The sequence below is a fragment of the Chlorogloeopsis fritschii PCC 6912 genome (assembly GCF_000317285.1).
Lineage (GTDB): Bacteria > Cyanobacteriota > Cyanobacteriia > Cyanobacteriales > Nostocaceae > Chlorogloeopsis > Chlorogloeopsis fritschii.
Genome location: NZ_AJLN01000061.1, coordinates 1 through 57671, shown reverse-complemented (window position 1 = coordinate 57671; position 57671 = coordinate 1). Strand labels below are relative to the sequence as shown.

Genomic DNA, 57671 nt, shown 5'->3' with positions numbered 1-57671 from the left:
CAGAATTAGAAAAAGCGATCGCCACAGAATACAATCCCGCCAGAGTCGGCTTTCACAATGGTGTAAAAGTTTGGGTGCAAGATGTATTGAATATTGGTGTAGATCCAGTTTATTTACTGGAAACCTTAAAACAAAGATTTCTTGCTGCTGGTGGCAAGTTATTTGAAAACACGCCTTTTGATGAGGTAGTAGTTCATCCTGATGGAGTAATTGTCAACAACCAATATAAAGCCAGGTTGTTAATTGATGCGATGGGGCATCTTTCGGCGATCGCTCAACAAGCACGGCAAGGACAAAAACCAGATGCCATATGCTTGGTTGTCGGAAGTTGCGCTCAAGGTTTTCCTAACAACAGCACTGGTGATTTATTGTTGTCGTTTACACCCATGCAAAACCAATGCCAATACTTCTGGGAAGCTTTTCCTGCTAGAGATGGCAGAACTACGTATATGTTTACCTACATGGATGCAGAGCCACAACGGCTGGGTTTAGAAGCTCTGTTTGAGGATTATTTGCGTTTAATGCCGAAGTATCAAGGTGTAGAATTAAACCAGCTAACATTTCAAAGAGCGCTATTTGGCTTCTTTCCTTCTTATCGCCAAAGCCCACTGCAAACCCCTTGGAGCCGCATTTTAGCAGTAGGAGATAGCAGCGGGAGCCAATCACCTCTGAGTTTTGGGGGTTTTGGTGCAATGATACGTCACTTGCAGCGTTTAACTCAAGGCATTTATGAAGCACTGCAAACCAATCAATTATCTGCCAAGGCGCTAGGATTACTGCAACCATACCAACCGAATTTAAGTGTTACTTGGCTATTTCAAAGGGCAATGAGTGTTGGCGTGGATCAAAAAATTGCTCCCGATCAAATTAATCAATTGCTCTCAGCAGTATTTGCGGAAATGCAAAGCTTGGGCGAACCCGTATTAAAACCATTTTTACAAGATGTAGTAAATTTTTCGGGACTAACGCAAACACTATTAAAAACGAATTTTGCACATCCGGAAATAGTTGTCAAAATTATTCCGCAAGTAGGTTTAGTAGCTTTGCTGGATTGGATGATTCATTACGGTAATTTAGGGATTTATTCTCTATTACTTAGATTGAGCAAAAACTTAGAACCTTGGGAAAAGAATTTACCCAGTACTGCTAAATACTATTGGCATCGATGGGTTGATGCATGGAAGTTTGGTTCTGGGGGTGATTATTCAGATGATGTAAAGAAATAGGTAAAATCGTACCACTGATATTATATCGGTTAATCAAACTGAATAAAAATGTTTGCTCGTAGTGAGGACTTTAGTCCTCAAGCCAGGACTGAATTACTTACTACAAACTGTTTATTATGGGTGATTTAGTGGACATCATATGAAAGGTGGATTTTCTAGTTGTTCTTCAGATTAATGGTGGTAGAATTTATAGATTAATAGGGTGTGTTTGTTTATGATAATTAAGGGCTGTTGACTAGGTATTTCTCTAGGTCATCAAGAATAGCGTTAATCGCAAAAATATCTGAATTATGCCAATGTCCGCCTACAAAATAAACTTTATTTTTTTGAAAAACTTCGAGTTGTGACCATAAAGGACTTTGTTTAAGCTTATCTAACGTCTTGCGATCATCTTCCCTTCCCCAAGATACAAAGAAGAGAACGTCCCCATCAATATCAAATATTTTTTCCTTAGATATATTTTCGATATAGAATATATCCCTTCTCTGTGATTTGGGACGTTGCAGACCAATATCCTTCAACACTGACCCAGAGAAGTGCTTTTCTCCATAAGACCAAATGCCATATTCTGAAGATGTATTTGCAATAGATACCTCCATAGTTTTACGGCGATTCTCTTTTGGAGATCCTGCACCAATATCCAAAGCTTGCTTAAGTTTTTCCACCCTTTGCCAATACTCATCCATTAATTGTTTACTAACCTCTTGTTTCCCCAAAACAGTAGCAAGTTCCCTTAATTGCTCTTTCCAGGTTGGGGGAGGAAAAGGTATGTTTAATACAACCGTAGGCGCGATGTATGATAGCTGTTTGTAAATACCTTTCAACCCAGAGCTAGACACAATTAAGTCCGGTTTGAGTTGTAAGATTTTTTCGATATCAGGGGAATTCAATCCTCCTACAGACTCTACTTGGTCTACTTTACCTTGAAGATACTTTGGAAGGGGAAAACCTGGAACATATGCCGAGGCAATAGGTCGAATACCTAGTGCCAAACTATTGGCTAAAGTATCTGATCTAAGAGTCACGACTCGTTGAGGGTTGCGAGGAATGCAAGTGTTACCCATCACGTGTTGCACGATTCGGCAATCCTCAACAGGCTGTTTATAGCCATTAATACTGGTATCGTTAGTTGCGTTGCAAGCCGAAACCAGTATGACTGTTAAGATACTCAAAAGCATCAGATGGGTGAAGCGGCGTAAAGAGATACTCGTGAACATCTAACACCCTAAAACTGCCATGAAATAGTGCCTTGAACGGTAAAAGGTTCGCCTGGAGCAACAAGTGTTCCAGAGCCAAATCGGCTTGTATAATACTCTACATCGAACAGATTACGGAAATTTACGGCAGCACGAAATTGCTCACGTTCGTAGAAAATTGCTGCATCGGTGCGGAAGTAACTGGGTAGCTCCAAAGTATTAGCCAAATCTGCTGCTCTTTCTCCAAAATAATAAAAGCCTAAACCAAACCCCAGCCCTTGCAAATCACCTTTTTGGATTCTGTAGGTTGTCCATAGGTTGAAAGAGTGTTCGGGAGCAGCAAATAATCGATTGCCAACTGGAATATTATTATCTTTGGTGACTCTAGCATCGGTGTAGGCATAGCCAGCAATAATATTCCATCCCGGTAAAATTTCGCCACTAATATCTAACTCAATCCCTCGACTGTTTTGTTCTCCAGTTTGAACTGAAAAATCAGGATTATTTGGATCAGTTGTCGTCACATTGGAGCGGGTTAAATCATAGAAGGCGAGGGTAGTAGAAAGTTTGCTGGTCAAGTCAGCTTTGATCCCGACTTCATACTGCGTCCCTCGCTCTGGTTGGAACGCTTCTCCCGTGGCAGATGTACCGATTGTAGGAGTAAATGATCGCGCGAAACTGGCATACAAAGAAATGGGCTGGATCGGCTGATAAACAATCCCCACTCGTGGACTAAATGCGGTGTCTGATTGATTAGTTTCTACGTTTGTCAGTCGATTCGTCGTGCGCTCCTCAAAGAAATCCACCCGTCCGCCTAGCAGAAGTTTCAAGTTTTCAGCGAGAGTAATTTGATCTTGGAGGTAGATACCAAGAGTGTCTCTAGTAATAAACCTAGAAGAGTTGGGAATACCAGTAGGGACAACCCTTTGGTCATAGACTGGATTGAAGATGTCTACTGGGGCAGCAGGAATCCCAAATTCAAAACGGAGATCAGTTGTATTTCGACTCAAACTAAAGCCAAATAGCAGTTGATGATTGATTGAACCAGTGTTGAATTTACCCAGTAAGTTGGTATCTAGATAATAGTAATCGTAAAATTGACTGCCAATAATAGCCCTTCTATTCAGCGTGCGATTATCAGCCGCCAGGCTAGTAGGATTGAAATCAGGCGCTCCACCTCGGTCATCGTCATTGTAAAATCTATAACGGAAGGCATTTCGCAACTTCCAGTTTTCGTTAAATCGATGCTCTAAGCGGTACCCCACTCTGCCAGCAATAGTTAGGTTATCTGTTACCGGCCCTTTTGAGCTAAAACTACGGCGTACTCTTCCATTCGGGTTCGGTAATACAGTACCCACTGCTGGCAATCCTGGAGGTTGCTGTCCATTTCTTTCCATTCTGTTCACATCACTCTCTATAACTAAGTCTGTATTTTGACTCAGGCTCAAGCTCAAACTGGGAGCGATGGAAAGCTTTGTAAATTCGTTAAAGTCAACGAAAGTCTCAGCACTCCGATAACCAGCAATGAATCTGTAGAGAGCCGTTCTAGAATCATTTAACGGCCCAGTGAGGTCGATGGTTCCCTGATAATCATTAAAACTACCAATCGTTGCACTGATTTCATAAAACGGATCGCGCAGGGGTTGTTTCGTCACAAAGTTGATCGCTCCACCAAGACCACCTTCCCCATACAAAACGGAGGCTGGGCCCTTCAACACTTCTAGCCGTTCTACATTGACAAAACTACTATCGCTCAGTATGTCCTCAGGTATCCCGTTTACGAGACTGTTGCCATAAATTTCAAAACCTCGGATCGTAAAATTGTCTCTACTTCCAGCCAATCCAGGACTAATTGGGTTTACACCACTAACGTTTTCCAATCCATCTGTGATGCTTCTAGCTTGACGGTCTCGCAGTACCTGTTGCGGCACCACCTGAATAGATTGGGGAATATCCCGTAGAGGTGTATCGGTTCTCGTTCCCACTGAGGCATCTGGTATGCGATAGTTGTCTTGCTCACCCGTCACAACCAACTCAATTGGCTCATCTTGCTGTGCTGCCGGTTCCTCTGATTGTGGTGTTTCCGGCTGCTGTGGTGGCTGCGTTGCTGTTGCAGCAGAAGTAATCTCAAAGACCAGCCCTGCATTATCATCAAATAACTCAACTGTAGGTAAAGCCTTCTCACCAGCCACAACTACCCGCACAGTATTTGTATCAATATTTGTAACTGTTATCTCAGTAATTTCACTATTTGGTTTTTCGGAACGGAATGTGGCTTCTCCCGATGGTAAACGCAACTGAGCATTAGATATATCTGCAATAAAATTATTACCTGTACTGCGATTTGTAACTTGCAGTTTCTCCCCTTGTGCTGTTTCTAAAATTACCTCCACACCTTTATCTGTGGGATTTGCTTTCACAGCGGTAATGGTTACAGTCTCTTGACTTGGAGTTTGTACTAACTGATACGCGCTGCTACTAAAAAATTCTACTTGATTGAGATATGGAATCTTACTGCTAGATATTTGGGCATTTTCAGCGATCGCAACATTGATAGCCACCACCCAAGCCGATCCAGATACAAATAATATTGATAGTAACTTTTGTAACTTCATTGATGACTCTCACACCTGTATTTTAGGAAGACTATTGCTATAGAGAAATCTTCTCAAGTAGAAATTAAGGTGAGTTTAGAGTTTTTTCAGGCTGCGAGTCTATCTAAAAATGGCGGTTAATTATCCCAAAAAAGTAGTTTTAGTTCCAAAATCTATCTCTGGTGACATTTGGCTATAATTTTTGTTGACAGTGGACGACGGGCAGCGCACCATCCCCTATGATTGAATCTCTACCAATCAACTCATGACCGAGGAACTCCAAAGAGTCGATAATGATTCGCCGTGGAAAGAAATCCTAGAAGCCTACTTTCCCCAAGCCATGCATTTTTTCTTTCCCCAAACAGCTGCACTAATTGATTGGGAACGTCCCTACGAATTTCTCGATAAGGAATTTCAACAAATTGCCCGCGAAGCCGAACTCGGTAGAAGATATGCAGATAAGTTAGTCAAAGTTTGGCAACTTCAAGGAGAGGAGATTTGGCTGTTAATTCATGTCGAAATCCAAGCCACACCAGAAGATAATTTTGCACAAAGGATGTTTTCCTACAACCTGCGAATTTTTGACAAATTTGCCAAACCAGCCATTAGCCTAGCAATTTTGTGCGATGCAGACTTGAAATGGCGACCAAATCAATACAGTTACAATTACCCTGATTGTAGACTGCACTTTCGATTTGGAACAGTCAAACTGCTGGATTATCAAAATCGATGGAGTGAATTACAAGATAGTGATAATCCGTTTGCGACAGTGGTAATGGCGCATCTCAAGACGCAGCAAACCACCAAACAGCTCTTAGAACGTAAGGTTTGGAAGTTTAGCTTAATTCGACGATTGTATGAACAAGGATTGCAAGAAAGGGAGATTCGTAACCTCTATCGATTTATTGATTGGGTTATGATTTTACCAAAAGGATTAGAAGCAGAATTTTGGCAAGAGTTTAAACAATTTGAGCAGGAGCTTCGTATGAGTTACATAACAACAGGTGAGCGCATTGGCTACGAGCGGGGTAAGGAAGAGGGCAAACTCGAAGGCAAACTCGAAGGTGAGCAAGCACTTGTCCTACGGTTACTGCAAAAACGGGTGGGAGATTTACCCCAAGAAGTTCAACAACAGATTCACAGTCTTTCGCTAGAACAGTTGGAAGCACTGGGAGAGGCTTTATTAGATTTTAAGGCGATCGCTGACTTACTCAACTGGCTACAAACAAATCACAAAATCTAGATTGCTCACACCTTACCCTTGAGACAATCACGGGGACTAATTCCAAACATCCGTTTAAATGCTGCCGAAAATTGCCCTAAGTGGGAATATCCTACACAATTTGCCACATCAGCTACGCGCATATTACCTTCATACAGCAAAAGACGTGCTTGTTCCATGCGGTATTGATGTAAATATTGAAAAGCACTTTTCCCAAAAACTTTCTGGAAACCCTGTTTTAACTGATAGGGGCTGAGTCCAACATTTTCTGCTAATTCCATCATAGATGGAGGATTTTCCATCCGGCTTTCTAAAAGCTCCTTGGCTTGATAAATTCTCTCAATTACAGTCCGCTTTGGTTTGTCTGGGTGACTTTGGATAGCTTCTCCCGTTATGTCCTGTTGCAATCGTAAAGCTATTAGTTCCAGCACTTTAGATTCTAAATAAATCTGTTTAACCAAACCTTGAAAGGGACATTGCCAAATTTGCTGCAAACTCACCTGCATTTGAGTAGTAATTGTCCCCACATGAGTATAATATTCTTCATCTGGTTGGTGAAATAGATGTTTTAGTGGTGCAAGAATTGCATCATCTTGAATACCAAATAATGTTTTAAATAATTCTGGTTGAATATGAATATCAATTTCTTGATTGGGTTGTGGGATGTTAAATAACATCCTGGGAGAAAATCCACAACCGCACAAAGCTGTTTGTCCAGCTTTTACCGAGGCATATTCAATGTTGCTGATCCCGTAACCTCTTAGTCTAAAATAAAACTGCAAAGGATGTTCTTGTGCCTCGGAAATTTCGGTTATATGAGTTTCATGATTTTGATAATCTCTAATTGTGAGAAGAAATCCCTGATGTAGCTTAATATCTTTAATGTAACCATGAGCTAATTCATGGGGATAGTCTATGAGGTTTTCGGAAAAATAATTACCTGCATTGAGAATTGAACTTTCTGCCACTGGGGGAAATGGATTTGTATTATCTGGCTGTAAAATGGTGTTTGACATGGAAAATTAGCAAAACAGAAGTAACAAAAGTTTTGCAAGACAAATAATAATTGTTTGCAATAAGCATACAGGATTTTCCCTTGACTTTCAACAGGTAAATGTATCTGCGCGATTAAGGGCTGTTGACGAGGTATTTAAAAAGGTCATCAATTACTGCATCAGTTCCAAGTAAAAGTGACAACACGCTGGGGGTTAATGGGAACACAAGTTTCTCCGATTGTGTGTTTAATGATGCGACATTCTACGGCTGGTGGTTTAGGTGAAAAGGATATATTTTGAGGTGTGTGATAATTGCAAAAGAGCCGCCTTATTTTTGTAAGCCGATGCATTAACGATGCAAGCCGATGCATTAACGATGCAAGCCGATGCGTTAACAATGTAAGCCGATACATTAACAATGCAAGCCGATGCATTAACGATGCAAGCCGATGCGTTAACAATGTAAGCTGATACATTAACAATGTAAGTCGATGCATTAACAATGTAAGTCGATGCATTAACAATGCGAGCCGATACATTAACAATGCAGGAGGTTGTTTTTATATGGCAATACGGTTCAGTTGTCACCATTATTAATAACCGTAAGGTGGGCACTGTCCACAATGTAACAATAAGGGTTTGAGGAAAGTTAGGTAGTGCCCACCCTATAAAAATTGCTGGCAGCCCAAGAAAGCATTGATTGAGGCTCCGCCTCATAATTTTCATCACCATGTAGAGCATGGTAATGAGAAAAATGAGAAAATTTTGTTCAGGTGACGTTCGTAATTAAAACGGTGAGTTGTGTATTCATCTTCAAGATGAAATTATTCACCCATATATTTATGATTCAATTTACGAACCGAAAATTCCCAACTAAATCTCGTTTGAATATAATTGCTTCCCAGATGGCAGTAGGTTTGCTATGCCTCTCATCGCCCTTGGTTGTAACTAGCACTAGCTGGGCACAGCAGGCATCGGAAGTACCACTGACAAACTCTCCTGACGTTAGAATATCTGTACCTCTACAGGGCAATAATTCTCAGCCTTCTATTAGCGTTTCTCCTGATAAAGTTTCTCCTGCGATACCAGTTTTACTTCAGGTGTTGCAAGGCAAACAACCGCAGGCGGGCTTTGATGCTAGTTCTGCAATACCTGTGTTAATTCAAGGATTACAAGGCGGTAATTCCGATGTGCGCACACAAGCTATTTCTGCTATGCCCGGAATAATTAAAGCGTTGCAGGGTGATAAACCACAAGTTCAGCCACAAGCTCAACCACAAGTTCAACCACAAGTTCAATCACAAGCTCAACCGCAAGTTCAACCGCAAGCCCAACTACAATCTAAACCAAGGACAAAAGTAGCAGGTAATTGTGTAGTAACAAATCCAGTGTCTATCGTACCTGGACTTATCAAAGGATTGAGCAATCAAGACGAAATAGTTCGCTTCTTTGCGGCTTCTGCTCTCGCCTGTATCGGAGAAGCAGCCACATCTGCGGTTCCTAACTTATTGGGTAGTTTGCAAGATCCAAATCAATCTGTGCGTTTAGTTGCTGCCTTGGCTTTGGATGCGATTGGTACAGGTTTTCAGCATACAGCTAGGCAGTTATCCTCTGGGGAATCAAGTCCTTTATTATCTAACTTTGGCTCTGTCTTGAATTTAGTCACCGATCCATTACTGAAGCTCCCACAAACTTTACTGAATCCCCAACAACAAACACCAATCCAACCACAAGGACAAATTCCCCCTCAACAACAAAGACAAAGCCCTTGAAAATTGATGATTTTACTGAGGATAACTAGAGCGATCGCTTCAAGTATGTACATGGGGCGATCGCACATAACTCCTATTGCTGCTGAAAGTCTCTGATATTGTTCATGACTTGTTTATACAACTGCTCGTTATTTTGCTGTTGAAAGATATTTGCGGCTCGTTGTAAGTCAGCAATGGCTCCTTGTTTATCTCCCAAGGTAGCGCGGGCATTGCCTCGATTATTATAAGCGGCAGCAAATTTAGGAGCAAGGCGAATGGCTTGGTCGTAATCAGCAATTGCCCCTTGTTGGTTTCCGGCGGCAGCGCGGGCATTGCCTCGATTATTGTAAGCAGCAGCATACTGGGGATTGAGGCGAATCGCTTGATCGTAATCGGAAATTGCCCCGTTTCTATCTCCTGTCGCAGCGCGGGCATTGCCCCGATTGTTGTAAGCTTCGGCATAGGAGCTAGCAAGACGAATGGCTTGATTGTAATCTTCAATTGCTCCGTTGACATCTCCTAGTGCAGCACGGGCGTTGCCACGATTATTGTAGAACTCGGCATTATTGGGATTGAGGCGAATCGCTTGGCTGTAGTCTGATATTGCTTGCTCTTTGTCTCCAATATCGAAGTGCACAAGCCCGCGACTATTATAGGCTGGGGCATAATCTGGATTAAGGTTAATCGATCTGGTAAAAGCAGCGATCGCACCTTGAGAATCTCCTTGGATATGCTTATACTGACCTTGGATGTAAAAGTCTGCTGCTTTTGATGGTTTTGATACTGGACGCCTGGGAGGACTAACTCCAATTTCTGTTACTAATACATCGTTTTTCTTAGTACAGGAAACCGTCGCCATAGCAATCAAAGCAGCCAGTGCAGTTATACTGACTACCATCCTTGTAAATTTTTGCTCCCATAAACGCAGTTTCATAAATTACAAACAACAAATATTTTGTCCTGTTATATTGGAATAATTGTTCCAACATTTTGTCATCTTTTATTTAAAGACTGCATTTAAAATATCTAAAATATTTTTAATTTGGGACAAAATTTACTTATCTTCAATGTCACTTTCATAAGTTTTCGGAGTTAATCGCCAAGCAGTAATTTTCTCTACATCTGCTGACAATTCTTCCAGGTTTTGTCCTAAGTCTTTTTGCAATTTTTGAGTCAGTGTGATGGGAAAATCTAATACAATACCTTCTGTTTGTACTAGCCTGGCTAGCTCCACAAATGATACTTTGACTGTTGTGCGCTCGTAACTAGTAAGTTTGAAGTCGGAAGTTTCCGATACATTTTGAGCTTGCATCGCCTGTTTAATTCTCTGTTGCAAATGCTCAAACTCTGAATTCAACAGTTTCCATTGCTGCTCAATTTCTTGGTATCTTGCTGCAAGTGCGCTCAAGTCTTCTTTTTCAGGATTGGGGTTGCTTTGTTGAGTAAGTTCTAGCAAACGCATATGCACCTGAGCTAGATAAATGCAGTCTAGGTAAGCATATTCTATTTGTTCTTCACTAAGAGGGCGTTTTCCCCAATCGCTACTTTGTTCTTGTTTCTCTATCTGCTGAAAATTACATAGTTTTGAGGCGAGAGTTTTAAGCTGGTAGTCTGGTAATGGCAATATATAGTATGGTATTTTTTTTGCCATTTCTAAAGTACAAGTAACATTAGTTGCTTTTTTATTACCCAAAAATTTTAAATCGTAGCTAGCATTGTGAAATACCTTTTCAATCTCAGGATTCACCATAATTTGGTTAATAAAATCAATCACAATATCAGGTTGTTCAAGTACATCTAAAATATGAATGCGATCGCCACTCATATCTTTGGGATCGTCTAATACTTGAATCAGTGACACTCTGGGATTGCGACTTTTATAATCAGCTACTTCTGTATCTATCCACAAAGTTGAGCTTTTAGTATATTCAAAAATTAGAGAACGGATAGCGCTGGCTGATGTTAAGTAGGGCATGAGAGCAGGTGGTTAGTAGTTAATAGGGGCGGGTTTTGTTGATTAACTTTCTGTTACTACCGATAACTTATCTTCTAAACCCGCCCGTACAGTAGTTAATAGTTAATTTTTACTTGTTAACCACTATCTACTAACTCTCTTGAATACAAGGTGTTGTTGCCAGAGTTTGTGCTTCTTTTTGGATCAATTCAATATCTGATGATGTCCACGAGCGAGGTGCTTGACAATGATGGGCTACTAGCAACCCCCATAAACCCTTAGGAGTTAAAACTGGTACAACTAGGTTAGCACGAACCTGCAAGTTACGAAGAAAATCTCGGTGACAACTAGCGATCGCTTCTGACTCGATATCGGGAATCGCTCTTACTCTTCCTGCCAAATATAAAGCAGCATACTCATCGTTAAAACAATTATCTGGCCCCGTGGAACCAAGAATAGAAAATTCATCAGAACTCAAGGATTCAAAGGTTACTTGCCCTTGCCACTGATAGTAAAAGTAATACAAAACCACGCGATTAACCTGGAGGCACTCTCTCAGGTGGTTTGTGGTTTGTCTCACCAACTGATCGCGCTCCATTGTAACGATTAGGCGATCGAGTACTCTTTGCAATCCCTGCTCGTAAGACTGGGTGAAACTATTGTTAAATTCCGAGTTGGAATAAGTTGGCACTGCTTTGAGATGAAGACTAGGTTAAGATTTCACATTTTCTATAATATCGTATGCGATCGCTCCACAATTCAAATCTTTAAACATCATTACTATAAAAAGAGAAAATAATTTCTAAGATTTGCTATTACCTCTGTGTATCCAGAGGTAATAGTAGTTTTTTGCTCAATAGCACAGCAAATTTTGGATGTTGCCAATTTTTTATACAAACTTAAATAGAATCATTATAACGGTTAGGAAAAGTTAAAGTTTTTTATTTAAATAAACACTTCAAGTTTAGGTTATTTATTATTTAGCTAATCTCTGTATTTTTTCTGAAAATATTTTGACGAAAATCTGAATTTGTCAGTAATTTTCCAGATGACATATGTTTTTTGGAAGTTTAAATTGAATGTAAATGAAATCAAAAATATTTTTAAGATGTTGTTTAAAATCTATTAATTTAATAATTAAATACTTTGGCATTTACTTAAGTTTAGATAATTATGAAAAAGTACAATATTATTACTCTTGGTTCAAGTGGTTCAGGTAAAACAGTATTTCTCGCGAGTTTATTTAAGCAATTATCAACTCAAGGAGAATATGGTTTTTTTCTCGATGTAGATAATCCTCTCCAAAGAAAGCTTCTTAATACATACTACACAGAAATTATTGCAGGTGATACTTGGCCAAAAGGAACTCAAGAAATCACTGATTGGACTTTTACTTGTTGTGTCAAAACCAAAGATTTATCTGTTCATCAGGCGTGTCAATTTGTTTATAAAGATTATCCAGAAAAAATGTTTTCAGGGATAGCAGCAGATGAATCTCCAGAATTAAATATTGACTTGCAACGTGAAGTTGATGAAGCTGATGCAGTATTAGCTATTCTCGACGGTCAGCAAATTCTTAGTTTATTACAAGGAAACGATGATAAATTATTTCAAATTTGGCTACTTAAAGAATTACCAGCAATTCTTAATTTACTCCAAAAATGTAAAAAAATACCTGTTCACTTTATCATTAGTAAATGGGATTTAATTATCAATAAGGGAGGTTTTGACCTCTCTGATGTTCGATATAAACTTTTAAAAAAAGTTCCAGAATTTAAAAATGTTGTTAAACAAAGAAATGATGCAAAATGTCCAGTTAGAATAATTCCTGTTAGTTCTTTAGGTATGAATTTTGCTACTTTTAAAGATGGCGAAATGAAAAAGCTATCAGGGGAAGTTCCACAACCTTTTTATATTGAAGTTCCACTTTCCTGTGTTTTGATAGATAATTTACAAATAGAAATCAACCATATTCAAGAAAAACATCGTGAAATTTCGCAAAGAAAGACTGAAGTACTGCATAAGTTCAGTCTTATAGAACAAGTAAATCAATTGGTTTCTAATACAGTTCTAAATGTTGCAGCTAATGCAGGAAGAAATCTCTTACCTGATAAATATAACTTTGATAACGACACTTTAAATAAATTACTAAATTTGACAGATAAAGGAATTCAACAAGTAGAGCAAAAAGTTCAAAGAACCCGTCAAGAAGTGGCTAAGGCAAAAGCCGAGGCTGCAAGAGAAAGTGAAAAGTTACGCCGTCAAAAAGAAGACTCTCTCAAAAAAGTCACCAATGAAGAAACTGCGTTACAGCATATAATTGATAGCTTTCTCAGAATTCGTGACAACCTTCACAGAGACTATCCAGAATCTGATTTAGGGGGAGCTGGAGTATGACTTTTCAAGCTTGGTATTTCTTAGTTAGTCGTAATTATTATCTTGATTATCGTACAATTGTTGCACCAGATTTTATCTGCCAAGCTCAGATATCTAATTTACTTGCTAGAGCCGCTAATGGAGATTTAACAGAAGAAGGAACAGCTATATGTCGAAAAATTATTGGTTCTAGTGTTGGAGATTTGACTTTAGTTTTTCAAATAGTTAAAGCGACAAAAGCAGATATTGAAATTGGTGACGAAACAACTATTCTTAGAGACCCAGTAGGACGAGAAATTTATTTGATAGAAGGATTAGTTTTTAGGGAAGCTTTAGATAAGCTAGCAATTAATCTCCAAGTTATTACATCAGTAAAATCTCAATTCAGAAAAGCTTATCGTGAATTTTTGGAATTGACTGAGCCTACTATAGCTAAATCTTCAACTGCCTTTGAATTAAATGATTTCATTGATTACAAACAGCCTTTGAAACTGAAAATAGTAGAAGCATTTCAACTCAATCAATTTTTATCATCTTCTGTTACTTATGAGAATTTAACACTTAAGCAATCTATCAAAACTGAATTCCCTATTAGTTCAATTGCTTTTAGTCCAGATGGTAAATATTTAGTTAGTCGCACAGATGAGCAAACTATTCAACAATGGGATTTAGAGAATATAGATAATCCGCAAACACTACTTCCAGGGGCTTCATCTAATTCTTTACCAAGTACAATTGTCTTTAGCCCAGATGGAAGCTTTATTGCGAGTGGAACTTATCTAAGTCGCCGAAACTCTGTTTGGCTTTGGAATTACTCCCAGAATAAAGAAGAAAAGCGTCTTCATGAAAAGGCACGGTTAGAACCTGACTTAAAGCCAGGAACACTTTTGACAGTTGCTTTTAGTCCAGATGCACAGTTACTTGTTGGTGGTAGCAAATATGGAAGTTTGATAATTTGGGATATGTTGTCTTATAAAAAAATCACTTTGGCTGATAATTTAAGTGAAGTTAAGACAATAGCCTTTGCTCCTGATGGAGAAATTTTAATTAGTGGTGAAAAGAACGGGATTATCAATATTTGGCTTCCTAAACATCGATTAAAATGTCCGCCACTAGTGACTGATTTAGCTCCAGTTAACTCCGTTGCTTTTAGCTCTGATGGAATGTTGTTGGCTATTGGCTGTGATGAAAGTTTAGAAATTTGGGATTTCAAAAATCAGAATCATATTCATTCTGCAAAACACTATAGTGAAATTAATTCTGTTGCCTTTAGCCCTGATAGCCGAGTAATTGCTACTGGGAGTAAAGATGGAAAAATTAGCATTTGGGATTTGAAAAAAGAACGTTATATATTCACCAGTTCTGAACATGAAGCTGAAGTAAGAACTGTGATTTTTAACTCTCAAAAAAATATTTTAGCTAGTTGTAGCCAAGATAAAACTATCAAGCTGTGGCAATACTGAAAGCAGGAGGCAGATGACAGACGGCAGAAGGAATATATACGTTGTAGAGGATTAGGAATTACGAAACCCTAGTACCCAATCACCAGTACCTAGTACCCAGTACCCAATCGTCCTAAAATTTTATTTCTAAAGCTGGATAACAAAAGTTGCGAACTGCAGCAATTTGATAAAGAAGCTCTTGAGTAAAAGCTGCAGATGACTACTACATCCATGCGTTACCTTGCATTAGCTACTGATTACGATGGTACACTTGCCACAGATGGACGGGTAAATGATGAAACCCTAGCAGCACTAAAACGCTTGCAAGCCTCTGGCAGAAAACTGATTTTAGTAACAGGAAGACAACTAGATGATTTGCAGCGGGCGTTTCCCCAATTTGATTGTTTTGATTGTATTGTGGCAGAGAATTTTGCATTATCGATCCGGAAGGAGATTACGAAAACTTTGCCGATGCAGTTATTTTAGGTGATGGCGATCGCTCGCCACGATTAACAGAAGTATTGAAATTACTTGAACGACTCGATCAAAATCTAATTGTTAACTTACTTGGTATTGCTCTAGGCGATCGCCCAGCGTTTTTTGCCGAACTACTACCGGCTTTGCAGGAATTGCGATCGCAAACAGGACGTCCTCATTGGATAGTAGTGGATGAAGCACACCATCTTCTGCCCTCGTCTTGGAACCCTGCCTTGTTGACTTTACCTCAAAATATAGACGGCTTGATGCTAATTACTGTGCATCCCGAGCAAGTTGCACCTGCTGCTTTATCTTTAGTAGATGCTATCCTCACCGTTGGCAACTTACCAGAACAGAACATTGAGCAATTCTGTAAAGTCGTCGGTTACTGTCCGCCACAACTCACACCCCAAACCCTTGAACCAGGAGAAGTTTACGCTTGGTTTCGAGAAGATACTGAACCATTCTGCTTCCGCATTGCCCGTGGAAATACCGAACGCCGCCGTCATGTTCGCAAGTATGCGCAAGGAGAACTGGGACAAGACAAAAGCTTTTATTTTCGAGGAGCAGAAGGTAAATTGAATCTGCGCGCTCAGAACTTGATTTTGTTTACCCAAATTGCAGATGGTGTAGATGATGAAACTTGGTTGTATCACCTACACCAAGGAGATTACTCACGCTGGTTTCGAGAAGCAATTAAGGATGAATCTTTAGCTGAAGAAGTTGAAAATATAGAACAAACTGCTAACGGTTCTACATCCGAAAGTCGTGCTGCTATCAAAACGGCAATTGAGCAACGCTATACTTTGCCCGCATGATTGAAGTACTCCCGCCCCGTAAAGGCGGGATTCTCAAACAACTTCAAGCCTCTTTTTTAGGAAGTATCGACAATACCCTGGAGGAAAATTCTCTAACTCTCCAAAAACTTCGTAGCCCAAGTGCTTGTAAAAATCAGGAGATTGGAAGCTGTAAGTAAATACATATGCATTTAAGCAGCCATGTTTAATAGCCTCTTGCTCTGCCGCCAATACAAGCGCTTTTCCATATCCATAACCTCTTAACTCCTCTGCTATCCAAAGCTTACCAATATGGAGCCATCCCAAGCCCATAAAAGCGTCCAAGCCACCCATCAGTTTTTGCTCTAAATCATGAAGCAATAGACACAGCGGCGTATATTGGTAATCCCCTATCTTACCTAGATTAAATTCGTGAAGTTGTTTGTCTATAAAGTTGCATGACTTCGAGTCTGACTGATTATCGATTGATATTTTATACTCAGGCATCTGAATTTTTTTAACACCATTATTAATATTTAAGTGCAAATTTGAGAAATAGATATATGAGCAAAGGTACTAGTGATTGTTAAATTTTGTAGTTAATAAATATTTAACTTTCAATTAAGCTATGTAAAAAATAGGCTAGTTATTGCAATTTTTTAGCGTTTATTTGACGTATTTACGTTGTTTGATAGCTTGACCAATTTTTATAGGTTTTATAAACTGAGAGATGCTAATATAATGGGCTATTTTTTTGCTTTTTTAGAGCAAAATTATATTTCTGAGCAAGTAGACAGCGATCGCCTTTTAGCTTCTCTAAATAATATATAGATATAGCCGTTTATAACCGTTAACCCGTGTGCCGATGTAAATAGCTCCAGAAAGATTGGTTAATGGGAATAAAAGACCTGAAATGAGGATTTAGTATCATTTGCTAGCATGATTCTCAATTTTTCTAATGCTGGCGCTTAGAGAATTAAAAATGCAGCCTCTGTTACGGCGGGTAATAGAATAGGATGGAAGTCTTTTTAGAGCCTCCAACTATCAGAAGGTAGAATTTTAGTAACAAATTCTACAGAATAAGATCTACAAAAATCTGTATTCAATCATAGACCGATGGCTTCTATACCCTTGTAAAATTTTTTATGAATTCCCAGATTCGCTATTTAATGTGTCCCCCCGACCACTATGATGTTGACTATGTGATTAATCCCTGGATGGAAGGGAATATTCACAAGTCATCGCGCGATCGCGCCGTAGAGCAGTGGCATAACCTCCATAAAATTCTTAAAGATCATGCAATTGTAGACTTAGCGCCACCGCAAAAAGGTTGGCCTGACATGGTGTTTACTGCCAACGCTGGTTTGGTACTGGGCGATAATGTAGTTCTAAGTCGTTTTTTACATAAAGAGCGCCAAGGAGAAGAACCCTATTTCAAACAGTGGTTTGAAGAAAATGGTTACAAAGTCTACGAACTACCTAAAGACTTGCCTTTTGAGGGAGCAGGGGACGCACTGCTGGATCGGGAAGGACGTTGGCTATGGGCGGGGTACGGCTTTCGCTCAGAATTAGACTCTCATCCCTACCTTGCAAAATGGCTGGATATCGAGGTGTTATCCCTGCGATTAATAGATGAGCGCTTCTATCACCTCGATACTTGCTTTTGTCCTTTAACAGACGGCTATTTGCTTTACTATCCCGCTGCTTTTGATTCTTACTCCAATCGTTTAATTGAAATGCGAGTAGCACCCCAAAAGCGGATCGCCATTGATGAAACTGATGCAGTAAACTTTGCTTGCAACGCGGTAAATGTAGACCGTGTTGTAGTGATGAACAAAGCTAGCGATGCATTGAAAGCACGTCTTACCGATATTGGTTTCCAGATCCTGGAAACACCACTCACAGAATTTCTTAAAGCGGGTGGTGCAGCAAAATGTCTAACGCTACGGGTAACAGAACCAGTTAGAGAAGAAGTTCATGCCAACACGCTCGTCGAAAGCCGCATCGTTCGCATGGAAGGACACTTGCTTGATGCTGGCTTAATTAACCGTGCTCTGGACTTGATTGTAGACAGTGGCGGTAGTTTTCAAGTATTGAATTTCAACTTGGGAGAACAACGACAAAGTACTTCCAAAGCAGAAGTGAAGGTGACAGCACCTTCCCATGATGTGATGGAAGAAATCATCTCGCAGTTAATTGACTTGGGGGCAGTAGATTTACCTCAAGACGAACGAGATGCCAAACTAGAACCAGTTACAATCGCTGGTGTTGCTCCCGATGATTTTTATGTCACTACGATTTACCCCACCGAGGTGCGAATTCACGGTGAATGGATCAAAGTAGAAAATCAACGTATGGATGGCGCGATCGCTATTTCCCAAACTCCTCAAGGTTTGGTAGCACGGTGTAAAATATTGCGCGATTTAGAAATTGGCGAGCAAGTAGTTGTGGATGTGCAAGGTATCCGCACCATCCGCAAGACTGAATCGCGAGAAAAACGCAATGCTGAGGAATTTAGCTTTATGTCGGCGGGCGTTTCCAGCGAACGGCGCGTGGAACTGGTTGTAGAACAAGTAGCTTGGGAATTACGTAAAATCCGAGATGCAGGTGGTAAAGTAGTTGTCACAGCTGGCCCTGTAGTAATTCACACTGGCGGCGGCGAACACCTATCGCGGCTGATTAGAGAAGGATACGTGCAGGCACTATTGGGAGGTAACGCGATCGCTGTTCACGATCTCGAACAAGCAGTGATGGGTACTTCCCTTGGCGTTGATATGAAGCGGGGTGTGGCAGTACGGGGCGGACACCGCCATCACCTTAAGGTAATTAATACCATCCGGCGTTACGGCAGCATAGCCAAAGCTGTGGAAGCTGGGGTAATTAATAGTGGTGTTATGTATGAGTGCGTCAAGAATAATGTGCCTTTCTGCCTTGCTGGTTCGATTCGCGATGACGGGCCTTTACCCGATACTCAGATGAATTTGCTCAAAGCACAAGCAGAATATGCCGAACTGCTCAAAGGTGCAGAAATGATTTTAATGTTGTCATCGATGCTGCATTCTATTGGTGTAGGCAATATGACACCTGCGGGCGTGAAAATGGTGTGTGTTGATATCAACCCAGCAGTGGTAACGAAATTAAGCGATCGAGGTTCGGTAGAATCTTTGGGTGTTGTCACAGATGTGGGATTGTTCCTGAGTCTGTTGGTGCAGCAGTTGGATAAATTAACAAGTCCGTACACTACCAAAGTGAGTTAATAGAGGATTTTCCCGGCTTACCGTTAACTTAAGCCGGGAAACTATAATGAATGCTGATACAAGTTTTGGTTGTTATGAAAGCTCTGGATTTTGGGTGCTAAAAATCAACTCATATTGTGCAGGTTGACTGATGGCAGGTATTTTGATGTTCTAGTCGCGATCGCATACCATAGTAACTCCGAATACCTCAATCTTCATAATAAATACAGGACTTACGCACATACTCTCTCAAACTCTTATTTCTTAGTGTTCTTTGCGGTTCGTTGATGAACATTTCAACAGCAAAATTAATGCGATCGCAATCAACACACAAGAATATAAATATTAAGTATTTTGTGGTGTTTTAGATATTATTAATAAATCAAAAACCTTAATAAATTTTGAATTTGAAATGATGAGCATAATAGAGATACTGAAGGTACGTTAAAAATATATTAGATAAAGTTTTAAGTTTTCTGTAAGGTGAGCATTGCTCTCCAATATTTAAAATTTACTAAATAGGCTTTGACGGGCAATGCCCACCCTACAATCTACAATCTGTGGTCTGTAAGTGGCGATCGCATTTTGATAAAATAATTTTGATGTAGTAATTAATCTATTGAAAGTAAAATTAAAGCAAAATAAGAAGTTATGATTCAAGGAGTAGCTTTCAACAGAGAGTTAGAAATTCGCTGGGTAAGTATTGTTGCAGACATTTTATTAGCGGGGATGGTGGTAGGGCCACTTGCTGCACCTTTTCTAGCAGCATCCGGATTACCAATTTTACCTGTCATTGCGGACATTATTTATTTTATGGGTAGTCATGTTTGCCCACAACCAGACATGGGAGTAGCCTTAGCTGCACCGTTTATTATGGCTGTGTGTATGCGTTGCTACGGTACGGTAGCGGGTTTGCTGCTCACTCGTTTACTGTGTGGGGTGACTGGCGGTAAAGGTTTTTACTGGTTGCATCAATATGGTTGGAGTGGTGTAGCCCTTGCCAGTGTTTTGATGATGGCTTATCCGTTGGAATTAGCAGCAGAAGTTTTGGGATGGTGGAGCTTCAATAATTACATTGTTACAGTCTTTGGGTTGATAACAGGTTTGGCATGGGGCTTGTTGACAATGCCGATATTGCACGCTCAAGAGATAAAATCAACAAGCTCGTTAGCAAATGAAAGTTTCCACAAATGACTCGCCAGGAGTTAGAAACTATGTTTGGATTCAAAGAGTTAAAGCAGACAAGATACTTTCAAGAAGTGGCGCAAGAAGCCAGAGAACAAGGAAGGCAAGAAGGAAGGCAAGAAGGAAGGCAAGAAGGTAGACAAGAAGGTAGACAAGAAGGTAGACAAGAAGGAAAGCTAGAAGCAATACCCCGCTTGTTGGCGTTGGGGTTGACTGTGGAACAGATAGCGGAGGCTTTAGGTTTATCAGTTGAGCAAGTGCAGCAAAAAGCAGGTGAGCAAACTTCTACTTGATACTCCCCAAGCCCTAGCAGGGTAAAAAGAAAAATTGCGACACAAAGAAGAGGAATCGTACGAAGTATAAGGGGTGCTGTGCGAAGCGCCAAAGCACGGGTAAACTAAAAATTATAAAGGTCAGTGCACCTACGATTTGTAGTCTAATAACTTGAGTTGCACGAAATAATAGATTGATTGCAAAATCCAATTTTATGATCGTAACGAACACAGATGGACACAGATAAACACAGATAAATTATCCGTGTGCATCTGTGCTTATCCAATTTGAAATCTTGTAGTTTAACATTTGCATCGCTGTGTTATTTTAATGCAACCGCTTACATTACGAATGTATCGGCTTGCATTGTTAATACATCGGCTGACATTGTTAATGCATCGACTGACATTGTTAATGCATCGACTGACATTGTTAATGTATCGGCTCACATTATTAATGCGTCAGCTTGGTAGTGATTTGGAATGGCGATCGCTAGTGTAAAGTAGATGACTTGAGCGATTTTGAGTGAGGCGATCGCTTCACTTTTATATACTGGTTAAAGTTGCCATAATCTTTATAAGATTCAAACTTTGTTCAGAAGTCGAAAATCAACCGTAGCACGTCAATTGCACTTTCCTCGTTCTAAATTCATGGGTTAAACTTATGCAACAGCATATCCTGTGTGTTGCCTCACATTTTGCGGGTGAAAAGCTAAGACAATTTTATCTTTGGGAATTCCGGCAGCTTCTAATTCGTAGGTTACGCCATCTTCTGTGTCATCTCGTTGCACCCAGATTTTGCCATCAATAATGTCAATATGAACTAAGCACCCGTGAATTCGCTTCGCACCATCCCAGCCAAGAGTTACCAGCAAATAGCTATCATTTTCGCTATCAAAGACTGTTTTACACTCAATAGCTGCGTAGGAATAAGGAATTTGTGTGTAAGGTACTAACACATCTTTGATGATGCGTCGATAATTATCTAAGGTATCCATTGGATAATCCTCTCAGTCTCTGGATTAAAAACGAGTAACTTTAGATTCTCAGTTTCTATTAAAAGTGTACCAATTGGTTCCTCAAACAAAGTGACAAATACGGTGTCACGTACTGCTAAATATAATGTTCTTTCTGGTTCCAGGCGATTGATTACAGCACGATACATGATAAATCCGCCAATGGCATCTTTTAAGTCTGCCATTTCTGAGGGACTGACAAAACTTTTAATTTCTACAGCTATTTTTTTAGTTCCTTGTTCTGCTGCTAAGAGTTGTTTTGCTCCTAAATCTACATACATATCTTTTTGACCCCACTTTAAATGCAGGGGATCATCTGTAATTATCCAGCCTTCTTGAATTAAGGCATTCTTAACAGCATCGTGATAAATATCTTTTGCAGGCATCTAAAGTTTTACCTTATTTACTGCCAAAATCACCTTAAATAGTTCCACCTCCTGAGTTTTTATGAGGTTAACTCAAGTCGCGATCGCCCTCTATTAACATCCATAATCTCAAGTAAAATAAACCCGGTTTACTCTACACTTTTAAACCACTCGACAATCCCCTGTGCGATCGCCTTTGCTAATTTCTTCTGTTCTTTCTCATCTGTTACCCACTCAAATTCCCAAGGGTTGCTCATAAAACCTAACTCCAGCAACACCGATGGGGCAGCAGCTGGGCGTGTGAGCGCTAAGTTATTCCAAAACACGCCATAGGATGGACGCTCTAATTTCTCGACAAGATAATTTTGTATAAATACTGCTAAACTGTGCGCTTGGGGATGATACCAAAAGGTTCCCACTCCCTTAGTGTTTTCAGCATCACCACTATCAGGCAGAGAGTTGTAATGTATGGATAAAGCTATAGTTGGTTCTTGTTGATTGATAATTTCTTGACGTTCAACTAGCGACACTTCTTTATCTTCTTCTCGTGTCATCACTACTGTTGCGCCTCGCTTCACCAACTCATCTCGCAGTAACTTTGACACTACCAAATTTACATCTTTTTCCAGAACTCCATTTGGCCCTGATGCGCCTGATTCTTTCCCACCATGTCCGGGATCTAATAAAATTTTGATTCCAGATAAAGGTTTGCGTTTAGAGTCAGGAATTACTGGTGAGTGACGCAAACTTAAAACTAAGCTTGTAGCGTCGTATCTCAGCTTATATCCCCATTGTTGGTCTTTTTTGAGGTTAAAGGTATATTGTATTTGTCCTGGCGCTACCTGCTGCCAATCGAGACGAGAAATTAAAGGGTTATCATCTAAGCGAATAATATCTGTTTGGGCAGTCGTATTGTGGAGGGTGAGGGTAAAAGTGCGTTTCCCTTGTTGTACGGAAATCGGCACGGGAATTTGCAGGGGAAAAACCATCTCTGTGCGATCGCTCAGTGGGCGATAACCAACACTGCGAATGATTGAGCGGGGTGGAATTGCTCCTGATATAATTGTCGTTTCCTTACTATTAATCCAGCCGCCGTAGTCTAAGCGCAACCATTCTCCTTCCCTACCTGTGACTGCGGCTTGGGTTCCTTTGGGTAGCGGTGTGAGTCGAGAATAATCTGTACTCGCCCCGGTGCGGGCAACACCAGCTTCTGCTGTCACTGCGACAACTTGCGGTTGTGCTTGTGAAAGGATAATGATTTTTCCTGGGGCTTCCTGAGTTATTGTTTTACCATTAAGTGTAAGTTGAAACTGAGGTTTACCCAAATCCACATCTTTACTAGAGTCGGAGACGACTCCACCAGAAATGATGTTGTTACCATAAAGTAGGCTATAAGCTAGGGGATTTTGCCCAAAAACAGTAGCGCAACCCTCGTATTTACCAGCAGTAGATTGAGAAGGCTGATTTTTTCCTGTCAATGCTGCCAAATTACTTGGCAGTTGGACTTGTTGAAGTTGAGGCGAAAGAGGTATTGTTTGATTACCTAATTTCACAGATACACTGGCATTAGGAGCAGCGATCGCACTAAAACAAACAGGCTCCCCTGGCAGTCTGGCTATGTCTTTGGCTGGAGTCAGGGAATCTTTAGCGAAAGCTAACCCTTGTGGTATTTCAGGTTGAGTAGCAAGCCTTGTTACCTTAATCTGAACTGCTTGATTTTGGTAACTTACAGTAAAGAGATTTTCTCCCAACTGTAAGGGTAAACTGGGAGCAAAATGACCAGACTTACTGCGGTTTACCTGTTTTCCATTGATGAGAACTTGTCCGGTTGGTGGTGCTGTACCAATGAAAAAAATTTTATCGCTATTGGTTTGGTAGTTTGCGGGAGGATAGACAATCTGAAGGGATTGCTTTTGTGCCAAAACTACTACAGTAGAAGAAAGTATAGAACCTAATAATACTAATCCTAAAAGTGATCTCACGCCAAAATAAAATAAGTCTGACAACAATATACTGTGGCACAATGACGGGGTGTATCTGGGGAAGTTGCTAGAATTTACGAATTATGACGAAGTTTGTATTTGTTACCGGCGGTGTAGTTTCAAGTATCGGCAAGGGCATTGTAGCAGCAAGTTTGGGGCGGTTGCTCAAATCACGAGATTATTCGGTGTCGATTCTCAAACTCGATCCTTATATTAATGTCGATCCAGGTACCATGAGTCCTTTTCAGCATGGTGAAGTCTTTGTTACCCAAGATGGCGCTGAAACAGACTTGGATTTGGGGCATTACGAACGCTTTACCGATACCTCTATGTCCCGTCTCAATAGCGTTACCACTGGCTCGATTTATCAAGCGGTAATTAATAAAGAGCGGCGCGGGGACTACAATGGCGGCACGGTGCAAGTAATTCCCCACATCACCAATGAAATTAAAGACAGGATTTCTAGAGTAGCTAGAGATACGAATCCTGATGTAGTAATTACGGAAATTGGCGGTACGGTGGGCGATATAGAATCACTGCCGTTTTTGGAAGCAATTCGCCAGTTCCGCAAGGATGTAGGACGACAGAATGTCCTGTATTTGCACGTTACTTTGATACCGTGGATTGCTTCGGCGGGTGAAATGAAAACCAAGCCGACACAGCATTCAGTCAAAGAACTGCGATCGATTGGGATTCAACCAGATATTTTAGTTTGTCGGTGCGATCGCGCCTTGCCGGGAGGTTTAAAACAGAAGCTATCTGAGTTTTGCGATGTACCACCAGAAGGGGTAATTCCTGCTGTAGATGCCAAGAGTATCTATGAAGTACCGCTAATTTTAGAACGGGAAGGACTAGCGCAGGAAGCACTAGAGTTGCTGAACATGGAGCAACGCGAACCGGATCTGAGTCAGTGGCAAACTTTAGTAGAAAGGTTGTATAGTCCCAAGCATCGAGTAGAAATTGCCATTGTTGGTAAATACGTACAATTAAGCGATGCCTATCTTTCTGTGGTGGAAGCGCTGCGTCATGCTGCGATTGCCATGGGTAGCGAACTGCACCTGCGTTGGGTAAACTCAGAAAAATTGGAAGTTGAGGGAGCCGAAAATCACTTAGATGGCGTTGATGGTGTAATTGTACCCGGAGGTTTTGGCGTGCGCGGGGTAGATGGAAAAATCGAAGCGATTAAATATGCCCGCCTTCGTCAAATTCCCTTCCTGGGTTTATGTTTGGGAATGCAATGCTCTGTCATTGAATGGGCGAGAAATGTGGCGGGATTTGCAGATGCCCATAGTGCCGAATTTGAACCTCATACAGAAAATCCTGTTATTAACCTGTTGCCTGAGCAGCAGGATGTAGTGGATTTAGGCGGTACAATGCGTCTAGGTTTATATCCTTGTCGTATTCTCCCTAATAGCTTGGCATTCCGTCTGTATCAAGAAGAAGTGATTTACGAACGGCATCGCCACCGTTACGAATTCAATAACGCTTACCGCAATCTGTTTTTAGAGTCTGGTTATGTGATTAGTGGTTCTTCTCCCGACGGGCGCTTAGTAGAAATTGTTGAATTACCACAACATCCCTTCTTTATTGCTTGCCAGTTTCATCCCGAATTTCAATCTCGCCCTAGCGCACCCCATCCTTTGTTCAAAGGATTTATTGAAGCTGCGATCGCTCATTTTGAATCTTCTTCTGGTACACAAATACCTCTTGAAGTTTTTTAACAGTTATCAGTTATCAATTTCATTGCTGGGGTTAAAGTCCTCCACAAAGCAGTTTATGATGGCTACTTAAAAAGGTGGTGTATCAGAATAAGTTCCTGAAAAATTTGGAACATGAGAGGATTTTGTGGCGTATTGGATGAAAATCAGCTACGAAAGGAGAGAATATGTAGTTAATTTTGAGCGTGTCAGCGCGTTTTGTTATGAGCAAAACGGTAGAGTAACTTTTTGGTTGCCCGATAGCGCTATCCCGATCATTATTAATCCCCAAACAAATCAACAAGATTACCAAAAAATTCTGGAGTATGTAGAACAATTTACACAGCCAGAATTAGCTAGTAACCACTGGGTAAAAATATATTACGAGAGAAATGAATATCTAATTAATCTTAAGTGCATCAGTTCTTTTTGTTATGAACCAGCCAACGGTAGGATAACTTTTTGGTTGCCAGACGGTATTATTCCGATCATCATCAACCCAGCAAGTAATCCGGATTCCTATGAGAAAGTTGTCAGCTACATCAGAACTATGACAGGATATTCTTTACTTGAGTAGACAAGCAAAGATTGGGAACAGCTACTAGATACTGGGTACTAGGTATCAGGGACTTGTAATTATGCCAGTTCAATCAGAAACAATTGACTATCAAGTTGTACACGCGATCGCCGGAAGAATTCGCATGAGAGTTCCTCATCTGAGAACAGATCCCGACTATGGCGATCGGTTACAGCAATTAATAAAGTCTCTCGACGCGGTTACAGATGTACGTGTTAATTCTGCCAATGCTTCCGTGGTAGTTCAGTACAATTCCGCAGATATCGAAAATAAAGTAATGCAGAGAGAACTGGCAACCTGCATTCAAAAAGCTGAACAAACAGAAACAACTGCACCTGAACCTTCTGTGGAACCTGTAGCAGAAAGAACAGAGCAAAATGATGTAGTTATCGAAGATGTTTCTCTTGCTAACGAACAGCCTGAAGAAGATGTTGCCCAGACAACGAACAAAAGCGCGGCAATTCAGGTAACCGACGAATATCTATCTCAAATCGACGATCAGTTTCCCATCAACGTAGATCTGGAAAATAAACTGTTTGAGATTGGTATTCCTGCCTTACAAATATTACAACCTCTTAATGTTGAACTTAAAAAGTTTGCAGCCGAACATGAGAAAAACACAGATTTGCAGCACATCAGACTAGATTTAGAAGCTTTTCTCAGAGAAGGTGGTTTTCTAATCAATGGCAAAGCCCACGGTAAATTCAGAGAAACTTTTATTGTCAATCCGATTACTCGTAGAAAGCATCATACTCCCTGGATATCGATTACTGCTGTGGGGATAGCAGAACTCGATGCAACCGTCGTTGATGAAACAATTAATGTTAACCTCACCAAACTGAAAGTTTCTGGTGATTCGGGCAAGTGGTACAAAGTACTAGTCAAATATGCTTTTGAATATCTCTTTAAAACTAAACTTGTAGCTAAAATTAACGACACTTTATCCAAAATTGATGGTGCAAAAGTACAGCAACTTTTCTTTCAGCTCAAAGGAAATGAAAAAGTACGAGCAAAAACTCAGAAATTGGGTTTGACTCCAGAGAAGCTGGATAAGTTGTTGGAACTCGTTGAAGTAAACGCTAGAGTTTCTCCCGATTATTTATGGCTGTATGTTCAGCTTTGAAAGGCGCTCTCTTTAAAGGCGATCACATATGTTGAAAACTATTAACATCATGTATCTTAGCTAAATAAACAGTTCTAAAGAAACATGAAAAAACTCTGCTAGCGCCTTTGCCTGAGCTTTGCTTATTCCTCGTTTGCCATTCACAATTTCTGAGACAACTCCTTTAGAACCAATAATTCCAACTAAATCAGATTGTTTTATTCCTCGTACTTCCATCAAATGTTCAACGAATTTCATGAGGAGATGATTCTCTCATTGAATAGTTTTTGCTCTCATACTCTTCAATGAGACTAACTAATAGTTGTAGAATAGCTGTCTGCTCTGGAGAACGATTTTTACATCCCATCAACTTTTCTACAGCCTCTAGAGCAAAGTCATATTCTTCTTCTGATGTAATCACTTTTGGTTGAAACTCAGCCAAGAGCTTGCCATATATTTCTCTGTCAAAAGTAAGGGCCATTTTCCTTATTTACGTCCTATATTAGAGCACTCCATAAATTACTTTCTTCAGTTTTCATCCTCACTAAAAATTATTATTCTCTAACTGTGTGAATGGTGGACGATATTAATAACTTTACTTAACTCTGTCAAAAGTAAGGATCATTTTTCCAATTGTCCTTATCCCAATTTACCTCTCCACTATCCGCATCACATGCCCATCCGGATCTCTTACCAAAAACCCCTTTTTAAACCCTAACCTTTCCCCTGCAATTCTCACCACCCCCGAAGAAACAAAGGCAGATTTACTCAACCTTAGCCTTTGCGCTATCGCCTCTGCATCCTTTACTACCAGCGTTGTTTGCCAGTGTAGTAAATCATTGGCACGCGCATCTACAGGAAATGGTCGTCCGTCTCGCGGTGTAAGGTATTCTAGAAATTCTATACCGGGGCCATTAGGCGATCGCATCCCGCTAATATGCAACCTTGCCCCAAAGACATTATTCAGATACTCCTGTTCTGTGCCGTAATTTTCGCTTTCTCCAGCCAGTTTTAAACCTAGTAAATCCCGATAGAACTTCAAGCTAGCCTCAGTATTAGATACAACAATTGCCGTATGGTCAATTCCCAAAAATAATTGGTTGGTTGATTTCTGCCATTTGCGATCGCCTTTACCCGGAGGGAAGTAAATAATTTCTAAATTGTGTCCATCCGGATCTTTAAAGTAAAAAGCGCGAATTCCTGCTGCTGCTTTATTCCAGTCGGGAAGGCGTTGAGGTGCAGTTGAGGCGTGTTGCACTTTCAACGAACGCAAGCGCTGGTAAGCTTTATCCATATCACTAACTACAATAGCAATATGTTGAAACCAGCGATCGTTACTCCGTGAATCTACAGGAATGGGTCTACCTTTAGGTGTTAAATATTCTGTTAGCTCAATTGACTCATCACCCAACTGCATCCGCACCACCCGCATCCGCACACCAAACAATCCTTGTAGATGTTCGTATTCTGTACCCCAAACTTCTACATCAGAAATTTTTTTAAAGGACAAAACTTGGGAGTAAAACTCTACAGCTTTATCCATATCAGAAACTATCATTCCTACCGAATCTACAGCAGCAACAACTTGCTGAGTGGTTTGATTTTGGGTAATTACTGTTGAGGGTGCATCCTGTCGCCGTTCAATTTGCGAAAGTGCATAATTATGCGGTGTAAAAGCAACAGCAAATCCAACACTAGCTAATAGTAGTGTTTTAGCGATATTTCTGTTAAATTTCATGAGAGTATTCAATAGAGTAAAAGTACACCAATTCTGGATTTAGGCTGTTCAAATTCAAGGGAAAGTATTTTTAATTAAGTAGCAGGGAGAACTTAACTAATGATCGTCCTCTACGAACACCCACTATCTCCTTATGTACAGAAGATTAAAATCGCCTTACGCGAAAAGGGGATTGAGTTTGAGTCCAAAGCACCTGAGTTTAGTGGAGGCGGATTTGGAGGCAGCGAGTTCCTCCAAGCCAATCCTCGTGGGGAAATACCGGCTCTTCTTGATGGCGATGCCAAGATATTCGACTCTACAATCATTCTTGAGTACATCGAAGAAAAATGGACTGAGCCACAACTGCTGCCGAGCAATCCACTGGAGCGAGCGCGTGCCCGCACGATCGAAGATGTTATGGATACCTACTACGAGCCTATTAACTGGGGGCTGGGTGAAATCAACTTCTTTGGTAGGGCGAAGGGTGAACTTGCCGAAACTATCGTTGGCAATGCCAAAGAACAAGCCGCGAAGTGTCGCCAATGGTTAACCAAACAGCTAGGCGATCGCGAATGGTTCAATGGCGATCGTTTTGGCTGGAGCGATCTGTGTATCGTTCCCCACCTCAATTTGTCGTCAACTGTATTCGGGATCGCACTAGAAGCAAATTCCCCACTTGCCGATTGGTTCAAACGCGTTAACGTGCGTCCAAGTGTCGCGCAAACGTTGCAGGAAGCAAAAGACTCCCTTGCTGGATTAGATCAATTTTCGCACCTCATAGAACAGGGACTATTCAAACGTGAGTACCGCGATCATCGTCTTGAGTGGATGATTCGTATGGGTGGGCTTCAAGTCGTACTCGACGGCATCGAGAAAGACAACATCCGATTTAGTTACGATTTAGCTTGAAAAATAGAATTTTAAGATCCAGAATTAGAGGGTATATTGGAGTCTATATATTCTCGCCAGCGAGTAATTAAACCATCTTTGAAATCAACTAGAATCGCATCTTCTGCTTTTTGCTGTTTGCCTGTTTCGTTGTTTGTATCTTCCCAAGTCCACTCAACAGCTACGCGATCGCCATCAATGAGGATTTGTTTAATCTCAATTTTTACACCTGAATGAGTCGCAGCAAATTCAGCCGTTACTTGTTGAATTGCAGTTCGTCCCACATAACTATTACCAGGAACAATGAACTTTCCATCTGATGCAAATAACTCAGCAAAAGCATCAGCATTTCCTGTCATCCAAGCTTGAGCTGCTTGTTGGATAATTGAGTGAATTTCTTCTACTTTCATCACTGCTGGTTCCTCCTTAGATATTGTGGAGATAATAGAAGCTGTGGTTTGATTATGGTAGAACAGACTTGTGTTAATCCATCCAGGCGACAGAAGCACAAGTACGATGATAAATACTAGAAAAAGAAATGACTTGTTAATTGCAATAGTTTTTCTTCTGACTTCTGGATTCTGAATTCTTTATACTTTGAGAAGGCTTTTAGAACCTTGCAAAGCAGAGTCTAAAAAAGCTTGAATTTGTTTGATTTTTTCTTCTCCTTCACCACTGACATTAGACGCTTTGAGAACAGCCCCAACCCAATCCTGAGTATGCCAAAAACCACCACTTGCTAATTCAGTAAGATTTGTTATTTCGGGGGAAGGATAGGGAGAAACATACCAGTATGGTTCGTTATAATTAGTGTCTCCCGGAGACATACCAATACCCACAGTTATTGGTTCACCATTAGATATATTACCAACAGTAACAAGTATGGCAATATCGAAATGATGCGGCCAAATGTGAATCGATGATGCTCCCTCTTCTTTTGCAACTATTTCCTGTAAAAGTAAGTTAGTAATAGCATAGTAATTTGCTAATTCTTGTCTGCCAGACTTGCCCTTGTTAGCATCAAAATCAGCACCATGAGCAATTTTATCATCAGGAAAATCAGCTCTTGGATAGGAAGGCAAAACAACTTTATCTGCATCAGCACCTAATGTGGCAATTTCTTTTTTGTACCAATTTATCTGCTCTGCTAAAGTTTTTTGATGGAGAGAAAATTCAGCTATCTTTTGATTTTGCTCATCAAGAATCAATGACGTAAGGCTGACTGGTTCAAGAGCTACTCGAAATGATTTTGCTGCTGGGATGAGTTCTCCTACAAAAACTTTTAATTCAGAGTTCCACCCAAAACTTGTATGACTGTAGTCTGGTTTTGGCTCTGCTAGAGTTGAGGCGATCGCATCTATAACTTGAACAGCGTAGTGCAATTGCAGTCTGCTTTCTATTAAAGTTCGCGGATCGATTTTGCCTGTTATTTTTTGTTGCTGCATCATAAATTTTTCTTGTTCCAAATTTTTGATCTAAACTTTCCATATGGATTAGTCTTTGTGCGGGCGATCGCTTCCTAAGCTCCTACTCTTGAGCAGGTGGAGGAAGAATTTCCAAACCGTACTTAGGAGCAGTTGCCAGCAGTTTTTCAATATCAGCGTTAGTCACAGCAGGAGGTGTAGCATTTAACGCCATAACTGTTGTACCCACTTCGATAAAAAATTTCTCTAACCCGGCTGGAGTAACCCAGCACAATAATTTGGCTGGTTTGACAGCGATGTTGCGAAAACTATGTAGTTGCCCTTTAGAGGAATGAACGAAAGTTCCAGGTGTAGCTACAATTGTTTGTTCCCCAAGTTGAAACTCTATTTCACCTTCTTGAATGTAAAAAGATTCGTTTTCGCGCGTGTGTATATGAGGTGGAACCGTGCTGTGGGGTTGCATGACAATTTCAATTAGCCCATAGGCTTGGGCTGTATTTTCACCGAGCGCTTTAAAGGTGTACAAGTCTCCAAGTACCCAGGAAGAAGAACCTTCACCTGGTTGCATTACTATGTCGTGTTGATTAATAGTCATGGTGGTTTTTCCCAGAATGTGGAAAATTAATGAACCGCAGAGGCGCAAGGAACGCAGAGGAAGAGCAAATAGAAGGTTTTACTTTATTCTTTCTATCAAGTGTTCGCCGACACGTAAGGCATTTGCAATAATTGTCAATGTAGGATTGACTGCACCACTGGAGAGGAAAAAGCTACCATCTACAATGTAAAGATTGTCAATATCGTGAGTGCGACAGTTTAAATCTAATACGGAGGTTTTAGGACCTTCTCCAAAGCGGCACGTACCTACCTGGTGCCCAACACCATCTAAGGGTAGTTTACCTGTAAAGTAACTTTTACCACCTTTGACAAAATAGGAACAGTTAGGTATGATTTGCTGACCGCATTCGATAGATTTGAGAGTTTCAATCCAGCGTTGTTCTAAACGGTTGTAAACTTCGCTATTGTTCTCTGTATACTCAAGGATAATTTTGTCACCATTTACGCGCACACGATTGTTGGCATCGGGTAGATCTTCTACTGTTATCCACCAATCGATGGAATGAGTTGCAACTTCTTCTGGTGTCAGTGGCGCGTAAGCTTCTGGATTTCCCTCTAGTGCTTCTTTGCTGATTTTGCCCAAGGTTTGAATTTGTCCCATTGGATAGTCATAATTTTCTTCGCCCCAGTAAAAATCATTGATGGAGAGGGTTTTCTGAAAAGCTGTAGGGTTGGGCTTTTTGGCTACCCCAATAATCGAACCTAATACGTGTTTCATAAAATTCCGTCCCACCAAACCAGAACTATTTGCCAATCCGTGAGGATGTTTTTCGTTTGCAGATTTGAGCAGTAGTACGGAGGAGTTAATTGCACCACAAGCTACAGCGACAATATCCCCTGAGAATATCCGTTTCTGTCCTTGAAAGTTTACTTCTACACCTGTTATTTCTCGTCCAGAGGAACTGGTGAGTAGTTTTAGTACTTTAGCTTCTGTAATTAATGTGACGTTATCTTGCCCAATGACGGGATGTACTGCGCTCACCTCTGCGTCAGATTTAGCTTGCACCAGGCAAGGGAAACCATCGCAAGTATTGCAACGGATACAAGCACTCAAGTAGCGTTGGGCTTCGTTTAAGCGAATACCGATAGGGGTATGGTAGGGATGCAACCCTTGGGTTTTCAGTGCGTCGCTGATTTCCTCAATTCGGGGTTCGTGGCTGACAGCAGGATAAGGATATTCCTCACTGCGAAATGGTTCCGTTGGATCTTCTCCACTTTTACCATGTACCTGGTAAAGTTTTTCGGCTTGGACATAATAAGGCTCAAAGTCACGATATTTAAGCGGCCATTCTGGCGAAATGCCGTCTTGATGCTGGTATTTCTCAAAATCTCTTTCTCGTAAACGGAATAATGCTGCACCGTAAACTTTGGTATTACCTCCGACAAAGTAACTCATGCCGGGGTGTAATTCATTACCGTCTTTGTCGTACCAAACTTCAGAATTATGATAACGGTTTGTATTAAAAACTGTTTTAGTATCCCAGTTTGCTTTCTCTCTGGGTAAAAATGGCCCGCGTTCGAGCACTAAAATTTTCTTACCACTTTGCGCCAATTTGTAAGTAAGAGTTCCACCGCCAGCACCAGTACCAATAATGATAATGTCGTAATGTTCAGACATACTGCTATTTCCTATTTTGAGAGTATCATCAGCCAGGAAAGCAGTTAAGAAATTATAGGCTGCTAAGGATTAGAGTATGGGTAAGCTAAGAGTTTGACAAAATTATTCTTATTTTAGTTTCAGCAGAAATTAAGGTTGAAAAACAGGTAGGTAAGTCTGCAATAAAAATATAAATTTGCCGTAGGGTGTGTTGTTGCGTAACACAAAGCACCGTCAAGACTTTAAGGTGCCTTAGCCTACGGCATAATACTCCCTACATTAAATTCGTACATTTTCCCTTCTCTACTCACCGTAATTGATGTATATTCTCTTCCCAATTTGCTCCATCAAAAGGCACAATTTCAAAGTTAGATATCACATCGCCATCTAAACAGCGAATATTGACATCAATACAGTCAGGGTGACTGCGAGGAATATAAAAAGAGTGAATTCCACAAATACGGCAAAATTTGTGTTGGGCAACTCCTGTATTAAATGTGTAATTTGTCAAAACATCTTCGCCCTGCAATAAAGTAAATTTAGCTTGTGGCACAATTAAATGTAAAAAGCCCTTTTTTTTACAGATTGAGCAGTTGCAATCATCGGCTTTGTGTTTGTCAACTACTACTCGAAAGCGCACTGCACCACAGTGACACCCACCTTCATAAGTGGCTGATTCATCAATATTGGCTGCCATGTTAATTTAAAAATTCGAGATTTTAGGCTTGTAAATTTGCTTGTTCTTGTAACCAGGAATCTACGGGTTGTCCATCTTTGCGCCGCAATTCTATTTGCACTACCATTACTTCTTTGGAACCGGGAGGTGCTGGTTTTTGGTGAAAAATAATGTCGTAATCCATGGGATTGTGTCCCCGTTCTTTCAACCATTCCTGTACTTTAGTTGTGGCAAAAAAACTTTGCCCTTGCTCAAACATACGAGTAATCTGCATTTGTAGAGATAAAGGATTTAAACGACCCATTGTTACCGCCTGTGTTAAGTAATTTAAAGTGAGGATTTTGTTTGACTTTGTCTTACTTTATGTTATCTCTGCTGCTACTTTTAATAGGTATATAGGACTCATATTTTATTTTTGAATGTTAGTTGGTGGTGCGTTCAAATACACGTAGTGGACTGACACGACTAAAATGATGCGATCGCAAAGACTCGTAGTAGCAACCTATAAGCAGAAATTGACTACCAAGAACGTAGACTTCTTGCAGCGATCGCGATCTCGGTTAATTACAACCACAGATGGACACCGATAAAATCTGTGTACATCTGTGTGTATCTGTGGTCGATTTATTTGAAACTAGAATGAGTACAAGAGGTTTAATGCACCCTTTTAGCTTTACCACGCCACTAGGGGAGCCACTGCAAAGAAAGCGCTCTGCCGACTTGTCGCAGTGGTGTTGTGTTAGCCAAGCATCAATAACCTTCAGAAGGCTTTTGTGCTAAAGGTTCGGTAAACCTCATCACTCATAGTTGATGAGTAACATTCAAAGTTAATCTCTCTCAAGGAAAAGCCCGAAAACTTGCTAGGTACGGCTACCTGCAATATTAAACATAGTTGGCGATCGCTAAAATCAAAGCTAAAAGGCGAATTGAGGAGCCACCTGGATGCAAGTTACATACGATTTGCACAAGCGCAAGTTACTATCATCTCTGTGTCATGGGGCAATTTTCTTGAGTACAGCACTGTTGTCGATTGGAATTCCGATTGCAATTAATGTAATTTCCGACGATCCAGTTGTTAAAAGCAATGCCAAAGAATCAATTAATTTTCACTTCAATGTTTGGTTCTGGGCAACTTTAGTTGGAGTTCCAATTGGGATTTTATCTTGGCTCACCTTTGGCATTGGCGGAATTCTGTTCTTCCCCGTTGTTGCTCTTGGCTTTTTACTGCACTGGGGGCTGACAATTTGGGCACTGTTGCGTTGTTTTAGCCAACCCAATGAACCTGTGCGTTATCCGTTTATTTTTCGTCTGTTTTGATTGTAGCTACTCAAGATCGGGGTGATTTTTTGAAAAGGGATAGATATTAGGTTCGCTTAATGACTTATCGTTCAGGCTGAGGCGACGAGATTTTGCTGATAAGTGATGAGCCGAACTTGATATGAGACAAATATCCCTTTTTTTGTTGATAATGCGATCGCACTTTTGTCTATCTTAATGGAGCACTCTTGACTCCCGTTACAGCGACGAAGGAGGTTAACGGGAGATGAATTTATCCTCTTTACGATAGACAGACAAATTGACACGTTTATATTTACTGTATAGCTGTGATTATAAAAATTAACTCGTAAATAACTTACTGCTAAATTGCAAATGCAATGATGGCGGGAATCGACAGCGAGGATTTTAGATGAATCTATCTGATATTCCTATTATTGACCAACACGCCCATAATTTGTTACGCCCGGAAATTGCTAACAGTTCTCCTTATGCTGCCGCTTTTACCGAGGGCTACGCTCCAGAGATTATTAATTATCACGCTCGCAATACCTTATTCTATCGGCGCAGTCTACGGGAAGTTGCTGCCTTGCTTAAGTGCGAACCACAGGAGGAGGCAATCTTAGCGCGTCGGAAAAGCTTGGGGCTAGAGGAGTTAACCAAACTTTATTTTAATGCTGCCAACCTAGAAGCGATTTTTTTAGATGATGGATTGCAACCAAACTCTATCCAATCACTTTCATGGCATGAACAATTTGTTCCTGTGAAAAGAATTTTGCGACTGGAAGCTTTGGCAGAAGAATTAATTACTAAAAGCGATGATTTTAAGACATTTCTAGAAAAATTCAAGAGTGAAATTGATCCACCACCTGCTGGAGTTGTGGGTTTCAAGAGTATTGCTTGCTACCGCACTGGTTTGGAGATCCAACCTGTTTCTCTGGCGGCTGCTGCTTGTAGTTTTTACGATCTCAAACAAGAATTTGAGCATCAACCTTTACGTCTTGCTAATAAGTACTTAATTGACTTTCTGCTGCAACAAGCGCTATTAATTGCTGCTAAATATCAATTACCAGTGCAATTTCACACTGGCTATGGCGATCCCGATTTGGATTTACGATTAGCAAATCCTCTTTACTTGCGCTCCTTATTGGAGTCACCCCAGTATCGCGATGTTCCTATTGTTCTACTTCATGCTTCTTATCCATATATGCGGGAAGCTGGATATTTGGCTTCTGTTTATCCCCAAGTTTACTTAGATTTTGGTTTGGCAATACCTTTTTTAAGCGTATCAGGAATGCGTGCAGCACTAAGACAACTATTGGAGTTGACTCCTACTAGTAAAGTGATGTATTCGTCTGATGCCCATTCAATTCCAGAATTGTATTATTTAGGGGCAAAGTGGGGGCGTCAAATTCTGGCAGAAGTGCTAGAGGAAGCAATTAGGGATTGCGATTTAACTGCAAATGAGGCAGATGATATTGCTGTTGCGATTTTGCGCAAAAATGCTCTTGCTCTTTATCAAAGTTAAAATGCTAAATCTCTTGCGCTTAGTTTACAGCCATTTTCAGATGAATAGACCACATGATACTTTAAGGGCGGGTTTTGTTTCAATCTCTAGCTCAAACCGAAAGGATATCTGCTAAACCCGCCACTACAAAAAATTGTGGTTCAAATAAAATTTGCTGTAATTTTTGATGGGGTATTGAAGGCGATCGCTCTTTGTCGGCTCAACTAATTCTCCGCGTCACCGCGTCTGCCTTAACCCATCAATTCTTGGTTGACACAGTAGTACTTCACTCACTTTCAAATTGTGGCTTTTGTGGATTTGGATCTTCCTTATTTTCCTTACTAGGTTGAAAAAGTTGACCATCAGTATTTAAATTTTGCTTAAGTTCTTGAGTTGGAACTTTGATCGCAGGAGGATTTGAATGTCTGAATTCCCTGGTTTCCGGTACTGTTGGTACAACAACTGAATTGGATCTTTTCGCGGGTGATTGGGAAGGGAAAAATTTACCAGAAGATGGTGACTTATTTTCTGGGGATGTAGAGGTAGGAGTTTGACGAGTGTCTCGAATTGTCCGCAGTTTTTCTAATAGCGATGGCGATGAAGTGCTAGATGCAGCAGGTGTCGTTTCTTGTAATTTGCGATGTTGAGTTTCTGTTGATACCGAGTTGGTTTTAGCTGATTCTTCTGAAGGATTTTGATTTGATTCTGAATTTGCCCGACGGCTGCGTCTGCGCCGAGGAGAGCTAGAGACACGTGTAGATTCTACTTTTGATTGTGCGGAATTAGTAGGGGAGGGTGTAGTGGTTTGTAATTCCAAGGCAGCATCACTGGGCTGTTCAAAAACTGGCTTGGGAGATGGCAGTTGAGGTTTAAACAACACGTTAGTTATGCCAAAACCAACTGTTGCAGCAACCATAGCTACACCAGTGCCAACGAGTATTTTTGGCGATCGCCGCAATGGATTAGCATTTACTGGAGGTGCTGAAACCTGTTTTTGAATTGCAGCCCTTTTCGCTAAATTTTCTTCGTGTTGCTGAACTGATAAATTAATTGTTGGTACCGTTTGAGTTGCTACTGTTTGTGGTAAAGGAATTTTTCCATCCTCAGGTAGCAACTTGAGCCAATCTTCTACTGTCTGGGGGCGAAATTTCGCCTCAATTGCCATACCGCGCATTACTGCTTGATTGATAGAAGCACTCAAGTGGGGTTGCAGTTCACGGGGAGTCGGCATTTGTTCGCGATCGCGTAGCAGTGCGGACATGGGAACTTGTCCTGTCAACAGGGAATATAATGTTGCTGCTAAACCATAAACATCAGTTGCAGGCGATCGCGGTGCTTGGGATAGATACTGCTCAATCGGAGAATAGCCCTCAGAAACTATCCCAGTGTGAGTTTGTCTGACGCCACTGTTAAACTCCCTGGCAATGCCAAAATCAATCAGCACAACCTCTTGGGTTCCTTGGCGAAGAATAATATTATCCGGTTTTATGTCCCGATGCAGCAAACCGTTGTGATGCACTACTTGCAATGCTGCCCCGATTTGCCGGATGTAATGAATTGCTGTTGCTTCTGGCAACGGTATACCTGGCAGAACATATGCCTCTCCCAATGTTTCACCAGGAATGTATTCCATCACCATGTAAGGCAGCCCAGATTCGATAAAGAAGTCGCTAACCCGGACAATATTGGGGTGGATGCATGTTGCCAAGCGTCGGGCTTCGTCCTGAAATTGGCGCTCAAACTTGGCAAAATCAGGATGTTGCCGGAGCTTTTCGTTGAGGGTTTTAATCACCACTGCCTGATTTAGGTAGTGATGAGTAGCTTTGAAGGTAATACCAAAGCCACCTCTACCAATTTCCTGGTTTAAGGTATACTTCCCACCCTGCAATTTTGTACCAGCTAGCATAGTGTTTTAGATTGGTTTTTTAATTATGGGTTTGGGCTATCCATTTCTAGATTTTAGATTAGGGTAAACTATTAACCTCACGATATGAAATCTAAAATTTAAAATCTCAACTTCTACAGCTGACTGAATCTTAAAGTGCGATCGGCAATTTCTAAGAAATTAGTGTTATATATAACATTTACCCTCTTACTGCTGCACCTCATCAATACTTGCTGTTTGTGACTTAATATTTTAGACTACCTCCGTAACTTAAGTAAAAATATTACCACAACAATTTCGCATAAATACTAATCTAATTTACTAGCAGTGAATTTGTACTATGTTTATGTACTGAGGTTAGTTAATAGGGATAGTACTAACTCCTAATTTCTTTCCTCTTGCCCAAAAAGACAGTAGATATTAAATTTTTGTTTCTTTATGAGTGATGCGTCATCCTTCCCCTTAACATCTCAAACCCAAGGCACAACTTCTCAATTGCGATTATTAGCTTTAAGCAATGGTCATGGGGAAGATGCGATCGCAGTTCGTATTTTACATCAACTCCAGCAGCAGCAAAATCCGCCGACTTTATTTGCCTTACCTTTGGTTGGTGAAGGATATGCTTACCAAAAATTAGATATTCCTCTCATCGGTTCAGTACGTGCGATGCCTTCTGGTGGCTTTATATACATGGATACTCGCCAATTAATGCGTGATATCGGGGGAGGTTTAGTACAACTAACTTGTCACCAGATTCAAGCCATACGCAATTGGGTAAGTTCTCAAAAAAAATTAGGGCACCAGAGCGCTATTTTAGCTGTTGGAGATATTCTACCGCTATTGCTGGCTTGGATTAGCGGTGCTAACTATGCTTTTGTTGGCACGGCGAAATCAGAATACCATGTACGGGATGAAAATGGGTTACTAAAACGCAACAATAAAACTGCCTGGTTGGAAAATTTTTCTGGTTCTATTTATCATCCTTGGGAGCGTTGGCTGATGAGTCGCCAACTTTGCAGGGCTGTGTTTCTCAGAGATTCACTAACTACGCAAATTTTAAAAAAATGGCCTATTCCCGCTTTTGATTTGGGCAATCCAATGATGGATGATTTAGAGCCATCTTTTCCTACTGCCAGGTTTTACGGTGCTGATATCGAACAGCAAGAATTAGCTCGGCCCTTAATTGTAACTCTCTTGCCAGGTTCCCGTCCTCCAGAAGCTTATGCTAACTGGCAGAAAATTTTGACTGCCGTATCTACGTTGATAACATTTTCTCAAGAGCGAGATTTTCAAGCCCGCACTTCTAAAACTTTGGTGTTTCTAGGTGCGATCGCTCCTAGTTTACACTTTGAAAGCATCCGCCAAATTCTCATCTCCCACGGCTTTCACCCTCACCCAGAATCGCCAATTCAATTTCCTCATGCTGAAATTTTGACATTTAAGCAAAAAAATGCGTATTTGCTCTTAACACAAACCGCCTACAACGATTGTCTGCATTTGGCTGATTTAGCGATCGCGATGGCAGGAACAGCAACAGAACAATTTGTGGGTTTAGGCAAACCAGCGATTATAATTCCTGGCAAGGGGCCACAATTTACTTTTTCTTTTGCGGAAGCACAAAGTCGCCTTTTGGGGCCAAGTGTGATACTGGTAGAGCAACCACAGGAAGTTGCACAAGTCGTGCGATCGCTTTTTGCCAATCCAGATCAACTGCACCGTATTGCCGAAAATGGGCTGCGACGGATGGGAAAACCAGGTGCAGCAAAACGTATTGCAGACTGTTTAATCAAGAGGTTGGCTTGAGTTTAACGGTAAATGGAGATAATCTGAAAAACATCTAGTTTGCATATTGAAATGAGGCTAAACTCTTGTGGGGTGGACATCTTGTCCGCCCATGTTATGTAAGTTATAATGTGGAACAGCTTAATCTCATCAAGTTATACTAAAGCCTCACTACAAATAACCATTGGAATTGGCTGAGATAATCCTGGCAAACTATTGTTATTCAACCATTCATGCATATTATGTTGGCGGTAAATTTGCACCAATTGATTAAACAAATCCTGGCTGGTTGAACCGTTGCGCCGCAATATATTTAACTCTCGGTTAATTGCTTGAGTGACAGAACTCCGAAATGCCCGCTCTAAAATATTGACATGAGCTTTTACTTCTTCATCTGCTAATGATTTAAAAAATATTCTCAATTCACGTAAAATATACCTTTGACCTTGAGTTAAACGCTGGTTGTATTCTCGTTCTGCTTGACGATGCTTGACTTCTTCAGCAAATTGACGTTTGACACCCATCACAGTAGAATTATGGTCTTTAGGAAGTGTTGCGGTATCTGTGGTGGGATCAGATTTAATTGCACCTAAGATCCGGGGAATCTCTCGTGAAATCACATTTCCTTTGCTGTCTAACAAAAACAACTGTTGATAGCCTTTGATATCAGGGCGAGTCGGATCTGAAGCTTCACAAAAAATAAAAGTCCCCTTTTGCATTGAGAATTTAGCTGTTCGGATACCATGTGGTAAATTAGCAATTCGCTCAAATTCCTCAGGCTCATCTTTTTGTAACTTTCTAAGAATTTCCTCAGCTTCATTTAAATCCAAAAATTCATCTTCTTCTGGTTCAAAGAGGCTCAACTGTTTACCCTTTTGTTCGTAAATGGCATACATAGCTTCTTCGTTGAGTTGCTCTGTAGTATCAAGAATAGCAGCATCTTCACCGATAGTGTCGTGAATTTCTTGAATTCTGTTCTTCAGTTTTTGCTTCAATCCTAAATTACTTTCAATACCCAATTCTGGTAAAAAGTTGTATCCATAAATAATATCTTTCTCACTGCCAATTCTATCAATTCGACCAAAACGCTGAATCAACTTAACTGGGTTCCAGTGTAAGTCATAATTTATAATTAAGTCGCCATCTTGTAAATTTAAACCCTCTGCCAAAATATCAGTTGCAATCAGCGTGTTTATTTCTGATTCTCCCTGCTTAAATTTGTATTCTTTATTCGCTTTTGGTGCAAACCTTCCTACTAAACGCGCTTTATTTTTGTTATTGCCGCTATAAATTACATCAATATCATCTCGTTTATATTGTAGTTTTAAGTTCTCGTACAAATACTTAGCCGTATCTGCATACTGAGTAAAAATCAACTGTTTCTTATTTTTAAGAGTAGGCTTAGATAACCACTTGAGGAGAGTTTGTAATTTTGCATCCTGCTCAGGGGTAATTGGTTCAACTAATGCCAAAATTTTTCTGAGTAGCTTAATATCATGTTCAAGATGTTGTTGTAATTTCTCGGCATCAAAATCTGCTAAGTCATATTTACCAGAAACCTGATATAGTGCATCCATCAAGTCTTGTTCTTCCGCTTGATTATAATCTTCTGAAAGTAGAGTTTGTGCTTCCTCTCCTGCGGGAACAAATCCTTGTGACAAAGCTCTTAAAAACCTTTCGTGTACTATTAGCAATTTTTTGATAGTTTCTTTAAAAGCATAAACACTTGACTCAAAGCGCTTAAATAATAGCACCCGCATTAATCCTCGCAAATTGGCACCAGCACGTTGTAAAGTGTTATAAGGTTCTTGTTTTTGTTTGTCTTTCAAAACATAATTCCACAATCCATAGCGAGCATAGCTGAGTTCGTTTGTTGGTGGTTTGATTAATTGGCGCTTGCGAGACTTCCCCATGTATTGACGTAATTCTTGGTATAGCCCCTGATATGTATCTTCAATGCTGTACTCAATGGTTTCTAATTCTCGTTTGGGGAAAAAGCGATGTTTTCCACCAACAATAACGTAAGCACGTCGCGTTCCATTAACATAGTCTCGAAAGTTAGTTGGATCTACTGCTTGTTGGGTTTGGGCATCGTAGCCATAAAAACGTAAGATATGGTTGCGGGTACGGCGAATTAAGATATGAGATAGTAATTCTGGTAATTTCTTTATACCCTTTTCAACTAACTGGAAGTACTCTTTTAAATCTGGTGGATCTATTGGTAAATCAGTTTTATCGTCCTGATGAAATAGTTTGAGTTGATGATAGATATCCCAAGCACTCTTATTACGCGGAGTTGCTGTTAATAAGCAACAACGTTTACCTGCGGCTAAAAATGCTTGTACTACTTTATATCGCTGGGTAGTATGATTTCTTAGATTGTGGCTTTCGTCTATTAAAATAAAATCTCTATCTTTATATTTAAAATCATCTAATAAAAACTTGACCCCACTTTCTTCGTCTTCTTTCAACATTCCCATAGACAGAATACGGGCGTTTAGCTGGTAAACTTCGTTATAACTGTCCCACATTTCTATCAGTGGTGCAGGACAAATAATTAAAGGACGTGCGCGTTCTGTTTGTTCAAAACGTTTAACTATTGCAGCACCAATAAAGCTTTTACCAAGTCCGACTACATCAGAGACAAATGCACCACCATAGTCTCTAATATTTTGCACAGCATTATTAACAGCAACTTTTTGAAAATCTGCTAATTGCTTAGTAATTTCGTCTTCTAAAATCAAGTTTTTTAGCTCTGTATCTTCTAATCTATCTTTGACTAAACAATAAAGAGTTTTCATGTAAACATCATAGGGACGAACTAAGGAAACCGCCCAAGATTGTTTCATTTCTCGCATTAAAGCTTCATTAAAATCTTCTGCCTCATTCCAAAGTTCCTCAAACCAATGGGTTAATTCTGTATGATTATCATTGCCATGAATTACCACATTCAGTTCAGTATTATGGGTAATGCCAGAAAGAGTAAGATTAGACGAGCCAACAATAGCAATACCTTTTTCTGTACGTTCTAACGCTCTACCTTTGCCATCATAAACAGTAGCATAGTCAAAAATATAAGCTTTGGCGTGTAAAGTTCCTTTAGTGTAAACTCGCACATACAGCCGTTTTTCTTCAATCATCTCCACTAAACTTTTTACCAGCATCTCGGCTTCATCCGTCTGATCCATGAGTTCGATACTAGAACGGATATTAGCTGCTGTTTCGCTCGTTATTTGTTTAACTTCCGTGCGTTTAGGATAAGTTTGGGCTTCGATTTTATCAGCAATTAATTCTAAACGTCGGTATCCTTGAGCAATTTGTTCTATGGTTTCACGGTTGCTTGTGTTGCCAATTAGTAGGCGTAATTCTTGAATATTAGTGAGGCGTTTTGCAATTGTGGTAAAGCCAGAAAGGAAGAAATAACCTACTGCAAAATGAGCCGCTTGTGATGAGTCTAGAATACAGTTTATTTGGTCTACTAATTTTCTGGTACGATTATCTATAATATCGTGTATGGGCATAAAGATTATATAGGAATTGCAAGAATAATATGAGCGATTCAGAACAGGTTGAAAAGTTAATTGAATCTAATGCTAAAGCAATTCAGGCATTAACTGATTTAGCTAGTAGCATTTTGCCGAGAATAGATGAAATGCAAAGGCAAATGGTTAATATACAGCGCCAAATGATTGATAATCAGAGAAGAATTGATGATAATACAGCAGTTATCCGAGAACTAGTACTGGAGAATCAAAGGATTTTGAAATATTTGGAATCTTTGAACAGGTAATTTCTCATTACTATACTCTGCATCGTGATGAAAACTAGAGGCTATGCCTCATGAGAAGGAGGCGGAACATACCATTTATAGTTTTAAGATGTTAAGACTTCACTAAGGATGACAACAGGTAAACCCGGAACATTACGAAAGCCTTTATCATTAGTAAGAAATTGGTTACAACTTATAGATAAAGCCGTAGCAGCATGAATAGCATCTGGTGTTTTTAGATTAGTAGTAGCCCGAAGATTTGCAGCTTGTCGAAGTATAGATTGACTAATTGGAATTAGTTGAATTGTTTCTGACAATAACAGTTGTTCATAAGTATCAACTAAAAAAGTATCAGCATTTCTCAAAGGGAGTACTAAAGTTTCCATTAGTATTAGTTCACTGCTAATGATTTCCAGTTCTCCTGCTTGGCATTTTAGCCATAAAGGTTCTAACAGTGTGTAAATAATTAGGATTCCACTCGACACTATATATTGCTACTACCGAATTGATATAGATTTTGCTAGAAGAAGGGAGTACTAACTGTCCCATGATTCCCGTTCCTCTTGAAGATATCTGTCTATCTCTTCAGCACTTTTGGGGGGACGTTGAGCATGAATTACTTCTAAAATCTCCATCACAGAACGCTTTTTGGTTTCAACTTTTTCTGGCAAAATAACAAATACGTCAACGTTATCGCCTTCTTTCGCTTCGGGAATTTCAATTTCTATTTTGTTTCCTGATAAAACTTTAGTTGTGATGTGTAAAGCTGGTTGCATATTTTTTCACCTTATATTGTTAGGACATCTTCATAAATATCTGGCATTGTTAGGGTTAACCCTACGGAATTTAATTCTAGATTATCGCTCTTGCCTAAAGTTTGCATTGACCATTTTTCTTGATTCTCTTTACGATAAACTTCTACTTTTATTTCATCTTGAAAAACTAATACATATTCCTGTAAGCTATCCAAATTTCGATAATTAACAAGTTTTTCTCGTCTATCTGTTACTTCTGTACTGGGTGATAATACTTCCACAATCAAGCAGGGATAATTTAAGAAAAAGTGGTCTTGATCTTGAGGATCGCTGGTAACTATAACATCAGGATAGTAAAATATACTTTTATTTTGATTGGCTAATTCTATCCTGACTTTCATGTCAGACATAAAGACACTACAGGAACCACCCCGCAAATGAGAACGTAGCCTGCTAGCGATATTAAGGGTAATGATATTGTGTTCCTTGCTACCGCCAGACATGGCAAAAATTTGACCGCCAAGATATTCATGGCGAATCTCGCTAGATGCTTCGGCTTTGAAGTACTCTTCAACAGTTAAGTAGGTTAATGGTACAGACATGGAATTGAATTTAGGATGGGATGATGAATTGATGTTTTTTTACTTCTATCACAATTCATAAAGGGCGGCGACGCGATCGTCTATTTCTTTCTCCCATGTTTCACAGTTAACGCCTTTTGCGTCTAGGCATTTTTGGACTAGTTTGGATATTGCTTCGCGTTCTGTAGATGAAGCATTAGGGATAGGAAGGCGTTGAAAATTAACCCACTGAAGCATTAATCTTCCACCTTGATTCTCATCACCAAGAGCAGCACAGATTGATTTTGTATATTCCCAGGCTATAGTAGAGTTTAAAATGGCAAGTAAGAATAAATCATTTAAAGGAATAATAAAGCATTTATTATTAAAAAACAAACCCTGATTATCAAAAGCAAATCTTGTTTCTTTACATATTTCAGGAAAGACAATTTTAGGTTTTTCAAATTCCTTAAAATAAGCTACATTATCCTGAATCTCATACCATTTGTATCTACCCAACTTGCGTCCTATAGATTGTTGGTTATTGTTTTTAGGTGTTAATTCTTTTTGCCACTGAGCTAAATGAGCTTTAATAGCAGGATAAGCATCAATATCAATTCCTCTTCGTGTGAAAATTAACCACTTATCTTGAGTGTTAATTCTCCACTTACGAATATCATCACCGATAGCTAGTGATTTAATAATTTCTGCACTTTTAGGGTTTTGTGCGATTAGTTCTGCCCGTTTTGCACCATCAATTACAAATGCCTTATTAAAGCCAGTTAGTACACCTCGATAAATTTTTTCATTGACATACTCACCTAACGGAATACCAGTTTCTTCCATCTTTTTAATTCGATTAGCAGAAGAGGTATCAGTTAACATCCAATTAGAACCATTTAAAGCATTATTTGGTAATGTTTCGCCTTTCTCCCTAATAATTGCTAAAATATCGGGATAAGGAGCTTGTAAAGATTTAACTTTTGTAAAAATAGCTGATTGATTAACTTTCCCATTTTGACTAATAAAAATCATTGGAAACGTAGCTGCACTTTTAAATACTGGTAATTCTCCAAAATCTGTAATACTGTGAACTTGGCAATTCTCAGCAATATGCTTACGCAACTTTTCCCCATACTTAGCGCGAAACCACTTATTAGAAGAAATAAATGCTAACATTCCGTCTGCTTTTAAAAGTTGCAAAGCGCGAGCATAAAAGAAACAATATAAATCAGATGTACCAGTATAAACAGCCGGGTAAATCTTCTGTAGTGTTGGCTTCAAATCCTTAATCAATTCCTGACGCACATAAGGCGGATTTGCTACTTGAATATCAAACCCACCATCAGCAAAGACTTCTGCAAACTCTACCGCCCAATCAAAACCCTCTACTGTTGTACTGCCATGCGTTATCAAAGCAATTTGAGTTTTTAACTCATTTATTTCTTCTTCTAATTTTTGCTTTTTACCTCCTTCGTGCGCCCGCATATAATCAGCTTTAGTTTGCCGATACTGTCGTATAAGTTCATCTCTCATTACACCTATTGCTGTAGGGCTGGGTGCAATCAGACTATCTCCTTGTTCAATTTTATATTTCAAGTTTGGTAATGGCGGTGGATCGTCTCCTTCATATTCCACAGCTAGTGATAACCACAACCTTAATCGCGCAATATTGACTGCAAAAATATCAATATCTACACCATAAAGATTATTTTCAATAATTTCTAATTTACGTTGATATACTGTTTTGGAATCAAGCCCTTTGGTGGCAAATAAACATTGGCGTAAATCTAATAACTCATGAAGCATCCCTAGCAAATAAGCCCCGCTTCCACAGGCTAAATCGCAGGCTTTGACTTTACGTAATGCCTCTAAAATTGCCTCTGGGTTCCCGATAATACCTGGATTGTGTTCATCGACAAATTGAGCGATCGCCTCGGCTGACTCTCCTGATACCTGAGTTTGTAAGTACCCCTTCAAAGCTTCCCGACACATGAAAGAAACAATCGGTTTAGGAGTATAGTAACTTCCAGATTCATGCCTACCTGTTACCAGTTCTTCAAACACTTTTCCTAACATTTCCGGATCAACCGCTACCTCTACATCTAGCGGCGTACTTTCGGTAACTGTAAAAGCAAAGCGTTGAAATAAGTTATGAAGAATACTATCTATACAATCATCTGGGACAATAATGTCATAATTTTTATCATCTTCGTCTTGTTCAAAGAGTCCACCGTTTAGATAAGGTACAGTGCCAATTATTCTTTTAAAAAAGCCACCATTATTGATACCAGCTATATCATATTGTTGTGGATTATTTAATCCTCTAAAGAAAAGATGTGATAATCTATCTCGATAAAAGTTTTTATTTGATGTACTATCTTCATCAAGGTAAGCTTCCCATAAAGCTGATAAATAATTAGTTCTCTCTTGGTACTTCAACCAACCTTTTTTTTGAATAAAAGCAATGAACATCAAACGGTTAAATAGCTTTTGTGTAAATAGCCGTTTACGTTCATTAACTTCAATTCCTTGAATTAATCCTTCAACTTTCTCAAAAATTTGACGGTATTGTCTAAAAAACTCTTGTGTGACAGCTTCAACATCAAATGCCTCATCATGGCGTGTCTGAATATCTAGGGGAGATGCATCTGAACGAAGAAGTTCCAAATCTAACAGACTTATTCTTTCTGTTGCTGTGCGTAATTGTTCACCCTCTCCAATAGTAATTCGCCGAAAAAGTTTTCGTTTTTGAAGTGAATTATCATACTTAACATTGAGAAAATGCCACCGTGATTGTGATTGATTAGAAAATACAAAAAGAGTGTAAGGATGGTCTTTTAACAAATTATCAACAATTCTTCTTTCCCCTTGTCGTGATAATTTTTCTGAGTTTAAACGCGCATAAATAATGTGGAATGCATTATTTGCTCCACCAGAAGCTAATAGTAAAGGATCGTCTATAAGTTCATTGTTAACTGTTTCAGCCAATTTTCGACGAGATAGTGCTTGATTAACTCGTTCATAATTTAATTGACTCCAAAATAATCTTTTCAGCGCATCAAGACTTTTCAAATTTTGAAGTGAATACAAAATAGACTGTTGTAGTTCAGGTGCAGACATGAATAATTAGTGCAGTTTCAGTGATGTTTTTTTCAAAAAAGCCCAGTAAATTTTGACCGAGATGTTTATACATCACGGTTGATTTTGAATATTTCAGGTATTAAAATTTGCCTCTTTTACTAGCAAGCACAATTAATCGTCGATGTGCTGAACGAGTTGAAAAAGAGAATATTTATAAATTTAAATCAATTTAAAGCTTTAAATCCAATTTATTTTACCCATGTGATATGTGCCAACAGAGATATTACTGAGGATAAAAAATAGGCATAGGATTTTAAGATAAATTAGGAAGGCACCTGAATTAATGATTGCAGTAATAATTTCTTGAGAAAGAATAAATTTGTCAAACTGCTTCAAAAATTGAAACTAAGAGGATGGGATGTCTCGTTAGTTTTATTTAAACTCGGCGATTAGAAATCGCAGCTACATAAACAAAACCTGCCTACGCAGGTTCACAAATTTTAATTTGACGTTAGCCCATGCAGGTGGGCTTTGTCTGTGTAGTAGCGAATTATATTCGCCCCTATCTTTTCTTGTTTATTTATCCACACGCGGAAATTGGATTTCAAAAATAGAACCCTGCTCCAATACACTATTCGCAGTAATCTGCCCTCCGTGTGCTTGAATAATTTGCTGGGCGATCGCCAATCCTAAACCGAAGCCTCCTGTTTGACGCGATCGCACTGTATCCACACGATAGAATCTTTCAAAAATATGGGGTAAATCTTCGGCTGGAATGCCAATACCGTTGTCTTCTACCTGAATAACGGCTCGATAACCGCGTGGGAAGATTCGTAGCTTGACAGTACCACCACTGGGGGTGTACTTAAAAGCATTGGTAAGCAAGTTGCCAACAGCTTGTCTTAACAAATCTGCGTCTGCTTTCAAATACAGGGGTTGTTCGGGAAGGTAAGGAATAAAATTGAGATTTTTGGCAACGGCTTGTTTTTGGTATTCATCAACAAGCGATCGCATCAATTCAACAAGATTAATATTTTTAAAAGTTGTAATATCAAAAGGCCCTTCATGACGAGCTAAAAACAGTAAATTGCTAATTAAAGTACTCATCGATTTAGCAATTTCTTCTATTTTTTCCAAACGAAAACGCTGCTCTGATTCATCTTGTGGTGGCATTAATGCAACTTGTGCATTACTCAAAACAGCAGCAACAGGAGCGCGTAACTCATGGGAAGCATCAGCAGTAAAGCGCTGTAGTTGCTCATAGGCACGACGAGTTGGCTGCATGGCTAACCCTCCCAAGAACCAACCAGTAATACCAATCGTACCTAAAGTTACTGGTACACCTAGCGTCAAAAATAACCTAATTCTAGTGATGCTTTCACGTAAAGGAGCCAGAGGAGTAGCAATTTGTAAGTAACCAATTAATGCATTGTTTTGTATTACTGGTAACGTTAATTCTCGCAGCCATGTTTTGTTAGTAGTTGTATTAACTTGAACAGTGTGAAAACCGGGTGCGATCGTTAATCGTCTAGGAGGATTTGCACCGCTAAATCCCACTAATTTTTTCTTGGCATTATACCAGCGAATATACACTACCTGGCTACCTGGTGGTAGGCCATTGCCAAGAATGGGAATATCATCTTGGTTAAGCTGGGATCGTTCTATAGAGATACGATGCCGTGCATTTGCTGCAATTGCTTTGCTGGTTGAGTAAAGTTCTTCATCAAAAACCTGAAGTTGTTCCTCCACTCCAAAGTAATAAGCTATGGCAGCAAAGACAACAAGAATGCTCCCCATTGAAAATGCAAATAAATAAGCCAGGTTACGACGGCTACGAGCAAAAGCAAACATAGTTAGTCATTTGTCATTTGTCATTTATTTGCACAGACGCGATTAATCGCGTCTGTGCAATTACTTTTCTTCAGTTTTTTCTGGAATGCCCAGACGATAGCCCATACCATAGACATTTTCTAGCCAATCTTTGGCTCCCACTGTTTGCAGCCGTTGTCGCAGTCGGCGCACTAGTGTTGTGACAGCGTTACTTTCTGGTTCTGTTCCCCATTCCCAAAGAGCTTGTTCGATTTGATTGTGAGACAAAACCTGATAGGGATGACGCATCAAGTATTCCATCAGTTGAAATTCACGTCCAGATAGTTGAACAATCACCTGATTTCGCTCAATCGTCAGGTTGTTTAAGTTTAGATGCAAATCTCCCAAGGAAAGAGTATCTCCCTGCCAAAGTGGGGAACGCCTTGCCAAGGCTCTTACCCGCGCCAATAATTCCACAATATCTACTGGCTTTACTAAATAATCATCTGCACCTGCATCCAAACCCGTTACCTTATCTAAAGTAGTGTCCTTTGCGGTAAGCATCAGCACCGGAGCAGTTTTGCCTGAGCGTCGATATTCCTGGCAAAGTTGAACCCCACTCACATTAGGAAGCATCCAGTCTAAGATTAATAAGTCATAATCTTTTTGAGATAAAAGCCACCGCGCCGTTTCTCCATCTTCTATAGCATCAACGGTATGCCCTGCTTTTGACAGTGCCGATCGCAGTGGTTCCAATTGGGCTAGGTCGTCTTCTACCAGTAAAATCAACATAGAGCGATCGCAGATGTTTATTTTTCTTTATCTTAGATTGGCTAGTAGTTAGTAGTTTCTTTGGTTTGTTTATGCTCCAATCCCGATGGTTTAAAATCTTGCATTCTTTGGGATTAGAGTTTTGGTTACCTTTACCACTGCTTGGATTAGCTTTTTGGGTAGGCAGTGGATTAGTTATGGATTGGGTGATCAGCCGCTCTAACCAAACTACAAAATACTTGAAAGTTGATTATCAATCCACAAAGGAGCCGAACATAATTATTATGTCAATCAAAGCAGAAATAAATAAAAGTCAAGGGATTTCTAGGGTAAAAGTCAAAACAGTTTCTTCAGTACTAAAAGAACTAGAGTTTGAGTTTGCAACCACAGAATTAAGTCAACTGGAAGCAGCAATTAGCCAAGAATTAAGATTACCTATTGAGAATGTTAGAGAGTTAATGAAAAATCAAAATATAGGACAATAAGTGACCCTTCGCTACATAGTATGCCAATAGCGGTATGAATCACCGCATTACTTCATGTTACACATCTACAAGAAAGGAATCAGTAAGGGGTTGGTATGCAACTTACAGGTAAAGTAGCGCTGGTAACAGGAGCGGGTTCTGGCATCGCTAAGGCAACAGCAAAGCTATTCGCGAAAGAAGGTGCCAAAATAGGAGCACTAGGACGTTCTCAAGACGAATTAGAAGAAACTGTAACTGAAATTAATAATAATAATGGCGAAGCAATACCTCTTATTGCTGATATCTCGCAGCCAGAGGAAATGCAACAGGCTATTCAAGCAATTATCGACAAGTGGGGGCGCTTAGATATAGTCTTTGCTAACGCTGGTATTAATGGAGTTTGGGCACCCATAGAAGAATTGACACCTGAAGATTGGGACAAAACTATCAATGTCAATCTCAAAGGAACTTTTTTAACAGTTAAATATGCCGTGCCTTACTTAAAAAAACAGGGTGGTTCAGTAATTATTACATCATCTATTAACGGTACGCGCACCTTTAGCAACACTGGTGCAACAGCTTATTCGTGTACCAAAGCTGCTCAAGTTGCTTTCACGAAAATGATAGCTTTAGAACTGGCAAAACACCGAATTCGTGTAAATGTGATTTGTCCTGGTGCTATTGAAACAAATATTGACCAAAATACTGATAGGCGCGATCTCGAACACGCTCAAGAACCAGTTGAGTTTCCTGAAGGTGAAATTCCCTTAACTGATGGGAAACCGGGAACATCGGAACAGGTGGCACAATTAGTATTATTTTTATCGTCGGATGCTTCCAGCCACATCACTGGTACTGAAGTTTGGATTGATGGAGGAGAATCGTTGTTGAAAGCTTGATATTGTTAGCAGTTAGTAGTTAGTAGGGGCAGGTTTTACTGATTATCTTTCGGCTAAAACCGATGATTTATCTTCTAAACCCGCCCGTACAGTAGGTAGTAGTTGCTTGTTTACCACTATCCACTAACCACTAACATTTATACAAAGCGATCGCTGGGTTGTTTGCGAACAATCCCTATCACTGCCGGGCGTGGTGCCCCTTGAGGATTGCCCTCAATATTACTAGGCCAATTACTGCCACGTGGTACGCTACGTTTTTGGTTGAACAGAGTACCATCTAAATTCAACATCTCAATCTCTCGGTTGAGGAGTTGCTGAGAGTTAAACGGAACATTTTCACAGGGATGCTGCACGGAAATAATCAGTGTATCACCCACAAAAGTAGGCCCAGTCATCTCACAGCGAGGTGGCCCATAAGCAAAAGGTACAATCTCTCCAGCATCTGGGCCAGTAATGGGAACAAAGAAAAGCCAGTTATTACCAAAAACCCCAATTAAGTTAGAAGTTCTAGCATTCAGATTAGAATCAATCTGACTGGGCGATTCTGCACCTACGACTGTATGTTCTATTAACAATGGCTCTGGGTTAGCACCTTCACTAAAACCATTGTGAGCTTCAGTAGACATATCAGTAACGCCCCAAATGTTACCTTGGCTATCAAACGCAAGGTTATCTATATTAGCAAAGCCATCTCCAGGTTCTGCTCCTGCTTCCCCACCTTTAATAAATCGTTCCCAACGGAAGGTTGTACCTGTGCCATCAGAGCTATTTTCGATAATCTTAAAAAGCGAGCCGGAAGGTTGTGCAGCGTTGATGTCAGCACTGTATTTGGAAACTACAAAGATGCGAGAATCAGGATATCCATCACTTCCTGGCGCACCATCTGTATAAGCAATAAATACTTCTTTAGTGCGGGGATGGACTTCAATATCTTCAGGGCGAGCGGTGGGAGTTCCACCAACTAAGTTAGCAGCCAAAAAGGCATCAACTAACACAGCACCCTGGCTTGTGTAAAAATCTGATAGTTTCTTATCTTTGTAAGCAGGCAGAATTTCAGCTTCATTAGTCGTATCAACGCCTACAAAAACACTATCGTCTGCCGGATCTTCAGAAGGCCCAAAACGCCTAATTGGGGTACTACCATTCCTAGTAGCTTTACCTAATGCCGCAATTTCTGATGAGGCAAGTACCGACGGTGGAATGGGATTGGTAGGGGTACTTAATTCTAAAGGAATCCATTCACCCGTACCGTCAGGATTGTAACGGGCAACATACAAAGTACCGTTTTCAAATAAACGGCTGTTGTTTTTATCAAAGGGAGAAGTGATTGTACCTTGGCTGACAAACTTCCAAGTATGCCCTCCGCGGCGATCATCGCCCAGGTAACCTATTAATGGTTTTCCTGGTTCCACGCGCAAGGCAATATTCTCATGGCGGTAGCGCCCTAAAGCAGTGTGTTTGCGAGGGCGGAAATTCGGATCGGCTGGATCGATTTCTACCATCCAACCATATTTTTCGCCAACTAAGCCGAATGCCTCCCCAGTGGTACCTTTTGTGTAACGCGTCTGCGTTCCATTGTTGTTTACAGGTTCGGTTACACCCACAAAAAAGGTTGAACTAGCTTGGAAGTTCTCTTCAGCAGACAGAAGAGTTCCCCAAGGAGTTGTACCGCCAGAACAGTTGTACCCGGTACCGATGATTTTGTTACCCAATCCATCAGAACTGAGAGGAAAGACTTCAGTAGCACCTGGCCCAGTACCAATTAAATAATTATCGTCTCCCTTCTGGTAGCTTTTGGAACCCCAAGCAGTAACTTTTTCATAACCATCAGTGCGTTGACGATTGATACCTAAACCGGACAATCCATGAATGCGCCGATTTTTGAGATCGCGAACAACGGCAAAACGTCTATTGGAATTAGAGCGCGAAATACGCACTACAGAACCACCTAAGTTATACATGAATTCACCCAAGACGAGAATATCGGTTTTGTCTTGGGGTAAATCTTGTCCAATTACTAATGAGTATGTTTCAGGAAATTCCGCCAAACTACTGGGAGTGCCAGGTGCAACAGTAGAAATTGGATAGGAGACGTATTCGTGATTGTTCCAAAGATAGCCATCGTTCAGGTTTTTGCCATCTATGGAAATAAAGGTTGTGTAATCGCTGTTGTACCCAAAGTAATCTTCTTGATTAGGAAAAACGCGATCGCCCCAACGCACAATCACATACCGTTCATATTCCGGTGGTACTACAACGTCATCAAGTACGGTATAGCTACTTAAGCGTGCATCACCAGAAGGTTCTAATACGCTTCCCTCCTCAATTCCTGTTGGTAAGTAGCTTTTTTGCTGTGTATAAATCGGTAAAGGATGGGGCAAACGTACTGGAGTAAATTTTAAGGGTTGAAACCCGCCATTAGTACCAAAATTGTTACCAAAAGGTTTTTTTGCCAAAGCAGGAGCAAGCACAGCTGCGCCAGCACTTGCTCCAAAGAAAGCCAGTAGCTGCCTCCGTGTAAATTTAGACATTGAAGCTCCTCTCAATAAGAATAGCCAGAATTATTCAACTGGAAAAATCTTTTTTGCTTGCAATACTGTAGGGATTAACGGAAGCAAAAACGATAAATTGACCAATTTCTAGTCAATAGAACTTTTGGTAGCTTGTTGCAACTAACCTAATTTTAAATCTAGGTTAATTTTTAGTTAAAAACTAGCTGTGTATCCTAAAAAAAGAGTAATACATTTGTTAACAGTACTAAAAATGTTACTTCGATTTATAAATATCTATTTATAGTTTTGAATAAACATCATCCTTTTGGAATATTAAATGTCTTATTCAAAAGTCTGATTTACTGTACATTAAACGAAAATTAATTATTTTTTAGTCATATCTTAATTTTGTATTAATAATTATATTTTTTCAAATTAAGAGCATAGAAAAACAAAAGTATATTTTTTGATAAAACACAAATTAAAGATTTGTCATCTCCCCGACATCTGTAGGAAGTCGGGAATATTTGTTTTGAGTTTATTTATGTTGGCTTACTTAAAATTTTGAATTTTAATTAGGACTTGAAAATATTTTTCTTTACTCCAAAACTGAATTATGTATTGACATAGAAGAACGATTTTTGAAAGTTTAATAACATTTCATCTTCATCACCATAAACAAATAATTTTGTAGAGACCCGATATATCGAGTCTCTACACGGTATTAATATTGATATTAGATTTTTATGAAATGGTATAAGAGGTACAAGCCGCTTTAAAAATAATTCTCCTAATTAATGAGAGCTAATATGACATAGCCAATAGGAGAAAAACAATTCTAAATATGCTTATTGCATTCTATCTATTGTGCGATATTGAATAGCTTCCGCAAGATGATGGACTTGCAGATTCTCATCTCCCGCCAAGTCTGCAATTGTCCGTGCGACTTTAAGAATGCGATCGCTTGCCCTTGCCGACAGCCCTAACTTTTTAATTGCCCCTTCTAATAAAGTTTTACTAGCATCATCTAACTTGCACCATTTTCGCAAATGACGACTTTGCATTTGTGCATTGCAACGCAGATTTGGTTCCGATTGAAAGCGTTCACAAGCGCGATCGCGTGCTTTTTGCACTCTTTCTCTGACTGTCGCTGATGATTCTCCTGTGGAGTGTTGGGTAATTTCCTCTGGTTTCAAGCGATTTACTGCAACTTGCAAATCAATCCGATCCATTAAAGGGCCGGAAAGCTTCGCCCAATATTGTTCTCTTTGGCGTGGCGAACAGGTACACTGCGCTATAGTATCGCCATAGTAACCGCAAGGACAAGGATTGGTAGAAGCCACCAAAGTAAACTGGGCAGGAAACATTACCGATTGCCTAGTACGGGAAATTGTCACAAAGCCATCTTCTAGAGGTTGGCGTAAAAATTCCAAAACATCACGTTTAAATTCTGTTAACTCATCCAAGAAAAGTACACCGAGATGTGCTAAAGAAATTTCTCCAGGACGGGGAAAGCTACCACCACCAACAAGAGAAGGGCCTGATGCAGAGTGATGGGGGCTGCGAAATGGGCGATCGCACACCAACGAGCCTCTATTTTTTAACAAACCAGCTACCGAATGAATACGAGTTACTTCCAATGCTTCTGAAAAAGACAAGACTGGCAAAATTCCAGGTAAACGCCGTGCCAGCATGGTTTTACCACTCCCTGGCGGCCCGACAAAAACTAAATTATGCCCGCCTGCAGCAGCAATTTCTAGAGCACGACGAGCATGAGCTTGTCCTTTCACATCCTGCAAATCCACACTCTGTAAAGACGTTGTATGCAAACTCTTTTCTGTACTATCCAATTGCACGGGATTGTAACGCCCTGGATTATTTAAAAAATCAGCTACATCGGACAGATTTTTAAAAGCATAGACAGCCAATCCTTGCACTAGGGAAGCTTCTTGGGCATTATCAGCAGGAACAACGATACTTGTAATTCCCATTTTTTGAGCAGCCGCAGCAATGGGTAATACCCCAGCTACCGCGCGCAAACTTCCATCTAAAGAAACTTCGCCTAAAAAAAGATAATCTTCCAGCAAATCAGCTTTAACTTGCTCAGAAGCTGCCAAGATTCCCACGCTGATAGGCAAATCAAAACACGGGCCTTCCTTACGTAAATCAGCAGGTGTCAAATTAATCACTATTTTTCGCATTGGAAAGGCAAAACCTGCATTTTTTAAAGTCGCCTTTACTCTTTCCTTGGATTCTTGCAC

51 protein-coding genes (1 of these 51 running past the window's edge) are annotated in these 57671 nt (G+C 40.1%); 21 read left to right on the top strand and 30 right to left on the bottom strand.

From position 1 onward, the window contains the following. Window positions 1-1226, top strand: partial view of an FAD-dependent oxidoreductase gene (locus UYC_RS0109635; protein ID WP_026087639.1) — the 3' portion only. The gene continues 328 nt to the left of window position 1, outside the view; 1226 of the gene's 1554 nt are visible here — the last part of the coding sequence; the start codon falls outside the window, past its left edge; it ends in the stop codon at window positions 1224-1226. Window positions 1227-1447: 221 nt separating this feature from the next. Here UYC_RS0109635 and UYC_RS0109630 read toward each other — a convergent pair whose 3' ends face one another. Then, window positions 1448-2443 carry an iron-siderophore ABC transporter substrate-binding protein gene (locus tag UYC_RS0109630; protein WP_235083028.1) on the bottom strand — a complete coding sequence of 332 codons (996 nt, stop codon included), beginning with the start codon at window positions 2441-2443 and terminating at the stop codon, window positions 1448-1450. An 8-nt stretch (window positions 2444-2451) separates the two neighbouring features. Continuing rightward, entirely contained in the window at window positions 2452-5037 is a 2586-nt protein-coding gene (locus UYC_RS0109625; RefSeq protein ID WP_016877151.1) for a TonB-dependent siderophore receptor, read from the bottom strand. Window positions 5038-5281: 244 nt separating this feature from the next. Between UYC_RS0109625 and UYC_RS0109620 the strand changes: the two genes are divergently transcribed. Then, on the top strand, window positions 5282-6259 hold the full coding sequence (locus tag UYC_RS0109620; RefSeq protein WP_016877152.1) for a DUF4351 domain-containing protein: 978 nt from the start codon (window positions 5282-5284) through the stop codon (window positions 6257-6259). A gap of 5 nt (window positions 6260-6264) precedes the next feature. Here the strand turns inward: UYC_RS0109620 and UYC_RS0109615 are convergent, their stop codons facing one another. Together UYC_RS0109615 and UYC_RS38555 are read right to left on the bottom strand one after the other, a co-directional pair. Next, window positions 6265-7254, bottom strand: coding sequence for a helix-turn-helix transcriptional regulator (locus UYC_RS0109615; protein ID WP_016877153.1), 990 nt, complete (start codon window positions 7252-7254; stop codon window positions 6265-6267). A gap of 255 nt (window positions 7255-7509) precedes the next feature. Then, window positions 7510-7950 carry a hypothetical protein gene (locus tag UYC_RS38555; RefSeq protein WP_162138999.1) on the bottom strand — a complete coding sequence of 147 codons (441 nt, stop codon included), beginning with the start codon at window positions 7948-7950 and terminating at the stop codon, window positions 7510-7512. A gap of 125 nt (window positions 7951-8075) precedes the next feature. On the opposite strand from UYC_RS38555, the gene UYC_RS0109610 reads away from it, so the two are divergent. Next, window positions 8076-9005 carry a HEAT repeat domain-containing protein gene (locus tag UYC_RS0109610; RefSeq protein WP_016877154.1) on the top strand — a complete coding sequence of 310 codons (930 nt, stop codon included), beginning with the start codon at window positions 8076-8078 and terminating at the stop codon, window positions 9003-9005. A gap of 73 nt (window positions 9006-9078) precedes the next feature. Here UYC_RS0109610 and UYC_RS0109605 read toward each other — a convergent pair whose 3' ends face one another. The 3 genes from UYC_RS0109605 to UYC_RS0109595 all read right to left on the bottom strand — a co-directional run bounded on the left by UYC_RS0109605 (window position 9079) and on the right by UYC_RS0109595 (window position 11629). Beyond that, complete coding sequence (locus UYC_RS0109605; RefSeq protein WP_016877155.1) at window positions 9079-9918, bottom strand: tetratricopeptide repeat protein; 840 nt, start codon at window positions 9916-9918, stop codon at window positions 9079-9081. Window positions 9919-10038: 120 nt separating this feature from the next. After that, window positions 10039-10959: a ribonuclease D gene (locus UYC_RS0109600; protein ID WP_016877156.1), complete on the bottom strand. Its 921-nt coding sequence runs from the start codon at window positions 10957-10959 to the stop codon at window positions 10039-10041. A 130-nt stretch (window positions 10960-11089) separates the two neighbouring features. Then, window positions 11090-11629, bottom strand: a complete 540-nt coding sequence (locus UYC_RS0109595) for a GAF domain-containing protein (protein ID WP_026087640.1) — start codon at window positions 11627-11629, stop codon at window positions 11090-11092. 482 nt (window positions 11630-12111) lie between these two features. On the opposite strand from UYC_RS0109595, the gene UYC_RS0109590 reads away from it, so the two are divergent. The 4 genes from UYC_RS0109590 to UYC_RS0109575 all read left to right on the top strand — a co-directional run bounded on the left by UYC_RS0109590 (window position 12112) and on the right by UYC_RS0109575 (window position 16051). Beyond that, complete coding sequence (locus UYC_RS0109590) at window positions 12112-13335, top strand: ATPase/DNA packaging protein (RefSeq protein ID WP_016877158.1); 1224 nt, start codon at window positions 12112-12114, stop codon at window positions 13333-13335. After that, window positions 13332-14777, top strand: a complete 1446-nt coding sequence (locus UYC_RS0109585) for a WD40 repeat domain-containing protein (RefSeq protein WP_016877159.1) — start codon at window positions 13332-13334, stop codon at window positions 14775-14777. Before UYC_RS0109590 ends, UYC_RS0109585 begins: the two co-directional genes overlap by 4 nt. Before the next feature lie 195 nt (window positions 14778-14972). Next, window positions 14973-15242: an HAD family hydrolase gene (locus UYC_RS39435; protein ID WP_235083029.1), complete on the top strand. Its 270-nt coding sequence runs from the start codon at window positions 14973-14975 to the stop codon at window positions 15240-15242. Then, window positions 15167-16051: an ATP-binding protein gene (locus UYC_RS0109575; protein ID WP_235083030.1), complete on the top strand. Its 885-nt coding sequence runs from the start codon at window positions 15167-15169 to the stop codon at window positions 16049-16051. The genes UYC_RS39435 and UYC_RS0109575 overlap by 76 nt, the downstream gene beginning before the upstream one ends. A gap of 33 nt (window positions 16052-16084) precedes the next feature. On the opposite strand, the gene UYC_RS0109570 is transcribed toward UYC_RS0109575, so the two are convergent. Next, on the bottom strand, window positions 16085-16516 hold the full coding sequence (locus UYC_RS0109570) for a GNAT family N-acetyltransferase (RefSeq protein WP_016877163.1): 432 nt from the start codon (window positions 16514-16516) through the stop codon (window positions 16085-16087). A gap of 638 nt (window positions 16517-17154) precedes the next feature. Here UYC_RS0109570 and argZ point away from each other — a divergent pair. The 4 genes from argZ to UYC_RS37700 all read left to right on the top strand — a co-directional run bounded on the left by argZ (window position 17155) and on the right by UYC_RS37700 (window position 21204). After that, window positions 17155-19266, top strand: coding sequence for a bifunctional arginine dihydrolase/ornithine cyclodeaminase (argZ, locus tag UYC_RS0109560; protein ID WP_016877165.1), 2112 nt, complete (start codon window positions 17155-17157; stop codon window positions 19264-19266). 630 nt (window positions 19267-19896) lie between these two features. Further along, window positions 19897-20439 carry a DUF2085 domain-containing protein gene (locus tag UYC_RS0109555; protein ID WP_016877166.1) on the top strand — a complete coding sequence of 181 codons (543 nt, stop codon included), beginning with the start codon at window positions 19897-19899 and terminating at the stop codon, window positions 20437-20439. Then, entirely contained in the window at window positions 20436-20723 is a 288-nt protein-coding gene (locus UYC_RS0109550; protein ID WP_016877167.1) for an RpnC/YadD family protein, read from the top strand. Before UYC_RS0109555 ends, UYC_RS0109550 begins: the two co-directional genes overlap by 4 nt. 310 nt (window positions 20724-21033) lie before the next feature. After that, the gene (locus tag UYC_RS37700) at window positions 21034-21204 is read left to right on the top strand and encodes a hypothetical protein (RefSeq protein ID WP_157171230.1); all 171 of its coding nucleotides are present in this window, start codon (window positions 21034-21036) and stop codon (window positions 21202-21204) included. A 160-nt stretch (window positions 21205-21364) separates the two neighbouring features. Here UYC_RS37700 and UYC_RS0109545 read toward each other — a convergent pair whose 3' ends face one another. The 3 genes from UYC_RS0109545 to UYC_RS0109535 all read right to left on the bottom strand — a co-directional run bounded on the left by UYC_RS0109545 (window position 21365) and on the right by UYC_RS0109535 (window position 24065). Continuing rightward, window positions 21365-21700, bottom strand: a complete 336-nt coding sequence (locus UYC_RS0109545; protein WP_016877168.1) for a XisI protein — start codon at window positions 21698-21700, stop codon at window positions 21365-21367. Next, on the bottom strand, window positions 21688-22104 hold the full coding sequence (locus UYC_RS0109540) for a XisH family protein (protein WP_016877169.1): 417 nt from the start codon (window positions 22102-22104) through the stop codon (window positions 21688-21690). The genes UYC_RS0109545 and UYC_RS0109540 overlap by 13 nt, the downstream gene beginning before the upstream one ends. A gap of 128 nt (window positions 22105-22232) precedes the next feature. After that, complete coding sequence (locus UYC_RS0109535; protein ID WP_016877170.1) at window positions 22233-24065, bottom strand: N-acetylmuramoyl-L-alanine amidase family protein; 1833 nt, start codon at window positions 24063-24065, stop codon at window positions 22233-22235. An 83-nt stretch (window positions 24066-24148) separates the two neighbouring features. Between UYC_RS0109535 and UYC_RS0109530 the strand changes: the two genes are divergently transcribed. From UYC_RS0109530 to UYC_RS0109520, 3 genes are all read left to right on the top strand, one after another. Beyond that, entirely contained in the window at window positions 24149-25786 is a 1638-nt protein-coding gene (locus tag UYC_RS0109530; RefSeq protein WP_016877171.1) for a CTP synthase, read from the top strand. A 124-nt stretch (window positions 25787-25910) separates the two neighbouring features. Next, entirely contained in the window at window positions 25911-26339 is a 429-nt protein-coding gene (locus UYC_RS0109525) for a hypothetical protein (RefSeq protein WP_026087641.1), read from the top strand. Window positions 26340-26400: 61 nt separating this feature from the next. Further along, window positions 26401-27462 carry an HMA2 domain-containing protein gene (locus tag UYC_RS0109520; protein WP_016877173.1) on the top strand — a complete coding sequence of 354 codons (1062 nt, stop codon included), beginning with the start codon at window positions 26401-26403 and terminating at the stop codon, window positions 27460-27462. A 60-nt stretch (window positions 27463-27522) separates the two neighbouring features. Here the strand turns inward: UYC_RS0109520 and UYC_RS40185 are convergent, their stop codons facing one another. The 3 genes from UYC_RS40185 to UYC_RS0109510 all read right to left on the bottom strand — a co-directional run bounded on the left by UYC_RS40185 (window position 27523) and on the right by UYC_RS0109510 (window position 29179). Beyond that, window positions 27523-27699 carry a helix-turn-helix domain-containing protein gene (locus UYC_RS40185; RefSeq protein WP_321164246.1) on the bottom strand — a complete coding sequence of 59 codons (177 nt, stop codon included), beginning with the start codon at window positions 27697-27699 and terminating at the stop codon, window positions 27523-27525. Continuing rightward, window positions 27686-27922, bottom strand: a complete 237-nt coding sequence (locus tag UYC_RS40180) for a hypothetical protein (RefSeq protein WP_321164245.1) — start codon at window positions 27920-27922, stop codon at window positions 27686-27688. Before UYC_RS40180 ends, UYC_RS40185 begins: the two co-directional genes overlap by 14 nt. Window positions 27923-28090: 168 nt before the next feature. Continuing rightward, entirely contained in the window at window positions 28091-29179 is a 1089-nt protein-coding gene (locus UYC_RS0109510; protein ID WP_016877174.1) for a VOC family protein, read from the bottom strand. A gap of 99 nt (window positions 29180-29278) precedes the next feature. On the opposite strand from UYC_RS0109510, the gene UYC_RS0109505 reads away from it, so the two are divergent. Next, entirely contained in the window at window positions 29279-30067 is a 789-nt protein-coding gene (locus UYC_RS0109505; protein WP_016877175.1) for a glutathione S-transferase family protein, read from the top strand. Between the two features lie 11 nt (window positions 30068-30078). Here the strand turns inward: UYC_RS0109505 and UYC_RS0109500 are convergent, their stop codons facing one another. The 6 genes from UYC_RS0109500 to UYC_RS0109475 all read right to left on the bottom strand — a co-directional run bounded on the left by UYC_RS0109500 (window position 30079) and on the right by UYC_RS0109475 (window position 34662). Continuing rightward, window positions 30079-30456, bottom strand: coding sequence for a nuclear transport factor 2 family protein (locus tag UYC_RS0109500; protein ID WP_016877176.1), 378 nt, complete (start codon window positions 30454-30456; stop codon window positions 30079-30081). A 180-nt stretch (window positions 30457-30636) separates the two neighbouring features. After that, entirely contained in the window at window positions 30637-31494 is an 858-nt protein-coding gene (locus tag UYC_RS0109495) for a hypothetical protein (RefSeq protein WP_016877177.1), read from the bottom strand. Between the two features lie 79 nt (window positions 31495-31573). Then, window positions 31574-32065: a cupin domain-containing protein gene (locus tag UYC_RS0109490; protein WP_016877178.1), complete on the bottom strand. Its 492-nt coding sequence runs from the start codon at window positions 32063-32065 to the stop codon at window positions 31574-31576. Between the two features lie 78 nt (window positions 32066-32143). Beyond that, window positions 32144-33703, bottom strand: coding sequence for a GMC oxidoreductase (locus tag UYC_RS0109485; protein WP_016877179.1), 1560 nt, complete (start codon window positions 33701-33703; stop codon window positions 32144-32146). Between the two features lie 286 nt (window positions 33704-33989). Then, window positions 33990-34379: a GFA family protein gene (locus tag UYC_RS0109480; RefSeq protein WP_016877180.1), complete on the bottom strand. Its 390-nt coding sequence runs from the start codon at window positions 34377-34379 to the stop codon at window positions 33990-33992. Between the two features lie 22 nt (window positions 34380-34401). Beyond that, a complete protein-coding gene (locus tag UYC_RS0109475; RefSeq protein WP_016877181.1) occupies window positions 34402-34662 on the bottom strand; it encodes a hypothetical protein in 261 nt (86 codons plus the stop codon). Between the two features lie 638 nt (window positions 34663-35300). Here UYC_RS0109475 and UYC_RS0109470 point away from each other — a divergent pair. Beyond that, window positions 35301-35675 (top strand): DUF4870 domain-containing protein, encoded by a 375-nt coding sequence (locus tag UYC_RS0109470; RefSeq protein WP_016877182.1) that lies wholly within the window; start codon window positions 35301-35303, stop codon window positions 35673-35675. A gap of 370 nt (window positions 35676-36045) precedes the next feature. Then, window positions 36046-37161 carry an amidohydrolase family protein gene (locus UYC_RS0109465; protein WP_016877183.1) on the top strand — a complete coding sequence of 372 codons (1116 nt, stop codon included), beginning with the start codon at window positions 36046-36048 and terminating at the stop codon, window positions 37159-37161. 265 nt (window positions 37162-37426) lie between these two features. Here UYC_RS0109465 and UYC_RS0109460 read toward each other — a convergent pair whose 3' ends face one another. After that, the gene (locus tag UYC_RS0109460; protein ID WP_016877184.1) at window positions 37427-39046 is read right to left on the bottom strand and encodes a serine/threonine protein kinase; all 1620 of its coding nucleotides are present in this window, start codon (window positions 39044-39046) and stop codon (window positions 37427-37429) included. A gap of 417 nt (window positions 39047-39463) precedes the next feature. Here UYC_RS0109460 and UYC_RS0109455 point away from each other — a divergent pair, with 417 nt between their 5' ends. Beyond that, window positions 39464-40828 carry a lipid-A-disaccharide synthase-related protein gene (locus UYC_RS0109455; protein ID WP_016877185.1) on the top strand — a complete coding sequence of 455 codons (1365 nt, stop codon included), beginning with the start codon at window positions 39464-39466 and terminating at the stop codon, window positions 40826-40828. Window positions 40829-40962: 134 nt separating this feature from the next. On the opposite strand, the gene UYC_RS0109450 is transcribed toward UYC_RS0109455, so the two are convergent. Further along, entirely contained in the window at window positions 40963-44328 is a 3366-nt protein-coding gene (locus UYC_RS0109450) for a helicase-related protein (RefSeq protein ID WP_016877188.1), read from the bottom strand. Between the two features lie 29 nt (window positions 44329-44357). On the opposite strand from UYC_RS0109450, the gene UYC_RS0109445 reads away from it, so the two are divergent. Further along, window positions 44358-44597 (top strand): hypothetical protein, encoded by a 240-nt coding sequence (locus tag UYC_RS0109445; RefSeq protein WP_016877189.1) that lies wholly within the window; start codon window positions 44358-44360, stop codon window positions 44595-44597. An 83-nt stretch (window positions 44598-44680) separates the two neighbouring features. Here the strand turns inward: UYC_RS0109445 and UYC_RS0109440 are convergent, their stop codons facing one another. The 6 genes from UYC_RS0109440 to rppA form a co-directional block, all read right to left on the bottom strand. Beyond that, complete coding sequence (locus UYC_RS0109440; RefSeq protein WP_235181616.1) at window positions 44681-44962, bottom strand: type II toxin-antitoxin system VapC family toxin; 282 nt, start codon at window positions 44960-44962, stop codon at window positions 44681-44683. Between the two features lie 150 nt (window positions 44963-45112). Then, window positions 45113-45352: a hypothetical protein gene (locus UYC_RS0109435; protein ID WP_016877191.1), complete on the bottom strand. Its 240-nt coding sequence runs from the start codon at window positions 45350-45352 to the stop codon at window positions 45113-45115. Window positions 45353-45363: 11 nt separating this feature from the next. Then, on the bottom strand, window positions 45364-45933 hold the full coding sequence (locus UYC_RS0109430) for a Uma2 family endonuclease (RefSeq protein WP_016877192.1): 570 nt from the start codon (window positions 45931-45933) through the stop codon (window positions 45364-45366). 48 nt (window positions 45934-45981) lie between these two features. Next, window positions 45982-49014, bottom strand: coding sequence for an Eco57I restriction-modification methylase domain-containing protein (locus UYC_RS0109425; protein WP_016877193.1), 3033 nt, complete (start codon window positions 49012-49014; stop codon window positions 45982-45984). 537 nt (window positions 49015-49551) lie between these two features. Beyond that, window positions 49552-50826, bottom strand: a complete 1275-nt coding sequence (locus UYC_RS0109420) for a sensor histidine kinase (RefSeq protein ID WP_016877194.1) — start codon at window positions 50824-50826, stop codon at window positions 49552-49554. 60 nt (window positions 50827-50886) lie between these two features. Further along, the gene (rppA, locus tag UYC_RS0109415; protein WP_016877195.1) at window positions 50887-51576 is read right to left on the bottom strand and encodes a two-component system response regulator RppA; all 690 of its coding nucleotides are present in this window, start codon (window positions 51574-51576) and stop codon (window positions 50887-50889) included. A 107-nt stretch (window positions 51577-51683) separates the two neighbouring features. Here rppA and UYC_RS0109410 point away from each other — a divergent pair, with 107 nt between their 5' ends. Both UYC_RS0109410 and UYC_RS0109405 read left to right on the top strand, forming a co-directional pair. Continuing rightward, window positions 51684-52040 carry a hypothetical protein gene (locus UYC_RS0109410; RefSeq protein ID WP_235083032.1) on the top strand — a complete coding sequence of 119 codons (357 nt, stop codon included), beginning with the start codon at window positions 51684-51686 and terminating at the stop codon, window positions 52038-52040. 95 nt (window positions 52041-52135) lie between these two features. Beyond that, a complete protein-coding gene (locus tag UYC_RS0109405; RefSeq protein ID WP_016877197.1) occupies window positions 52136-52918 on the top strand; it encodes an SDR family oxidoreductase in 783 nt (260 codons plus the stop codon). A 137-nt stretch (window positions 52919-53055) separates the two neighbouring features. On the opposite strand, the gene UYC_RS0109400 is transcribed toward UYC_RS0109405, so the two are convergent. Together UYC_RS0109400 and UYC_RS0109395 are read right to left on the bottom strand one after the other, a co-directional pair. After that, window positions 53056-55449, bottom strand: coding sequence for a PhoX family protein (locus tag UYC_RS0109400; protein WP_016877198.1), 2394 nt, complete (start codon window positions 55447-55449; stop codon window positions 53056-53058). A gap of 809 nt (window positions 55450-56258) precedes the next feature. Continuing rightward, on the bottom strand, window positions 56259-57671 hold a 1413-nt coding region (locus UYC_RS0109395), incomplete at its 5' end, for a YifB family Mg chelatase-like AAA ATPase (protein WP_016879496.1).

Coding starts and splice junctions, on each gene's coding strand:
- UYC_RS0109485 (WP_016877179.1), bottom strand. CDS start 33,703: ATGTCTGAACATTACGACATTATCATTATTGGTACTGGTGCTGGCGGT.
- UYC_RS0109610 (WP_016877154.1), top strand. CDS start 8,076: ATGATTCAATTTACGAACCGAAAATTCCCAACTAAATCTCGTTTGAAT.
- UYC_RS0109455 (WP_016877185.1), top strand. CDS start 39,464: ATGAGTGATGCGTCATCCTTCCCCTTAACATCTCAAACCCAAGGCACA.
- UYC_RS0109605 (WP_016877155.1), bottom strand. CDS start 9,918: ATGAAACTGCGTTTATGGGAGCAAAAATTTACAAGGATGGTAGTCAGT.
- UYC_RS0109630 (WP_235083028.1), bottom strand. CDS start 2,443: ATGTTCACGAGTATCTCTTTACGCCGCTTCACCCATCTGATGCTTTTG.
- UYC_RS0109555 (WP_016877166.1), top strand. CDS start 19,897: ATGATTCAAGGAGTAGCTTTCAACAGAGAGTTAGAAATTCGCTGGGTA.
- UYC_RS0109615 (WP_016877153.1), bottom strand. CDS start 7,254: ATGTCAAACACCATTTTACAGCCAGATAATACAAATCCATTTCCCCCA.
- UYC_RS0109480 (WP_016877180.1), bottom strand. CDS start 34,379: ATGGCAGCCAATATTGATGAATCAGCCACTTATGAAGGTGGGTGTCAC.
- UYC_RS39435 (WP_235083029.1), top strand. CDS start 14,973: ATGACTACTACATCCATGCGTTACCTTGCATTAGCTACTGATTACGAT.
- UYC_RS0109405 (WP_016877197.1), top strand. CDS start 52,136: ATGCAACTTACAGGTAAAGTAGCGCTGGTAACAGGAGCGGGTTCTGGC.
- UYC_RS0109545 (WP_016877168.1), bottom strand. CDS start 21,700: ATGGATACCTTAGATAATTATCGACGCATCATCAAAGATGTGTTAGTA.
- argZ (WP_016877165.1), top strand. CDS start 17,155: ATGAATTCCCAGATTCGCTATTTAATGTGTCCCCCCGACCACTATGAT.
- UYC_RS0109510 (WP_016877174.1), bottom strand. CDS start 29,179: ATGAAATTTAACAGAAATATCGCTAAAACACTACTATTAGCTAGTGTT.
- UYC_RS37700 (WP_157171230.1), top strand. CDS start 21,034: ATGCAACCGCTTACATTACGAATGTATCGGCTTGCATTGTTAATACAT.
- UYC_RS0109445 (WP_016877189.1), top strand. CDS start 44,358: ATGAGCGATTCAGAACAGGTTGAAAAGTTAATTGAATCTAATGCTAAA.
- UYC_RS0109620 (WP_016877152.1), top strand. CDS start 5,282: ATGACCGAGGAACTCCAAAGAGTCGATAATGATTCGCCGTGGAAAGAA.
- UYC_RS0109520 (WP_016877173.1), top strand. CDS start 26,401: ATGCCAGTTCAATCAGAAACAATTGACTATCAAGTTGTACACGCGATC.
- UYC_RS40180 (WP_321164245.1), bottom strand. CDS start 27,922: ATGGCCCTTACTTTTGACAGAGAAATATATGGCAAGCTCTTGGCTGAG.
- UYC_RS0109400 (WP_016877198.1), bottom strand. CDS start 55,449: ATGTCTAAATTTACACGGAGGCAGCTACTGGCTTTCTTTGGAGCAAGT.
- UYC_RS0109585 (WP_016877159.1), top strand. CDS start 13,332: ATGACTTTTCAAGCTTGGTATTTCTTAGTTAGTCGTAATTATTATCTT.
- UYC_RS0109590 (WP_016877158.1), top strand. CDS start 12,112: ATGAAAAAGTACAATATTATTACTCTTGGTTCAAGTGGTTCAGGTAAA.
- UYC_RS0109540 (WP_016877169.1), bottom strand. CDS start 22,104: ATGCCTGCAAAAGATATTTATCACGATGCTGTTAAGAATGCCTTAATT.
- UYC_RS0109500 (WP_016877176.1), bottom strand. CDS start 30,456: ATGAAAGTAGAAGAAATTCACTCAATTATCCAACAAGCAGCTCAAGCT.
- UYC_RS0109460 (WP_016877184.1), bottom strand. CDS start 39,046: ATGCTAGCTGGTACAAAATTGCAGGGTGGGAAGTATACCTTAAACCAG.
- UYC_RS38555 (WP_162138999.1), bottom strand. CDS start 7,950: ATGAGGCGGAGCCTCAATCAATGCTTTCTTGGGCTGCCAGCAATTTTT.
- UYC_RS0109465 (WP_016877183.1), top strand. CDS start 36,046: ATGAATCTATCTGATATTCCTATTATTGACCAACACGCCCATAATTTG.
- UYC_RS0109470 (WP_016877182.1), top strand. CDS start 35,301: ATGCAAGTTACATACGATTTGCACAAGCGCAAGTTACTATCATCTCTG.
- UYC_RS0109570 (WP_016877163.1), bottom strand. CDS start 16,516: ATGCCTGAGTATAAAATATCAATCGATAATCAGTCAGACTCGAAGTCA.
- UYC_RS0109435 (WP_016877191.1), bottom strand. CDS start 45,352: ATGCAACCAGCTTTACACATCACAACTAAAGTTTTATCAGGAAACAAA.
- UYC_RS0109490 (WP_016877178.1), bottom strand. CDS start 32,065: ATGACTATTAATCAACACGACATAGTAATGCAACCAGGTGAAGGTTCT.
- UYC_RS40185 (WP_321164246.1), bottom strand. CDS start 27,699: ATGAAATTCGTTGAACATTTGATGGAAGTACGAGGAATAAAACAATCT.
- UYC_RS0109475 (WP_016877181.1), bottom strand. CDS start 34,662: ATGGGTCGTTTAAATCCTTTATCTCTACAAATGCAGATTACTCGTATG.
- UYC_RS0109505 (WP_016877175.1), top strand. CDS start 29,279: ATGATCGTCCTCTACGAACACCCACTATCTCCTTATGTACAGAAGATT.
- rppA (WP_016877195.1), bottom strand. CDS start 51,576: ATGTTGATTTTACTGGTAGAAGACGACCTAGCCCAATTGGAACCACTG.
- UYC_RS0109530 (WP_016877171.1), top strand. CDS start 24,149: ATGACGAAGTTTGTATTTGTTACCGGCGGTGTAGTTTCAAGTATCGGC.
- UYC_RS0109550 (WP_016877167.1), top strand. CDS start 20,436: ATGACTCGCCAGGAGTTAGAAACTATGTTTGGATTCAAAGAGTTAAAG.
- UYC_RS0109440 (WP_235181616.1), bottom strand. CDS start 44,962: ATGGAAACTTTAGTACTCCCTTTGAGAAATGCTGATACTTTTTTAGTT.
- UYC_RS0109420 (WP_016877194.1), bottom strand. CDS start 50,826: ATGTTTGCTTTTGCTCGTAGCCGTCGTAACCTGGCTTATTTATTTGCA.
- UYC_RS0109495 (WP_016877177.1), bottom strand. CDS start 31,494: ATGATGCAGCAACAAAAAATAACAGGCAAAATCGATCCGCGAACTTTA.
- UYC_RS0109600 (WP_016877156.1), bottom strand. CDS start 10,959: ATGCCCTACTTAACATCAGCCAGCGCTATCCGTTCTCTAATTTTTGAA.
- UYC_RS0109430 (WP_016877192.1), bottom strand. CDS start 45,933: ATGTCTGTACCATTAACCTACTTAACTGTTGAAGAGTACTTCAAAGCC.
- UYC_RS0109625 (WP_016877151.1), bottom strand. CDS start 5,037: ATGAAGTTACAAAAGTTACTATCAATATTATTTGTATCTGGATCGGCT.
- UYC_RS0109425 (WP_016877193.1), bottom strand. CDS start 49,014: ATGTCTGCACCTGAACTACAACAGTCTATTTTGTATTCACTTCAAAAT.
- UYC_RS0109450 (WP_016877188.1), bottom strand. CDS start 44,328: ATGCCCATACACGATATTATAGATAATCGTACCAGAAAATTAGTAGAC.